Origin of the sequence: Aeromicrobium sp. CF3.5 (assembly GCF_051262695.1) — a bacterium.
In the GTDB taxonomy this organism is placed as follows: domain Bacteria; phylum Actinomycetota; class Actinomycetes; order Propionibacteriales; family Nocardioidaceae; genus Aeromicrobium.
The window spans coordinates 1-56,034 of the sequence record NZ_JBIMEZ010000010.1; the positions used below are offsets into that span (position 1 = coordinate 1).

Below are 56,034 nucleotides of genomic sequence, written 5' to 3' on the forward strand. Positions count from 1 at the left end.
TCACGCCAACGGCTGCCGCTATGGCAGCGCCAGCCACGAGGGAACGTCTCGTGATGTGAAGAGATGTGTCCATGATCCCTCGAGGAACAGGTGACGGGTTTCATCAACATCATCTGAGACCCGAAATGGGCCGTCAAGCGTTACAGGACCAACCGCAGACATCACACGACGAAACTTGTCACGTGCGTGACAAGTCCACAGAACGACTGGGTTCCGAGGCGCTTCTTCGTCGCTCCTCAGCGGGTGGGGTCGGGCGGGACCTCAGGACAGACCGGCGATGCGCAGCCCGTCATCGGTCTCGACCACCTGGGCGACCTGGTTCTGGGTCTGCTCCTGCTCGTCCATCGTGTACGAGAACGTGTAGGCGACCGAGCCGCTGGCCTGGTCGCCCTGGCTCTGCTCGACGTTGACGTCGTCGACCGACGACCAGAACGCGTCGTACTGCTCGAAGCCTCCGGCGGCGTTCTGGGCCTCGGGCGTCAACAGGTCGAATCCGTCCTGGGAGTCGCCCTCGGCGTCGGACAGGTAGTCCTCGATGAAGTCCTCCAGCTCGCCCGCGTCTGGGCCCTGCGGCTCCGGCTCGGGTTCCGGCTGAGCGTCGGGCGCTGGTTCGGGTTCAGGAGCGGCCTCGGCGGCGGTGGGCTCCGGCTCGGCCGAGGTGTCCTCGGCGTCGCCGCCGTCTCGGTTGGCGAGGGCGAACCCGGCGATGATCAGCACCAGCGCGGCGGCGCCGGCCGCGATCCACGCAGCACGGTTGGGACCCTTCTGCGGGTCCCGGCGCTGCGGCTGAACAGGCGGGGGAGAGCGGCGCGGAGGCGCGGCAGACACCGGCCGGAACGCCGCGGTGGGTGCAGGATCCGCCGCCGCCACAGCAGCGCCGATCGCGAGGGCGTCGAGCGCCTGCGTGGCTTCGGCGTCCGAGTTCGGCGCGGACCGTTCGGCGACCTGAGCCATGCTCGGACGCGCCTCGGGGTCGCGGTTCATCATGTCCGTCACCAGACGGCTGATGGCGTCGGTGCCGTCCAGTCGGGGAGGTGGTTCGTTGACGATCAGCGTCATCGTGGCCGCCAGGTCCTGGCTGGCGTCATAGGGCAGCCGGGCCGTGAGGGCGTGGAACATGCTGGCGCCCAGGGCCCACACGTCGCTGGCCGGAGTCGCGGCCTGGCCCGACACGACTTCGGGAGCGAGGTAGGCGGGGGAGCCGACGACGAGCCCGCCCTGGGTGAGGGACGCATCAGCCTGGGCCCGCGCCACGCCGAAGTCGGTCAGTTTCACGACGCGCTCAGGTGTGAGCAGGATGTTGGTGGGTGTCACCGCCCGGTGCACGATGCCCTGCGCATGGGTGGCGGCCAGGGCACTGGCGACCTGCGAGATCACCGGAGAGATCAGTTCCGGCGGGATCGCCCCACGCTCGGAGATCAGGGTGGCCAGGGAGACGCCGTCGACGTGCTCGGTGACCAGCCACCGGTCCGGCCCGTCGTGCACCACGTCGTAGATGGCCACGACGTTCTTGTGGTTGACCTGCGAGGCCATCTGCGCCTCACGCTCGGCCCGCGCCACGTCGACCACGCCGCCGCCAGCGGCCACCCCGATGCGCTTGAGCACCACCGTGCGACCCAAGGTCGTGTCTCGAGCGGTGTACACCGTGCCAGACGTACCGGTGCCGATCTCACTGCCGATCTCGTATCGTCCGCCGATCAGGCCGTCGCCAGAAGAAGTCATCCCTCCAAACTACGTGATCGCGCTTTCAGTCGCCGCACCACGGTTTCGACGACCTCGTCCAACGGGGCGTCGACGTCGATGACCTCGCCGTCCTCGTCGTCCTGCAACAGCTCGAGGGTGTCCAGCTGCGACTGCAGCAGCGACGACGGCATGAAGTGCTCGCGCGTGTCCATGCGCTCGCGCAGCACCTCGAACCCGGCCTCGAGGTGAACGAAGGTCACCTGGTGGTCAGATAGCTCGCTGCGCAGGATGTCGCGGTACGAGCGGCGCAGGGCCGAGCAACCCATCACCGACGAGACGCCGGCGGCCTCGTTCTTCGCCAGAAGCCCGGCCAGCTCTTCGAGCCAGGGACGCCGATCTTCGTCGCTGAGAGGGTGGCCCTTCGACATCTTCTCGACGTTGGCCCGGGGATGGTGGTCGTCGCCCTCGACGTACGTCATGTCCATCTCGTCGGCGATCCGGTGACCCACGACGCTCTTACCGGTTCCGGAGACGCCCATGACCACGAGCTGCCAGGTCATCAGCTGACCAGTGGATACAGCGCCGCAGCGACCGCGAAGGCAGACAGACCGAGCGTCGTCTCCATGACCGTCCATGTCTTCAACGTGGTCTGCTCGTCCATGCCGAAGAAGCGGCTGACGAGCCAGAAACCGGAGTCGTTGACGTGCGACAGCACCGTGGCCCCCGCCGCGATCGCCGTCACGAGGAGGGCGATCTGCACGTTGGACAGATCGGCGGCCTGGCTGGCGATCAGCCCTGCGGCAGTGGTGAGGGCGACGGTCGCCGACCCCTGCGCGACGCGCAGTGCGGTGGCGATCAGGAAGGCCTGCAGCAGCAGGGGGATGCCCAGTCCGCCAAGCGAGGTGGTGAGCGCATCGCCGATTCCACTGATCTGCAGCACGCCGCCGAACATGCCGCCCGCACCGGTGATCAGCACGATGGAGCAGATCGGCCCGAGCGAGGAGTCGAGGAGCTGCTGGGTCTCGCCCAGCGTGCGGCCACCGCGGGTGCCCAGCAGGGCGATCGCGGCCAGCACCGTGATCAGCAGTGCGACGGGTGTGTTGCCCAGCAGGATCAGACCGTCCACGAGAATGTTGCCCTCGGCAATGGTCCCGGACTCGATCAGGGTCGAGAGCACGGTGTTGAACCCGATCAGCACCAGCGGGATCATCAGCAGACCCAGCACGAGGCCGAAGGTCGGCGGAGCCTGCGTCTTGGTGTCGGTGTCCCCTGAGCTTCCCGTGCCGTCGTTCTCCTCGCCGAACAGCAGCGAGGGAAGTCCGACGTCGAAGCGCCGTCCCAGCACCTTCGACATGCGATACACGCCGACGTACCAGGCGATCAACGCGATGGGCAGGTTGACCAGCAGGATCACGCCGATGTCGCCACCCAGCAGGGTGCCGGCCGCCACGGGACCCGGGTGCGGAGGAACGAGTGCGTGCATCGCGGCGAACGCGCCAGCCGCGGGCAGGGCGTAGAACAGCAGCGATCCGCCGAAGCGGCGTGCGACGGTCAAGATGATCGGCAGGAACACCACGAGACCGGCGTCGAAGAAGATGGGCAGACCGAAGATCAGCGCCGCCACGCCCAGGGCGAGTGGCGCACGCTTCTCGCCGAATCGGTTGACCAGGGTGTCGGCGAGCACCTGGGCGCCCCCGGTGACCTCCAGCAACCGGCCGAGCATCACGCCGAAACCGACGAGCAGTGCGACCGAGGCCAGCGTGCTGCCGAACCCGGTGGTCAGCGCCGTGGGAATGTCGGCAATCGGGATGCCGGCAGCCACCGCTGTCACGACGCTGATCAGCACCAGCGCGATGAACGCGTGCAGCTTGACCTTGATGATGAGAAATAGCAGCACGACGACCGCGGCGGCCGCGATCAGCAGCAGTGTCGCGGTGCCGTGGACGGGATCGATGGGGTCCATGGGTCAGAGCCTACGGCGGCGCGACCGCCATGTCGCCCACGCACCTGTGCTCCACAGGGCCCAGGCGATGAGCAGCGGCTGGAAGAACAACCGGATCACCCGTGAGCTCGTCGAGTCCAGGCCGAAGGCGTCCGTGCCGGTGACGAGCTGATTGATGTTGCCGGGGAACACCGCCACGAAGAACGCGGCGACGATCCATCCCACCAGGACCCGGTGCTGCGCGAGTGCGAGCACCGCCAGTCCCAGCGCGATCTCCACGACTCCGGAAACGAGCACGACGGCGTCCTCGAACGGCAACCAGTCCGGCACCTGGGCGCCGAAGGTGTCGCGCGCGACGGTCAGGTGGGCGGTCCCGGCGAGGATCAGGAAGAGGCCGAGCAGCCAGCGGCCGAGAACGCGAACCATCGCGCTTCAGACCGGCAGCAGTCGTGAGACGAAGCGAGTCAGCTGCTCGACGTTGCAGCACTCGTGCATCTCGACGACCTCGGCGTAGGCGGTGGCGACCGAGTCGCCGAGCCCCCATCGCATGGAGCTCTCCGGATTGAGCCAGAACGTGCGCCGCGATCGCTGGGAGATCTCGTGCAGCGCCGTGAAGTTGGGGTCCTGGTTGTTGTTGCGGGCGTCGCCGAGGATCAGCACGCAGGTGCGGGGCCCGACCGCCGCCAGATGATCGGCGACGAAGTCCCCGAACGCCTCGCCGTAGTCACTGCTGGTGTGCCACTTGGTGATGTGCGCCTCGGTCGAGATGCGCGCGCCGAGATCGTCCTCGTCGGGGGCGACGAGATCGGAGACCTCGTCCATCGCGTTCACGAAGGCGAACACACGGACCTTGCTGAACTGGCCGCTCAGCGCCTGCACCAGGTGCATCGTGAAGCTGGAGAAGCCCGACACCGACCCCGAGACGTCGCACAGCAGCACCAGCTCGGGCCGCGTGGGGTGTGGTCTGGCGTGGACCGGATGCATCGGCACACCGCCGGTGCCCATGGCACGCCGCAACGTGCGGCGGATGTCGATGGAGCCGCGCTGGTTCTTGCGGCGTCGCGCTGCCAGACGGGTCGCCAGGCGTCGGGCCAGAGGCTGCACCGTGCGGCGCAGCTCCTCGAGCTGCTGACGGTTGGCACTGAGGAAGTCGATCCGGTCGGTGCCCGAGCGCACGGCGTGCCGGGTCACGACGTCTCGTCCGCGCACCTCGGCGGTGCGCCTGCGAGCCTCGGCCTGCACCATCTGCCGGAATCGCTCGATCGCCTGACGCAGCTCATCGCGCTCGAGACGTTCGGTGAAGCCAGGCTGGCCACCACCCGAGCCGCCCTGGCCGCTGCCCTGTCCTGATCCCTCGCCCGGCATCCCGCCGGAGGCACGCATCGCCATGATCTGGGCGATCAGTGTCTGGGGGCGCAGGCGCTCCAGCGTCTGGTAGGCCGACCATCCTCCTGTCGCCGTCTCAGGTGTTCCCACCTCGCCGAGGGCCTCGAGGGCCAGCTCGGCCAGCTGTTCCAGGGTGCGCAGGTCGCCGTCGGCCAGCGCCATCGCGAGCAGATCGCGCAGGTCGTCCAAGTCGATCGCACCGTCATGGTCGCTCTGCGCGTCCTGCACGGACTGCGATGCCCCGATTCCCGCAGGGAAGAACAGGTCGAAGGTCATGTCGAAGACATCGCGCTGGCCGCCTCGGCGGACCAGGGCTGAGGCCAGGCCTTCGCGCAGCAGCGTGCGGTCGTGCACGCCGAGTACCCCCATGACAGCAGCGGCGTCGACGGTCTCGCTCGTGCCGGCCGGGATGCCCTTGGAGCGCAGAGCACCGACGAACGCCACCAGGCGTTCGGGCAGGGCCTCGCTGGTCTCAGCCACCGGGCTTCAGGACGCTGTCGAGATCGAGCTTGGCGGTCGCCTTGTCCATGTCGTCGCGGTGCTTCAGGATCACGCCGAGCGAATCAGCGACGACGTCGTCGTCGAGGATGTCGGTGCCCAGGGCCATGAGGGTGCGCGCCCAGTCGATGGTCTCGGACACCGAGGGCGCCTTGCGCAACGGCATCGCCCGCAGGGCGTTGACGACCCGGACGATCGACTCGGCGAGCGTCTTGTCCAGGTCCGGCACCTGCAGACGCACGATGTCGGTCTCGAGGTCGGCGTCCGGGAAGTCCAGGTGCAGGAACAAGCAGCGGCGACGCAGTGCTTCGGACAGCTCGCGGGTGGCGTTGGAGGTGAGCACCACGAAGGGACGTTGGGTGGCCTGCACGGTGCCGAGCTCGGGGATCGTGATCTGGAAGTCACCGAGCAGCTCCAGCAGGAGGCCCTCGATCTCCACGTCCGCCTTGTCGGTCTCGTCGATCAGCAGCACCGTGGGCCCGTCGTTGCGGATCGCCTTGAGCAACGGACGGGGGAGCAAGAACTCCTCGCTGAAGATGTCGGTGCGCGCGTCGTCCCACGCCTCGTCACGTCCCGCGGTGATGCGAAGCAGCTGCTTGGCGTGGTTCCACTCGTAGAGCGCGCGGGCCTCGTCGACGCCCTCGTAGCACTGCAGACGGATCAGCTCGGCATCACAGGCCTCGGCCACGGCGCGCGACAGCTCGGTCTTGCCGACACCAGCGGGGCCCTCGACCAGCAACGGCTTGCCCAGCACGGCGGCAAGGTAGACCGTGGTCGCGACGGCGTCTGAAGCCAGGTACCCGGCCTTCGCCAGGCGAGTCTTGACATCCTCAGGTGACGCGAACGACATGCTCATGCCTACGATCATGCCGTGACCCAGTTCGAGATCGTGCGCGTGGTGGACCTGACCCCTGCTGAGGCGTGGGCGCGATTGACGCGCTGGGAGAGCCACGGCGCCTACGTGCCGCTGACCACCATCACCACGACCGACCTCGGATTCGTGGCTCGCACCGGTGTGGGGCCCCTCGGGTTCGACGATCCGATGGAGATCGTGGAGTGGGACGAGCCGAGCTACTGCAAGCTGGTCAAGACCGGCCGCCTGGTGCAGGGGTGGGCCGAGATCGAGGTCGCCGCCGAGGGAGCAGGCAGCCGGGTGGTGTGGCGCGAGGAGATCTCCGTCCTCGGCGTTCCCCGTCTCGCCGATCCAGTCGTGAAGAAGTCCAGCGAGGCCCTGTTCTCCCGGGTCCTCGACGGAGTCCTGGCCGGCTCCTGAGTTCTGCGTATGCTCGCCACCATGGGCTACGAACCGCAGACCGAGACCCTTGAGATCGCTCGCGACCTCATCCGGATCGACACCACCAACTTCGGAGACTCCTCCGGGCCGGGCGAGCGCGCGGCCGCCGAGTACGTGGCTGCCTCGTTGGCCGAGGTGGGGATCGACTCGCAGATCTTCGAGTCCGAGAAGGGGCGCGCGAGCGTGGTGGCCCGCTGGGGCAATCAGAACTCGTCCCGACCGGGGCTGCTGATCCATGGACACCTGGACGTCGTGCCGGCCAACGCTGCCGATTGGTCGGTCGACCCGTTCGCCGGCGAGGTCAAGGACGGCTACCTGTGGGGCCGCGGAGCGGTCGACATGAAGGACTTCGACGCGATCGTGCTCTCGGTGGTGCGAGCCCGTCAGCGAGCCGGCATCGTCCCGGACCGCCCGATCCTGCTGGTGTTCACCGCTGATGAGGAAGCCGGCGGCGTCAAGGGTGCCCACTGGCTCGTCGAGCACCACCCGGAGCTGTTCGAGGGGTGCAGCGAGGCGATCGGCGAGGTCGGCGGCTTCTCGACCGAGGTCGGCGGGCAGCGGCTGTACCTGATCGAGTCCGGCGAGAAGGGCATCGGCTGGATGCGCCTGACCGCCAAGGGCACGGCCGGACACGGATCGATGCGCAACGCCGACAACGCCGTGTCGCACCTGGCACGCAGCCTCGTCGCGATCGCCGATCACGAGTGGCCCGAGGAGCCCGGCCCCTCGATGCAGGCGCTGCTGGCCAAGGTCACCGAGCTCACCGGCACCGACGGATCGGCCGAGGAGATCATGAGTCACTTCGGCCCGGCCATCCGGATGATCGGTGCCGGAATCCGCAACTCCACGAACCCCACGATGCTGTCGGCCGGGTACAAGCACAACGTCATCCCCGGTGAGGCCGTCGCGTATGTCGACGGTCGCTACCTGCCCGGTCACGCGGACACGTTCCTTCCCGCCATCCAGGACATCGTGGGAGACCGGGTGACGGTCGAGCCGCACATCACCGACGCCGCCCTGGAGTACCCGTTCGAGGGCGACCTGGTCGACGCGATGACCGTCGCTCTGCACAGCCAGGACCCCGAGGCCCACGTGGCGCCCTTCCTGATGTCCGGGGGCACTGACGCCAAGGCCTGGCACAAGCTCGGGATCACGTCGTACGGCTTCGCACCGCTGCGACTTCCGGCGGACCTCGACTTCACCGCACTGTTCCACGGCGTCGATGAGCGTGTGCCGGTCTCAGCGCTGGAGTTCGGCTCCCACGTGCTCGATGAGTTCTTGAACCTGGCCTGACTCATCCCCCGGCGGTGGGGAGTTCGCGCATCCGCGCGAGATGGTGTGGGATGGGTCACATGACCGATACCTCCAACACCACCCGTGACACGGACCCCGACATGGGCCGTGGCGTCTCGACGACTCGGATCTGGGCCTTTCGCGTGCTCGGACCGGTGCTCGGCGTGCTGGCGTGGCTCGCGCTCTCATCGGCGCAGGAGATTACGCCGGAAGCTCGGGTCGTGGCCGGTATCGGCGTGCTGATGGCCGTGTGGTGGATGTCCGAGGCCCTCCCGCTGTCGGCCACGGCGCTGCTGCCGATCGTGGCCTTTCCTGCGTTCGGCGTGCTGTCGGTGGCCGATGCGACGGCGCCCTACGCCGACCCGATCGTGTTCTTGTTCATGGGCGGTTTCCTGATCGCGATCGCGATGCAGAAGTGGAACCTGCACCGCCGGATCGCGCTGCTGACGCTCAAGGCGGTCGGGACGCACCCGCGGCGCATCATCTTGGGCATGATGCTCAGCACGGGATTCCTGAGCATGTGGGTGTCCAACACGGCCACCACCTTGATGATGCTCCCGATCGCGCTCAGCGTGCTCAACCTCGTGGTCGAGCGCTCGGCCGGCGACGACGGATCGATCGACTCCGGCGACCTGATCAGCGAAGTCGTCGCGGACCCGGCGGTGCGCACCTTCGGCGTCGGACTGGTGCTGTCGGTGGCCTGGGCCGCCTCGATCGGGGGACTGGCCACCCTGCTGGGCAGCCCGCCCAATGCGATCGTGGCCGGCTACCTGTCCGACGAGCTGGATCGTGAGATCGGCTTCCTGCAGTGGATGCAGCTGGGCCTGCCGATCTCGGTGGTCTTCATCTTCATCGCGTGGTTGTTGATCACCCGGGTCCTGTTCCGCTCCGACCTCGCCGAGGTCCCCGGTGGTGCCGAGATGATCGGCGACGAGCTGAAGAAGATGGGTGACGTGGCCCGCGAGGAGAAGCTGGTGCTGGCCGTCTTCGCCTCGGCGGCCTTCCTGTGGATCGTCCCGGGCCTGTTGGCGAACAGCGCAGCCCTGTCCGATGCGTTGCCCTTCCTGGACAAGCTCGACGACACGGCCATCGCGATCGGTGCCGGAGTCGTCCTCTTCCTGATCCCGTCGAGCGAGCGGGGCACCATGCTGCTGGAGTGGGACGACGCCCAACGCGGGCTTCCCTGGGGCGTGCTGCTGCTGTTCGGCGGCGGTCTGAGCCTGGCCGCTGCGGTTGGCGCCAGCGAGCTGGATGCCTGGATCGGCACCCAGGTAGAGGCTCTGGGGGCACTGCCGACCATCGTGCTGGTCGCTGCCGTGGTGGCCCTGGTGCTGGCTCTCACCGAGGTCACCAGCAACACCGCCACGGCGGCGACCTTCATCCCAGTGCTCGGCGGCGTTGCTGCGGGCCTGGGCACCGACGCGACCACGCTGCTGATCCCGGCTGCGCTCGCTGCGACTTGCGCGTTCATGCTGCCGGTCGGCACCCCGCCCAACGCCATCGTGTTCGGCAGCGGTGCGGTGACGATCGGTGAGATGGCCCGAGGCGGAGCGGTGCTCAACGTGGTGGGCGTCGTGCTCATCACCGTGTTCTCCTTCCTGCTCGGCGGCTGGGCGCTGGGGATGACCTTCTAGTCCAGCGGGACTCCATCGGTCCAGTACTCGACGGTCTGCAGCACCCAGAACGCGGCGAACAGCACCAGCAGGACCGACTCGGCCCACAACAACCACAGCGGGATGGGGACGACTCCCGCCAGGTCGAGCAGGCCAAGAGCTGCCGCCGCCAGGACCGTGATCAGCATCGACCAGCTGATCAGGCGATAGGCCGCCGCACGCCGTGCAGCCGGGAGCATCGCCACGAGCGGGGTCTCCTCGTGATCGCTGGCCGACGTGGCGTTCAGCCGGGCCACCACCACGAACGCCGCGAACATGCCGACGGCCGCGACGTAGTGGGCCGCGGTGTGGAACGAGTCGGGGGCTGCAGCCAGCCAGCCGGCGAAGCCAGCGATCACCGACGCCGCGCTGATGACGCCCAGCTCGGCCTGGCGTCTTTGCTCTCCGCCGAGTCTTCGGGCCGTCAAGGCCGCGAATCCAACGCCGATCGCTCCCACGATGATCAGTGATCGCACCGCGTTGTCGCTGTCGGGTAGCGGGTCACCGGTCGATGACGTCGGAACGAAGGCGACGATCGGGGCCAGCAGACCGGCCAGGTTGAGCAGCACGTCCTCGATCCCGCGGCCCCGTACCGCGATCAGGCTGAGTCCCAGTGCGACGAGCACGCCGACGAAGACATCACGGACCGGTGTGAAGTAGTAGGCGCTGATCGACCCCAGCAGATGACCGTCTGCCACGGCCTGGGCCACCACGGAGACAGCCAGCAGCACCGCGAGTCCCACGATCCCGACCCGCAGATAGCGGTAGGTCTCGATCGCGGACTGCCGGGCATCCATGCGTGGCCGACCTAGAGCGTGCTGCGCATGCGGATGATCTTGCGTCGCAGCCGCACGGTGCGGGCGCCAGTGGGGTCCTTGCGCAGCCGCTCGAGCTCCCAGCCCTGGTATTCGGCGGCCTGGGTGAGCATGTGGCATACGGCGCCGCGGGACTTGGACCGGTCGATGGACAGGTTCCAGAACTCGTACTCGATCATCGTTCCCCCATCAGTCCTGCTCCGGACGTGACACGTCGTCGAGTGCCTCGAGGATCTCCGGCGGCAGCACGACGGCGTCGGCGGCGAGGTTCTCGATGAGCTGGGCGGTGGTGCGCGCGCCGATGACGGCAGCGGCGAGGCCCGGGCGCTCGAACAGCCAGGCGAGGGCGACGTGGCCCATCGGCACCCCGAGCCCGTCCGAGGCGCGGGCCAGCGCCTCGATGATGCCGGAGGCCTGCGGAGTCAGGTACGGCCCGACGAACTGCTCCCACGCCGAGCTGGCGCCGCGTGAGTCGCCGGGGGTGCCTGCGCGGTACTTGCCGGTCAGGACGCCACGGCCCAGCGGCGACCAGGCGAACAGGCCCATCCCCAGGTGGGAGGCCGCGTCGGTGACGTCGTCCTCGGGATCGCGGTTGACCAGCGAGTACTCGACCTGGTTGCTGACCAAGGGCAATGATGCGCCGCGACAGGCCAGCCAGGTGTGGCAGAACGCGATCTGCCACCCGGTGAAGTTCGAGACGCCCACATATCGGGTGCGACCGGTCTGGACGGCATGTTCCAGCGTGGCGAGAGTCTCCTCGAACGGGACGGTGAGGTCGGGGGAGTGGATCTGCCACAGATCGAGGTGATCGGTGCCGAGCTCGGCGAGCGTGCGGTCGAGCTGGGCCAGCAGCGATCGACGCGAGCTGTCCTTCACGACGCCGGTGCCTCGCTGCACGAATCCGGCCTTGCCGGCCAGCACGAGATCATCGCGCGCACCGGACTTGGCCAGCAGCGTGCCGAGCAGCGCCTCGGTGTTGCCGTTTCCGTAGATGGGGGCGGTGTCGATGGTCGTGCCACCCGCGTCGAGGAAGGCGGTGAGCTGATCCTCGGCGTCGAAGGCGTCGGTGTCGGCACCCCAGGTCATGGTGCCCAGCGTGAGGCGCGAGACCTCTAGGCCAGATCGACCCACACGGCGCAGCTGCATGTCAGAACCCTAGTGCGGCGACGCGAGAGGTCTGCGGGGCGTCCGCTAGTGTCGCGCCGTGGATCTGTTGCGCGCGGTGGTGCTCGGAGTCGTCCAGGGACTGACGGAGTTCCTCCCCATCTCCAGCAGCGCTCACCTGGCGATCGTGCCCAAGCTCCTGGGCTGGGAAGATCCAGGCGCGGCGTACACCGCCGTCGTGCAGATCGGCACGGAGCTGGCGGTGATCCTGTACTTCTGGCGGGACATCTGGACGATCGGCTCTGGCTGGGTGCGCGGCGTCTTCTCGGCGTCGGCACGCCAGGAGTCGGAGTGGCGGATGGGCTGGTTCATCATCATCGGCTCGCTGCCGATCGTGGTGCTGGGCCTGCTGCTGCAGGACCTGATCGACAGCGAGTTCCGCAATCTCGTGGTCATCGGTACCACCTTGATCGTGCTCGGTGTCGTGCTCGGCATCGCCGAGAAGGTCGGTCGCAAGGTCAAACCGCTCGATCAGATGAACGCCCGCGACGCCGTGTTGCTGGGCCTCGCCCAGGCGGGCGCCCTGGTCCCGGGTGTCTCCCGGTCGGGCGCCACGATCAGCATGGGCTTGTTCCTCGGCTACGAGCGTGCCGTCGCGACCCGCTACGCGTTCCTGCTGGCGATCCCGGCCGTGGTCGGCGCGGGCGTGTACAAGCTCAAGGACATCGGCGGTGACAATGCCTACGGCGTCGGCCCGACCATCGTCGGCACCGTCATCTCGTTCATCGTCGGACTTGCTGTCATTCACTGGCTGCTGCGCTACGTGAGCACTCGGTCGTACGCACCCTTCGTGGCCTACCGCATCGGCCTGGGTGCCGTGGTCCTGATCCTCGTCGGCGCCGGCGCGATCACCGCCGGCACGACGGTCGGCTGACCCGGGAGCGGATGTGGGCGGCGACATAGCGTCCCATCGGCGCGGTGAGCGGTGGTTTGGCGTCCTTTCCGGTGCTGTGACGCGACGCTGAGCCACCGCTGAGCACGCCGGTCGACGCCACGGTGACGGGTTGTTGGTTGTGCCGTCCTACAGCCAGCCCGACTTCTTGAAGCGCGTGTACACGTAGCCACAGATGCCGGCGATCAGGAGCAGGCACAAGGGGTAGCCGAACTGCCAGCTCAGCTCGGGCATGTTCTCGAAGTTCATGCCGTAGATCCCAGCGATGGCGGTGGGGACGGCGAAGATCGTGGCGCCCGCGGTGAGCTTGCGCATGTCCTCGTTCTGCTGGACGCTCAGCTGGGCCAGGTGGGCGTTCAGCGCGTTGTCGAGCAGGTGGTCGACCGCGTCGATCGCGTCGGCGGCCCGGGTCAGGTGATCGGCGATGTCGCGAAAGTACGGCTGCGACTCCGAGGACATCGACCCGGTCGCGAACCGATTCATCGGTTCGCGCAGAGGCATGACGGCGCGCCGGAACTCCAAGGTCTCTCGCTTGAGCCGGTAGATGCGGGTCGAGTCGTTGGTGCGCTGGGAGCTGAACACCGAGGACTCGACCTCCTCGACGTCGACCTCGAGCTCGCTAGCCACGCTCTCGTACTGGTCGACGATCGAGTCGATGACCGTGTACAGGGCTGCTGTCGGCCCGTGCGACAGGGTCTCGATGGCCGCATCGGCAGCGCGCCGAACCTCACGCAGATCCTTCCCGCCGTGGCGCACCGTGAGCAGGAACGACTGACCGAGGAACATGTTCACCTCGTTGGTCGAGATGTCGTCGTCGTTGTAGGTGACCGTCCGCAACGAGATGACCGTGTGGTCGGAGTAGCGCTCGACCTTGGGCCGCTGGTGTGCCTCGAGAGCATCCTCGATCGCCAGCGGGTGCAACGAGAGCGCCTCGCCGATCCGGGTCATCTCCTCGTGGGACGGATCGTTGATGCCGATCCACAGGAAGTCGTCACCGGACAGGCCGTCGAGCACCGCTTGGAGCTCGAGTCGGTCGCTGTCGGTGTCGTGTCGCACTCCAGCCCGGTAGACGGCGCAGTCGATGATCACTGTCACAGTGTGAAACACGCGGGCGCGGCTCAGGGGGTCGACAGGCCGCCATGGGCGAGCAGATACCCTCGCTTCATGCGTAGCTGGACGAGTCCCACCGTTCCGTCCCTGCGAAAGTTCGGACTCGGTGAGGGTCCTGCCGTCCAGATTCACGACACCGCCTCCCGGGCGGTCGTCACCCTCGCCCCTGAGGGCGCAGCTCGCCTGTACGTCTGCGGCATCACGCCGTACGACGCCACCCACATGGGACACGCCGCCACGTACTTGGCGTTCGATCTGCTGCAGCGGGCCTGGCTCGACGCAGGCCACGACGTGAGCTACACGCAGAACGTCACCGACGTCGACGACCCGCTGCTGGAGCGCGCCACGGCCACCGGCGTCGACTGGGCCGAGCTCGCCGAGAGCCAGACCGAGCTGTTCCGTTCCGACATGACCGCCTTGCGGATGATCGCCCCGCAGCACTACATCGGTGCGGTGGAGTCGATCGATCTGGTGGTCGACCTGATCGTGCGCCTCGACGCCGCTGGTGCGGTCTACCGCGTGGACGACGACCTGTATTTCGACGTGCACGCCGACGCGAGCTTCGGAGCGGTCTCCGGTCTGGACGAGTCCGGGATGCTCGAGATCTTCGGACAGCGCGGCGGAGATCCCGATCGTGCCGGCAAGAAGCACCCGCTCGACTGTCTGTTGTGGCAGGCCGAGCGTCCCGGAGAGCCTGCGTGGGACACCGTCCTCGGTCGCGGCCGGCCCGGATGGCACATCGAGTGCTCGGCCATCGCGCTGGAGCACCTCGGCACCGACTTCGATGTGCAGGGTGGTGGCTCCGACCTGGTCTTCCCACACCACGAGATGTCGAGATCCGAATCGGTCGTGGCCACCGGCGAGCCGTTCGCCCGGGCCTACGCGCACGCCGGAATGGTCGGCTTCGAGGGCGAGAAGATGTCCAAGTCCAAGGGCAACCTGGTGCTCGTCTCCGCGTTGCGCGAGTCAGGTCACGACCCGATGGCAGTTCGGCTCGCGCTCCTGGCCCACCACTACCGGGCCGACTGGGAATGGTTCGACGCCGAGATCGAGCAGGCCACTGTCCGCCTCGCTGCCTGGCGGGCCGCCGTCGAACGCACCTCGGGGCCCAGCGGCGACGACGTCGTCAGGGACCTGCGTGCAGCCTTGGCCCACGACCTCGATGCACCTGCTGCCCTGCAGGTCATGGACACCTGGGCCGCGACCGACGGCGATGACCGTCGCGCCGCGACCACCGTGAGCGAGGCCCTCGACGCCCTGCTCGGCGTCGCGCTCTAGCAACTTCAGCGTCCAAACTTCGTGACGTAATTCGTCACCGCAGCATGCTCGAGTGACGAACTACGTCACAAAATTTGGGGAGATCAGCCCTCGTCGTCGCGACGGCGCAGGTAGCGCTCGAACTCCTTGGCAATGGCATCGCCGCTGGCTTCAGGGAGCTCGCTGGTCTCGCGCTCTTCCTCCAGCGACTCGACGTACTCGGCGATGTCGGTGTCGCTGGAGGTCAGCTCATCGGCGCCTCGCTGCCACGCTTCGGACAGGTCGGTCAGCAGGCCCTGCGGCAACGCCGTGCCGACGGCGTCCTCCAGGGCACCGAGCAGTGCCAGCGTCGCCTTGGGACATGGCGGCTCGGCCAGGTAGTGCGGGACGGCTGCCCACAACGAGGCAGTGGCGATGCCTGCGTCGTCGGCCTCGGCACTGAGGATCGTGGGAATGCCCACCGGGCCGGTGTAGCGCGAGGACTCCACGGACATCCGGTCCATCAGCACCAGGTCGTTGGTCGATCCGTTGACCGGAACAGGTCGGGTGTGCGGAGCGTCGGCCAGCAGTGCTCCCAGGGTGAACAACTCGGTGACGCCCGCAAGCCGCGCCACTCCGATGATCGTGGAGCAGAAAGCCTTCCAGCGGAAGCTCGGTTCGGGAGCGCGCAGCAGCAGGACGTCACGGTCGCTGCGCGCCGGCCGGGCCACGTACAGCCGCGGCGTGGGCCAGGTGATCGAGCGGGCCTGGCCCTGGCCCTGATGGATCTGTGGGCGGAGGTGGTGATCCTGGAAGGCGTAGTAGTCCTCGGGGTCGAGCTCCATCAGCAGCTCGGCATCCCACTGCTCGATCAGGTGATCGACGACGCCGGTCGCGGCATCGCCCGCGTCGTTCCAGCCGTCGAACGCAGCCACCATCCACGGGTCCCGCAACTGCGGGACATCGACGGCCTCACTCATCGGTCGAAGACTCATCCGACGACCCTAGTGCTCCGGTCAGACGTGTCACGTCGACCTGTGAGATTCGCAAACTGTCGACCTCGGCGACGACCAGCTGTGCTTCGCCGACGATGACCGCGTCGCCGACCTCAGGCATCCGATCGAGCTGGTCGATGATGAACCCGGCGACGGTCTCGTAGGAGCCGTCCACCAGGTCGATCCCGGTGAAGCGGGTGAAGTCCTCGATGTTGAGACCGCCGTCGTATCGGCCCTCCATGGCCACCTCGGACCCATCCTGGTCGAACTCGTCCCTGATCTCACCGACCAGCTCCTCGATCAGGTCCTCCAGGGTCACGATGCCGTCCGTGCCGCCGAACTCGTCGACCACGAGCGCGATGTGCACGCCGTCGCGACGCATCTGTGCCATGGCGGGGAGCAGACGGTTCGTGCTGGGCAGGGCCGGGATGTCGCGCATGATGGTCTGCACCAGCACGTCATCGTGTGCCTCGGCCTGCAGAAGGTCGCGCACGTGGACGAAGCCGATCACGTCGTCCACCGATTCACCGGTGACGGGGTAGCGCGAGTGCGGCTTGTCGCGCACACCAGAGGCCGCCTCGTTCAACGGGGTGGAGGCGGAGATGAAATCGACCCGGTGTCGAGGTTGCATGACCTCCTTGACGGACCGTTCGCCCGCGTTGAACACGTCGGTGAGGATGCGACGCTCGTCGTCGGGCAGGCTGTCGTGGCCGCCGACGAGATCGCGCAGCTCGTCCTCGGACATCTCCTCGTTGGCCGCGTGCGGGTTGCCACCGAGCAGTCGCACCACGACGTTGGTGGACAACGACAGGAACCAGATGACCGGGCGCATGACCGTCGCGAACTTCGAGAGCGGGGGAGCGACGATCGTGGCGAGGGCAGCGGACTTCTGCAGGGCGAACCGTTTCGGCACGAGCTCGCCGAGCACGAGCGAGAGATAGGCGATCAGCAGCGTCATGGCCACGAGAGCCACCGTGTCGGCGGCGCCATCGGGCAGACCCAGACCGGTGAAGATCGGTGCCACGTCGGGAGCGAGATTCGAGGCACCGAAGGCGGCCGACAAGAATCCGGCGACCGTCACGCCGATCTGCACCGCGGCGAGGAAGGTGTTGGGGTCGCGGGCCAGGGAGGCGACCTTGGCGCCACGCGCACTCGTGCGCTCAAGACTGTCCAGCTGACTCGGGCGGATGGACACCAGCGCCATCTCCGTGGCGGCGAACACGCCACCCACCAGCACGAACACCAACACCAACGCAAGATTGCGCAGTGTGTCCAGATCCATCAGATCCTCATTCGTTGTCGGGACTGTACGAGAGGTTGGGGGACAACCAGCGCTCCGCCTCGGCGACGGACCACCCCTTGCGATCGGCGTAGTCGTGCACCTGGTCGCGGGCGATCCGCCCGAGCACGAAGTACTGCGAGTCGGGGTGAGAGAAGTAGAAGCCGCTGACCGCAGCACCGGGCCACATGGCCATGGACTCGGTCAGCTCGATCCCCGTGTTGTTCTCCACGTCGAGCAGCTCCCAGATGGTCTGCTTCTCGGTGTGCTCTGGGCACGCCGGGTAGCCGGGCGCCGGACGGATGCCGGTGTACTTCTCCTTGATGAGGTCCGCGTTCGACCACGTCTCATCGGGGGAGTGGGCCCAGAACTCGGTCCGGATGCGCTGGTGCAGTCGCTCGGCGAAGGCCTCCGCCAGTCGGTCGGCCAGTGATTCGATCAAGATGGCGCTGTAGTCGTCCAGATCCTTCTTGTACTCCATGATCCGATCGGTGACACCCAGCCCAGTCGTGACCGCGAAGGCACCCACGTAGTCGGGCAGGCCGGTCGAGGTCGGCGCCACGAAGTCGGCCAGCGCCCTGCGGTGGGTGCCCTCGCGTCCTTCGGTCTGCTGGCGCAGCGTGCGCAGGGTCGTCAGGACCTCGGAGCGTGACTCGTCGGTGTAGACCTCGATGTCATCGCGGTCGATCTGGTTGGCCGGGAACAACCCGAACACGCCATTGGCCCGGACCCACTGGTGCTCGATCATCTCATCGAGCATCGCCTGACCGTCCTCGAACAGCTTGCGGGCCGTCTCGCCCGTCGCGGGGTTGTTGAGGATGTCGGGATACCGGCCCTTCATCTCCCACGCGTTGAAGAACGGCTGCCAGTCGATGTACTCGCGCAACTCTTCCAAGGGGTAGTCGTTCAGGACCGTGACACCCAGCGTCGTCGGGACCGGCGGGGTGTAGCCCTCCCACGACAGGGGGGTGGCCTTGGCGCGAGCATCCTCGATGGTCAGCAGCTTGCGGGTGTCCTGCCGCGAGGCGTGACGTTCGCGCAGCGATTCGTACTCGGACGCGATGTCGGTCATCAGGTCCTCGCGACGTTTATCGTCCAGCAGTGCCGCGACGGTCGGCACCGACCGCGAGGCATCCTTCACCCACACGACGGGGCCGTGATACTGCTGGTCGACCTTGACAGCGGTGTGGGCGCGCGACGTCGTCGCGCCGCCGATCAACAACGGAATGTCGAATCCCTGACGTTCCATCTCGACCGCGAGCGTGACCATCTCGTCCAGCGAGGGAGTGATCAGACCCGAGAGGCCGATGACGTCGGCGTTCTCCTCCCGCGCGGCGTCGAGAATCTTCTGCGGTGCCACCATGACGCCGAGGTCGACGACGTCGTAGTTGTTGCACTGCAGCACCACGCCCACGATGTTCTTGCCGATGTCGTGGACGTCGCCCTTGACGGTGGCCATGATGACCTTGCCCTTGCTGCGTTCGGCATCGCCGGGCTTCTTCTCCGCCTCGATGAACGGCAGGAGATAGGCGACGGCCTTTTTCATGACGCGCGCGGACTTGACCACCTGCGGCAGGAACATCTTGCCCTCGCCGAACAGGTCGCCGACGACGTTCATGCCGTCCATCAAGGGTCCCTCGATGACCTCGATGGGGCGACCGCCCCGCTCGGCGATCTCGGCGCGGAGCTCCTCGGTGTCGGACTCGGCGAACTCGTCGATGCCCTTGACCAGGGCGTGCGTGATCCGCTCGGTGACCGGGAGGGCACGCCACTCCTCGGTCGCGATCTCCTTGGGCTTCCCGTCACCGGCGAAGTCGTTGGCGATCTCGAGCAATCGCTCGGTGCTGTCGGGGCGACGATTGAGGATGACGTCCTCGATGCGTTCGCGCAGCTCGGGATCGACGTCGTCGTACGGCACCAGCGCGCCGGCGTTGACGATTCCCATGTCCATGCCAGCAGCGATCGCGTGGTACAGGAAGACCGCGTGGATGGCCTCGCGCACTGGGTTGTTGCCGCGGAACGAGAACGACACGTTGGAGACGCCGCCGGAGATCAGGGCTCCCGGCAGATTCTGCTTGATCCACCGGGTCGCCTCGATGAAGTCGACGCCGTAGTTGGCGTGCTCCTCGATTCCGGTCGCGACGGCGAAGACGTTGGGATCGAAGATGATGTCCTCGGCCGGGAAGCCGACCTGGTCCACCAGGATGCGGTAGGCGCGTTCGCAGATCTCCTTGCGGCGCTCGAGGTTATCGGCCTGTCCGTCCTCGTCGAAGGCCATGACGACGGCGGCGGCGCCGTGCTTGCGGCACAGCTCGGCCTGCGCGATGAACTTCTCCTCGCCCTCCTTCATGGAGATCGAGTTGACGATGCTCTTGCCCTGCACGTTCTTCAGGCCGGTCTCGATCACTTCCCACTTCGAGGAGTCGATCATCGTCGGCACCCGGCAGATGTCCGGCTCGGTGGCGACCAACCGGGTGAACCGGTTCATCGCGTCGATGCCGTCGATCATGCCTTCGTCCATGTTGATGTCGATGACCTGCGCGCCGTTCTCGACCTGCTGACGAGCCACGTTCAGTGCGGTGGGGTAGTCCGAGTCCTTGATCAGGTTGCGGAAGCGCGCCGATCCGGTGATGTTGGTGCGCTCGCCGACGTTGACGTACAGCGAGTCCTCGACGACGGAGAACGGTTCGAGTCCGGACAGGCGCAGGGCGGGGGTCGCCTCGACGGGGGTGCGTGGCCCCTTGCCCTCGACCCCGCGAGCGATCTCGGCGATGTGAGCGGGCGTCGTACCGCAGCAGCCACCCACCATGTTGACGAAACCGGCGTCCGCGAACTCCGCGACGATCGCGGCCGTCTCCTCAGGCGCCTCGTCGTACTCACCGAACGCGTTCGGCAGGCCGGCATTCGGATAGCAGCTGACGTAGGTGTCCGCGACGCGGCTCATCTCGGCGAGGTAGGGGCGCATCTCCTTGGCCCCCAACGCGCAGTTCAGGCCGACCATGAGCGGCTTGACGTGACGGATCGAGTACCAGAACGCTTCCGTGGTCTGACCGGACAACGTGCGACCGGAGGCGTCGGTGATGGTGCCGGAGATGATGACCGGCCAACGACGACCCTGCTGCTCGAACAGCGTCTCGAGGGCGAAGATCGCCGCCTTGGCGTTCAGGGTGTCGAAGATCGTCTCGATCATCAGCAGGTCGGAGCCGCCGTCGACCAGGCCGGTGGCCTGCTGGAGGTAGGCCGTGACGAGCTCGTCGAAGGTGACGTTGCGGACGCTGGGGTCGTTGACGTCCGGCGAGATCGAGGCGGTGCGGCTGGTCGGGCCGATCGCGCCGACCACGTAGCGCGGCTTGGTGGGGTCCTGCTCGGTGAACTCGTCGGCGGCGGTGCGGGCCAGTCGCGCGGACTCGTAGTTCAGCTCGTAGGCGAGCTCCTCCATGCCGTAGTCGCTCAGCGACATGGTGGTGGCGTTGAAGGTGTTGGTCTCGATCAGGTCGGCGCCGGCCTCGAGATACTCGCGGTGGATGTCCGCGATGATCTCCGGCTGGGTGATCGAGAGCAGGTCGTTGTTGCCCTGCACGTCGCTGGGCCAGTCGGCGAACCGCTCGCCGCGGTAGCCGGCCTCGTCGGGTCGATCGCGCTGGATGGCGGTTCCCATGGCACCGTCGAGCACGAGGATGCGGTGGGCCATGGCCTCGGCGAGGGCCTGGGTGGCATCGGGACGGTGGTTGATCGAATCCACGGAGGGCATAGAGCATTCCTTCTGACGGCTGTCGGGCGGAACGCTGGGGATCACCGGCCGGCGGCGGGCTCGCCTGGGCCTACGGGGGATCCCGAACGGAACCCCCATTGTGCCACCTCGCGCCCGTGACGCGGGTATTACGGTGGTCGGTGTGACTGACTTCGCGGCCGTCCTGTGGGATCTCGACGGCACGATCGTCGACACTGAACCGATCTGGATCGCTGCCGAGCACGAGCTGGCAGCCGACCACGGCACCACGTGGACCGAGGAAGACGCCCTGCAACTGGTGGGCAACGCGCTGCTGGACAGTGGGGAGTACATCCGCACTCGGCTGGGGCTCGACCTGACCGCGGTGCAGGTCGTGGACTATCTCGTCGCGCGCGTCGTGGCAGCACTCGACCACGACATTCCGTGGCGCCCGGGAGCCCGCGAGCTGATCGACGGGCTCGCCGATCAGACCGTGCCGCAGGCGCTGGTCACGATGTCGTACCGCGCGATCGCCGCTCCGGTCGTGGCGCACCTGCCGTTCCAGGCCGTGGTCACCGGTGATGAGGTGACCCACGGCAAGCCGCACCCGGAGCCCTACCTGCGTGCGGCCGAGCTGCTCGGGGTGGACGCCGCCGACTGTCTGGCCGTCGAGGACTCGGCCACCGGCGCGGCCTCGGCCAATGCGGCCGGCTGCACGGTCGTGGTCGTGCCACACATGGTGCCTGTCCCGCCGGCATCGAGGCGGGTCAGCCTACCGAGCCTGCAGGGGTTGACGCCCCACGCGCTGTTCGCGGCCGGCTCGGTACCTTGGGGCGTGTGAATCGAGCGTGGCGCGTGGGGCGTGTGGCAGGTGCCGACCTGCTGATCAAGCCGTCCCTGCTGATCATGGGTGTCGTGCTCGTGGTGGTCTTCGCGACCCGGTTCGACGATCGGACGTCGACCAATCCCTACGTCCTGGCCGTCGCCTTCGTCGTCGGCCTGTACGCCTCGGTGCTGGTGCACGAGCTCGCGCACGTGGTGGCCGCCCGCGGATACGGCATGACCGTGCAGTCGGTGACCCTGCACCTGCTCGGTGGCGAGACCCTCATCGAGGGGGAGAGCAGGACTCCGCTGCAGGAGCTGTGGGTGGCCGGCGTCGGGCCGCTCGCCTCCGCGGCGATCGGTGGCGCGTGCCTCGCCGTCGATGACCTCTTCTCCGGGACCGTGGGCGCGCTCCTGACGGCGATGGGGCTGGTCAACCTCCTGGTCGCCGCCTTCAACCTGATCCCGGGCCTCCCACTCGACGGCGGACGGGTCCTGCGGGCCCTCATCTGGGGCGTCACAGGACGCGAGCTCGTCGGCATCCGCGTCGCCGCCTGGATCGGGCGGATCGCGGCCGTCGCCGTGCTGGCGGTCGTGGCGGGCCTCCTGGTGGCACGCGAGGACGGATACCTGCTCGACCTGGTCGTCGCGATCCTCGTCGCAGGATTCCTGTGGACGGGATCCACGCAGGCGCTGCAGCGGTTGGCATCACGCGAACGGCTCGACGGGCTGGTGGCTCGCGAGCTCGCCGACACCGTGACACCAGTCCCTGCGGGCGCCCTCGAGCTGTCTGCCGACCTGCGCGGCGAGGCGCTGCTGCGCGCCATCTCGGCCCGACCGGCCGACCACTACGTACTCACCGAGACCGACGGAACGGTGGCCGGCGTCCTGTCGCTCACCGCCGTCGACACAGCATTCAGGAGAACCACATGAGTGATCTGACCACCGGCGACTGGGTCCGGCTGACGGACGCCAAGGGGCGCAAGCACAACTTCCCGCTCGAACCGGGTCGCGAGTTCTCGACCAAGAAGGGTCAGATCCGCCACGACGACATCATCGGTCGCCCCGAGGGCATCGTGATCGAGTCCTCGATGGGCGGTCAGTACCAGGTGTTTCGGCCCCTGCTGTTCGAGTCGGTGGTGTCGATGCCACGCGGTGCGGCGATCATCTACCCCAAGGACACCGGCCAGATCCTGGTGTGGGCCGACATCGCTCCCGGGCTACGTGTCGTCGAGGCCGGCGCCGGTTCGGGTGCTCTGAGCAGCTATCTGCTGCGCGCCCTGGGACCAGACGGATACCTGGGCTCGTACGAGATGCGCGAGGAGTTCGCCGACACGGCCCGCCGCAACGTCGAGTTGATGCTGGGCGACGCGCCCGACACGTGGTCGTTGACCGTCGGCGACGTCCGCGAGGTCATCACCGAGACGGAGATCGACCGACTGCTGCTGGACATGGTCGATCCGTGGTCCTGCATCCCGCTGGCCGTCGATCGTCTGGTGCCCGGCGGAATCATCTGCGCCTACGTCGCCACCACCACACAGCTCTCGCGCTTCGTCGAGACGCTGCGCGAGGACGGCGGCTTCACCGAGCCGGTGGCGTGGGAGACGTTGAGCCGCGACTGGCACCTCGAAGGCCTGTCGGTGCGTCCCGACCATCGGATGAACGGTCACACCGCGTTCCTCGTGACGGCTCGACGCATGGCGCCGGGGGAGCGCACCCTGGAGCGGACCCGGCGCCCGGCGCCCGGCGCGTACGGACCTGACTACAGCGGCCCACGCCCCTTTGGCTCGTCTGACCGGTAGGCTCGGTTTCACCTTCAGGAGGTGGCCATGAGCGACAGAAACGACCGAGGTCCCCAGCAGGACACCTACGTGCGAGACCTGGAGTCTCGCCTCGCTGCCACATCGGCCCAGAACGAACGACTGACCGGGACGTTGCGTGAGGCTCGTGACCAGATCGTCGGCCTGAAGGAAGAGGTTGATCGACTGGCTCAGCCGCCCACGGGCTTCGGGACGTTCCTGCACCTGAACGACGACGACTCCGCTGACGTGTTCACCGGCGGTCGCAAGCTGCGGGTGACCGTCAGCCCGGCCGTCGAGCGCGACGATCTGGTGCGTGGCCAGGAGGTCATCCTCAACGAGGCCATGAACGTGGTCGCGGCCCTGGAGTTCGAGAAGACCGGCGAGGTCGTCAGCCTCAAGGAGATCCTCGCCGACGGCGAACGCGCTCTCGTCATGGGCAATGCGGACGAGGAGCGGGTCGTGCGCCTGGCCGAGCCGCTGATCGGTCTGACGATCCGGCCCGGCGACTCGCTCCTGCTCGACGGTCGATCGGGCTATGTCTACGAACGAGTGCCCAAGTCCGAGGTCGAGGAGCTGGTCCTCGAGGAGGTCCCCGACATCGACTACGAGTCCATCGGTGGCCTGCGCGGTCAGATCGAGTCGATCCGCGACGCCGTCGAGCTGCCCTACCTGCATCCCGACGTCTTCATCGAGCACGAGCTCAAGCCGCCCAAGGGGGTCCTGCTGTACGGCCCGCCCGGCTGCGGCAAGACCATGATCGCCAAGGCGGTCGCAGCCTCGCTGGCCAAGAAGGTCTCGGAGAAGACCGGCGAGGAGGGGCGCTCGTACTTCCTGAACATCAAGGGCCCCGAGCTGCTCAACAAGTACGTCGGCGAGACCGAACGTCACATCCGCCTCGTGTTCCAGCGCGCTCGTGAGAAGGCCAACGAGGGCACGCCGGTCATCGTGTTCTTCGACGAGATGGACTCGCTGTTCCGCACGCGTGGTTCTGGGGTGTCCTCGGACGTGGAGAACACCATCGTCCCGCAGCTGCTCAGCGAGATCGACGGCGTCGAGGGCCTGGAGAACGTCCTGGTGATCGGTGCGTCCAACCGCGAGGACATGATCGACCCCGCGATCCTGCGGCCGGGCCGTCTGGACGTGAAGATCAAGATCGAGCGGCCCGACGCCGAATCGGCCACCGACATCTTCAGCAAGTACCTGACCGCCAACCTGCCGATGCACCCCGACGATCTCGCCGAATGGGGTGGCGACTCGCAGGCCACCGTCGACGGCATGATCCAGCGGACGGTCGAGCGGATGTACACCGAGTCCGAGGACAACCAGTTCCTCGAGGTCACCTATGCCAACGGCGACAAGGAGATCTTGTACTTCAAGGACTTCAACTCCGGTGCGATGATCCAGAACATCGTCGACCGCGCCAAGAAGATGGCCATCAAGGACCTGCTCGAGACCGGCCAGCGCGGCATCAGCGTGCAGCACATGCTGCAGGCCTGCCTCGATGAGTTCAAGGAGAACGAGGACCTGCCCAACACGACCAACCCCGACGACTGGGCTCGGATCTCGGGCAAGAAGGGTGAACGCATCGTGTTCATCCGCACCCTCATCTCCGGCAAGGGCGGAAACGAGCCTGGCCGCTCGATCGACACGGCTTCCAACACAGGTCAGTACTTGTGAGCGGGCCAGCCCTCTGAGCGAGCTCCGAGCGGCGCGTCTGGACCATCCGGACGCGCTGCTGCTGATCGATGAGGTGCAGGCGGAGTACCGCCGGCGTTATGGCGGACCGGGCGATGTCGCTCCGATCGATCCCAACGAGTTCGACGCCCCATCCGGGCTGTTCGTGCTGGTCTACGTGGACGGCGACCTGGCTGCCATGGGTGGATGGCGGCGACACTCCGAGCTGCCCGGGCGGGCTGATGCCGAGATCAAGCGCATGTTCGTGCGGCCTCGGTTCCAGCGCCGGGGCCTGGCGCGTGAGCTGCTGGCTCACCTGGAGCGGACCGCACTCGACGCGGGTGTGCAGCGGTTGGTGCTGGAGACCGGTCCGGCACAACCAGAGGCGATCGAGCTGTACCGCTCCTCGGGCTACGTCGAGGTCGAGGCGTTCGGCTACTACGCGGGCCAGGGGAGTACCCACCTGGGCAAGGTCCTGTAGCTGCGAGCGGCTACCGTCGCACCATCCTCCGCGTGCTCCAGTGTCGACGAGTCAGGTCATCGGGTCCGGTGGGGGAGTGCTCCTCGATCGCCGCCGCGTAGTGGCCGACCAGCTCAGAGCACAGCGAGCGCCACGAACGGCCTTGCACGGACTCCCGAGCCGCCCGGCCGAAGGCGGCTCGCTTGGACTCGTCGCCGACGAGGTCGCGCACCCGGTCGGCCATCTGGTCCAGGTCGCCGGCCGCGTACAGCCAACCGGTGCGGCTCTGCTCGACCAGGTCGATGGGGCCGCCGACGCCTGCGGCCACGACGGGGACACCGGACGCCAAGGACTCCTGCACGACCTGGCAGAAGGTCTCGGTCTCGCTCGTGCTGACCAGGACGTCGAGCCCGGCGATGGTGCTGGCCAGCTCGTCGCCGTGCAGCATGCCGGTGAAGTGAGCCCCGGGTAGCAGCTTTTCGAGGCGCCCCCGTTCGGGCCCGTCGCCCGCCACGACCAGGCGGATGCCGGGCACGCCCGCGAGTCGCGCCAGGTCGGCGACCTGCTTCTCCGGTGCCAGTCGGCCGACGTAGCCGACCAGTCGCTCGCCGTTGGGGGCGATCGTCGCGCGCCAGGCGTCGTCCCGGCGCGTGGGCGTGAAGCGCTCGAGGTCGACCCCGCGACGCCACAGCCGCACGCGCTCGACGCCGCGCTGGTCCAGCTCGGCCATCGTCGCGGTCGACGGTGCCAGCGTCAGGGTGGAGCGGTTGTGGATGTCGCGCACGCGCTTCCACAGCAGGTTCTCGGCGCCGCGGATGCCGTAGCGCGCGGCGTACGCGGGCACGTCGGTCTGGAACACCGCGACCGTCGGCACGTCGAGCGCCTGTGCGGCCAGCGTCGCTCTCCAGCCCAGCGAGAACGGAGAGGCGAGGTGGACGACGTCGGGTGAGAAGTCACGCAGAGCCTCCGCCACGGGGGAGACTCGGCCGGTGGCCACACGGACGTCCCGGTACCCCGGGAACGACCACGCGGGCATCGTGATGACCCGGGCTCCTGCGACCTCGTCGGGCACGCCCGGTGCGTCGGGTGCCAGGACGATCGCCTGGTCGCCGCGAGCCGCGAGGTGGTCGAGCACGCGGAGCACCGAGTGCACCACGCCGTTGGTCTGGGGGAGGAAGGACTCAGAACAGATCGCAACCTTCATGACCCTCAGACTGGTCGCGCAATTGCACCGCCGGGCAACGCCTGCACGACGTGTCGGCGACCATCAGACGACCACTTCGTGACGTGCTGCCGGAGTCCGTAGGCTCACCCCATGACCGTTCACCGCGTGCAGGGCAGCGAGGTCGAGTACGGGATCACCGTGCAGGGCCAGCCCAACGCCAACCCGATGGTGACCTCGACCCACGTGGTCAACTCCTACGCTGCGGCCCACGGCCTCACCCGTCGTGCTCGGTGGGACTTCGAGGAGGAGAGCCCGCTGCGGGATGCGCGTGGCTTCGACCTGAGTCGTGAGGTCGCCGATCCCTCGCAGCTGACCGACGAGGACCTCGGCCTGGCCAACATCATCCTCACCAACGGTGCGCGGCTCTACGTCGATCACGCGCATCCGGAGTTCTCCAGCCCCGAGGTCACCACTCCGATGGACGTGGTGCGCTGGGAGAAGGCCGGCGAGGAGGTCATGCGCTCGGGCGCCGAGCTGGCCGGTCAGATGCCGGGAGCCCAGCCGATCGTGCTGTACAAGAACAACATCGACAACAAGGGCGCCTCGTACGGATCGCACGAGAACTACCTGATGGACCGGGCCGTGCCGTTCGAGCAGGTCGTGGAGCACCTGATCCCGTTCTTCGTGTCACGCCAGGTCTTCACCGGCGCTGGTCGGGTCGGGCAGCGCCAGGACGGCAGCGTGCACGCCTTCCAGATCAGCCAGCGCGCCGACTACTTCGAGGTCAACGTGGGCCTCGAGACGACGCTCAAGCGCCCCATCATCAACACCCGCGACGAACCGCACGCCGATCCCAAGAAGTATCGGCGCCTGCACGTCATCATCGGCGACGCCAACTGCTCCGAGACCGCGATCCTGCTCAAGCACGGCACCACGTCGTTGGTGCTGGCGATGATCGAGGCGGGCTTCCTGCCCCGCGGACGCTCGCTGGCCAGACCCATCGAGGCCCTGCACGCGATCAGCTACGACCCCACCCTCACGCAGGTCGTCGAGCTCGACGACGGGACCCAGGTCACGGCGTTGGATCTGCAGTGGCAGTACCTGACAGCCGCCCGCGAGTTCGTCGACCGCGAGGGCTCCGATCCGGAGACCGATCAGGTCCTCGAGCTGTGGGAGTCGACCCTCACCCGGCTCGGCCGGGACCCCATGCTGTGCGTCGACGAGCTGGACTGGGTGGCCAAGCTCGCTCTGCTCGAGCGCTACCGCGAGCGCGACAACCTCGACTGGGACCACGCCAAGCTGCACCTGGTCGACCTGCAGTATCACGACATCCGCACGCACAAGGGCCTGTTCCACCAGCTCGTGCGCACCGGCCGGATGAAGCGGTTGCTGACCGACGACGTGGTGCGGGCCGCCGTCACCGAACCTCCGCACGACACGCGCGCGTACTTCCGGGGCATGTGCCTGACCCGATTCGCTCCCGACGTGGCGGCCGCCTCCTGGGACTCGGTGATCTTCGACCTGCCCGGACATGACTCGCTGCAGCGGATTCCCACGATGGAGCCGCTGCGCGGAACTGCAGAGATGGTCAGCCACCTGTTCGAGTCCAGCGCGTCCGCCACAGAGTTGTTTCGAGCAATCACCGCGTAGGCCATCACCGCGTACGATTGGTGCATGTCCGAGCAGCAGCGCAAGAGTCCACGCAAGTCCGGCGAGTCCGAGGAGCAGGTCGAGGCCACCGAGGTCGACCCGCAGTCCAAGGCCAAGCTGGATGACGACGTCGACTCGATCCTCGACGAGATCGACGGCGTCCTGGAGGAGAACGCCGAGGAGTTCGTGCGTAGCTTCGTGCAGAAGGGCGGCCAGTGAACGGCTCGCTGCCCGAGGGCACCCGGCTGTCGGGACAGTCCTCGTTCGCCGACTACCTGGCCAGTCAGAGCCCCGACCTGATGCCGGGCGCGGCCCAGAAGCTGGCCGGCGGATCGCCGGACATCGCGCCGCACGGCACGACCATCGTGGCCGCCACCTTCGACGGCGGTGTGGTGATGGCGGGCGACCGCCGCGCCACCATGGGCAACCTGATCGCCCAGCGCGACATGCAGAAGGTGTTCCCGGCCGATGAGTTCTCGGTCGCCGGCATTGCGGGCACTGCCGGCCTCGCCATCGAGCTGGTGCGGCTGTTCCAGGTCGAGCTCGAGCACTACGAGAAGATCGAGGGCACCGTCTTGTCGATGGACGGCAAGGCCAACCGGCTCGCTGCGCTCATCCGTGGCAATCTCGGTCTGGCCATGCAGGGACTGGCCGTCGTGCCGCTGTTCGCCGGATTCGATCGCGACATCGTGCGCGGCCGCATCTTCTCCTACGACGTCACGGGCGGACGCTACGAAGAAACCAACTTCTGCGCCGTCGGTTCCGGTTCGACCTTCGCTCGTGGTGCGCTCAAGAAGCTGTACTCGCCCGGACTGACCGAGGGCGACTGCGTGACCGCAGCCGTGCAGGCGCTGTACGACGCCGCTGACGACGACTCGGCCACCGGCGGCCCCGACCTGACCCGCCGCATCTTCCCGATCATCTACTCCGTCACCGCCGACGGCTACCGCCGCCTCGACGACGCAGAGGTCGGCTCGATCGCCGACGACGTCATCGGATCGCGCATGCAGCGCCCCGACGGCCCGCCCGCGCCCCTGAACTGAAGGACCCACTCATGACCCAGCAGTTCTACGTCTCGCCCGAGCAGCTCATGAAGGACCGGGCGGACTTCGCCCGCAAGGGCATCTCGCGCGGTCGCAGCGTGATCGTGCTGCAGTACGCCGACGGCATCGCCTTCGTGGCCGAGAACCCCTCCCAGGCACTGCACAAGGTCAGCGAGATCTACGACCGCATCGGCTTCGCCGCCGTGGGCCGCTACAACGAGTTCGAGAACCTGCGCATCGCTGGCGTGCGCCTGGCTGACATGCGCGGCTACGCCTACGACCGCCGCGACGTCACGGCCCGTGCCCTGGCCAATGCCTACGCCCAGACGCTCGGCGCGATCTTCAGCGCCGCGGGGGAGAAGCCGTACGAGGTCGAGATCTTCGTCGGCGAGGTCGCAGACACCGCGGAGAACGACCAGATCTATCGCCTCACCTACGACGGGCAGGTCGCCGACATCCAGGGCTTCGGCGTCATGGGCGGTCAGAGCGAGACGGTCGAGTCCTACCTCACCGAGCACTACGAGCCCGGCCTCGGCCTCGACGCGGTCATCGCCGTCGCCGCAGCAGCCCTCGGACACGACAGCGAGCAGCCACGCACGCTGGCCGCGGCCTCCCTCGAGGTCGGCGTCCTGACGCGCACCCGCTCGCAGCCGCGCAAGTTCACGCGCATCTCTGACGCCAGCGTCGAGGCTTCGCTCGCGACCGCCACCTGAGGCGCCGCCGCAACCGCCCCCACCTTTTGAGAAGCCCGCACTAGGCTGACGCTCATGGACCGGCGGATCTTCGGCATCGAGAACGAGTACGGCGTCACCTGTTCGTTCAAGGGACAGCGCCGACTGTCGCCGGATGAGGTGGCGCGCTACCTGTTCCGCCGGGTCGTGTCGTGGGGGCGCAGCAGCAACGTGTTCCTGCGCAACGGCTCGCGCCTGTACCTCGACGTCGGCAGCCATCCCGAGTACGCCACGGCCGAGTGCGATGACGTGGTCGACCTCGTCACGCACGATCGCGCGGGGGAACGCATCCTCGAGGCGCTGATGGTCGACGCCCAGCAGCGGCTGGCCGACGACGGCGTCGAGGGCGACATCTACCTGTTCAAGAACAACACCGACTCGGCCGGCAACTCCTACGGGTGCCACGAGAACTATCTGGTCGGCCGCAGCGGGGACTTCAGCCGGCTGGCCGATGTGCTGATCCCCTTCCTGGTGTCGCGGCAGATCATCTGCGGCGCCGGCAAGATCCAGCAGACACCCCGCGGCACGATCTTCTCGGTCAGCCAGCGTGCTGAACACATCTGGGAGGGCGTCTCCAGCGCCACGACACGCTCCCGCCCCATCATCAACACCCGCGACGAACCGCACGCCGACGCCGAACGCTTCCGCCGCCTGCACGTCATCGTCGGCGACTCCAACATGAGCGAGACCACCACGCTGCTCAAGGTCGCCTCCACCGACATCGTGCTGCGGATGATCGAGGCCGGTGTCTCCATGCGCGACATGACCCTGGACAACCCGATTCGCGCCATCCGCGAGATCTCCAACGACATGACCGGCCGCCGCAAGGTGCAGCTGGCCAACGGTCGCGAGCTGTCGGCCCTGGAGATCCAGGCCGAGTACTTCGGCAAGGCCGCCGAGTTCGTCGACCGGCACGGTCTGCACACACCCACCATCACGCGGGCCCTCGACCTGTGGGAGCGCACGCTCAAGGCGATCGAGTCCGAGGACCTGTCGCTCGTCGAGCGGGAGATCGACTGGGTCATCAAGTACAAGCTGCTCGACCGATACCGCACCAAGAACGGCATGAGCTGGGCCGACCCGCGCATCGCGCAGCTCGATCTGGCCTACCACGACATTCACCGCGATCGCGGTCTCTACTACATGCTCGAGCGCAAGGGAGCCGTGGCGCGAGTCACCCGCGACCTCGACGTCTTCACGGCCAAGTCGGTGCCACCGCAGACCACCCGGGCCCGGCTGCGCGGCGACTTCATCGCCCGGGCGCAGGAACGCCGGCGCGACTTCACGGTCGACTGGGTGCACCTCAAGCTCAACGACCAGGCCCAGCGCACCGTCTTGTGCAAGGACCCCTTCCGCTCCCACGACGAGCGGGTCCAGCGGTTGATCGACGGCATGTGAGCAGTTGTCAGCCCCGGTTAGGCTGACGAAGTTCGGATCGTCCATCGCTAAGGCTGTTTCGTGTTGCGCATTCTGATCGCTTGTGTGTCCGCTGCGCTGGTCCTCTCCGGTTGCGGCTCCGACGACGACTCGGTCGACGCCGCGTTCGAGTCCATCGAGATCACCGGTGGTGCGACTCCCAAGGTGACGGTGCCGGAGGGCTTCAGCTCGGCGAGCACCGAGACCAAGATCGTCAAGGCCGGGGGCGGCGAGACCGTCGAGGACGGCGACACCGTCAAGGTCAACTACCTGGCCGTCAACGGGCGCACGGGTGAGCAGTTCGACAGCTCCTACGCCTCGGGACAGGCCGCCACCTTCACGCTGGACGAGTCGAGCCTGCTGCCGGGCTTCATCAAGGCACTCGGGGAGCAGAAGATCGGATCGCGCATCCTGGTGGCGATCGCCCCGGAGGACGGCTTCGGTCAGGCTCGCGCTGAGCTCGACCTGAAGGCCGACGACACGATGGTGTTCCTGTTCGATCTGGTCGCCGATGTCCCCGACGAGGCTCAGGGCACCGAGAAGGAGCTGCCCTCCGACGTTCCCCAGATCACCCTCGACGACGACGACCACCCGTCCGGGTTCAAGCCCAGCGACGACGTCGCGCCAGATCCCACCGCGCCGAGCGTCAATGTCGCCATCGAGGGCGACGGTCCGGTGATCGAGCCCGGTCAGAACGTCGTGACGCAGTACGTCGGTCAGATCTACCCGGATGGAGAGGTGTTCGACTCCTCGTGGGACCGGGGCATGCCGGCCCCGTTCCAGATGGTCGACGGGGGAGCGATCTCGTGCTTTACCGACCAGATTCCCGGCCAGAAGGTCGGCAGTCGCATCCTGCTGATCTGCCCTCCGGACTCCGCCTACGGCGCCGAAGGTCGACCGCCCACCATCGAGGGCGACCAGACCCTCATGTTCGCAGTCGACTTGCTCGACGCTTCCTGACATATTGCCTGCATGTCTGCTCGCAAGTCCGAGAGGTTGCTCAACCTCATCTTCCTGCTCCTGGTCAGTCGACAGTTCCTGACCAAGGCGCAGATCCGCGACGCCATCGCCGGGTACCGCGAGGCCAGGACGCACGAATCCTTTGACCGCATGTTCGAGCGGGACAAGGAGGATCTGCGCGAGCTGGGCATCACGGTCGAGTTCGGCTCGCACGATCCGTTCTTCAGCGACGAGCAGGGTTATCGCATCCGGCGTGACACCGCCGAGCTGGCCGACATCGAGCTGACCCGCGAGGAGGCAGCCGTCGTCGGTCTGGCCACCCAGGTCTGGGAGCACGCGGGACTGGCGAGCTGGTCCACGACGGCCCTGGTCAAGCTCAAGTCCGTCGGCGTCGACGTCGACACGACGGCTCTGCGCATGGCCGAGCCGCGGCTGTCCACGGACGAGCATGCCTTCGACGCCATGTGGGAGGCTGCGACCGGGCGGGTGCCCGTCTCGTTCGTGTACGCCCGCCCGGGCGGGGAGTCGATGCAGCGTCACCTCCAGCCGTGGGGCATCGTGTCGTGGCGGGACCGCTGGTACGTGGGTGGCTTCGACACCGATCGTGACGCACCGCGAGTGTTCAGGCTCTCCCGCATCGTGGGCGACGTCCGCACCACCGGGTCCCCGGGGGACTACGTCGTCCCGCCCGGCACCGACATGCGGAAGGTCGCCGCTTCGCTGTTCGAGCCCGACCCCGACCGCGTCGCCGTGCTGCGGGTCCGGGTCGGCCGCGGGCAGTCCCTGCGGCGCTCGGCGACCGTCGTGGAGCACACCGAGGAGTTCGACACCGTCGAGGTCACCTACCACTCGACCCACGAGCTGGCCGCCCACGTCGCCTCCTACGGCCCGGACGTGGTGGCCCTCGAGCCGCCGGACCTGCGTGCTGCCGTCGTGGCTCACCTGCGCGTGGCCGCGAGCGGAACGCTCGGGGTCATCGCATGAGCACGTCCCAGAACCAGGTGCTGCGGATGCTGGCGATGGTCCCGTACCTGCAGGGCAACGACGGAGTCCCCGTCGCCGAGGTGGCGCGCGAGTTCGGCGTCACGGCCAAACAGATCCGCGATGACCTCAAGGTGCTCATGTACACCGGCATCGGCGAGTTCCCCGGAGAGCTGATCGACTTCGACGTCACGGCCCTCCAGGAGCACGGCGTCGTGCACATCCGCGACGCGGAGTTCCTCACCCGACCTCTGCGCATCTCGGCCCAGGAGGGCGCCGCCCTCATCGTCGCGCTGCGCACGCTGCGCGCCTCCGCCGCGGGAGACGAGCTCACGGTCGTCGACGCCGCGCTGGCCAAGCTCGAGTCGGCGATGGGTGAGCAGGTCCACGCACCGGTCGATGTCGTGCTGGACGAGGTCGACCCGGGCATCCGGGCCACCGTGGGTCGCGCGCTCGCCGAGGGACGTCGACTCGACATGACCTATGCCACCGAGACCCGTGACGCGCAGAGCCGTCGTCAGGTCGATCCGCGTCGCATGTTCACCGAGCGCGGTCGCCTGTATCTCGAGGCGTGGTGCCTGTCGGCCGAGGACCTGCGGTTCTTCCGCCTCGACCGGGTCGTGACCGCCGACGTCACCGACACTCCAGTCGACGTCCACGACGCCACGTCGCGAGATGTCTCCGACGGCATGTTCACGGTCGGGGAACAGACTCCCTTCGCACTGGTGCAGCTGCATCCTGCCGCACACTGGATGACCGAGTACTACCCGGTCGAGCTCGTCGAGGAGGGCACCGACGGGGTGTGGACGGCCAAGCTGTTCGGAGCGGACTGGAACTGGCTCCGGCGACTCGTGCTGCGCAACGCGGGAGCCCTGCGGGTCCTCGAACCTGAACATCTGGTGACCGATGTGGCTGGAGCGGCCCGCTCGGCGCTGAGCGCGTACGATGAAGACGAATCGTCTGTCTAGAGGAAGCGAGTCGACCATGTTCCGTGGAGGGATTGGTCCAACGGAGATACTGCTGATCCTGGGCGTCGTCGTCCTGTTGTTCGGTGGCAAGAAGCTCCCCGAGCTGGCACGCGGCTCGGGCAAGGCCCTGCGCATCTTCAAGACCGAGGTCACCAGCCTCACCGACAATGGCAAGGACGACGACGAAGACGACGACGACACCCAGGCGGCGAAGAAGAAGCCGCAGCCGGCCGCGCTCGAGGTCGTCGAGGTCCCTGACACGGTCGAGAAGAAGCCCGAACAGGGCTGACCTTGACTGCGGTCGATGACGGGCAGACGGGGGCGCCCGTCGGGGGGACCATGCCCCTGATGGCGCACCTGCGTGAGTTGCGCTCACGACTCACCAAGGCGGTGCTCGGCATCGTGCTGGGCACGATCATCGCCCTGGTGTTCTACGAGCCGATCCTGAACTGGTTGTCCGAGCCCTACTCGGAGATCCGACCCGAGCTGGAGGCGCAGGGGATCAACACCGATCTCGTGCTGACCGGTGTGGGTGGTGCCTTCACGTTCCAGCTCAAGATCTGCCTCATCGCCGGTGTCGTCATGTCGAGCCCCATCTGGCTGTGGCAGATCTGGGGCTTCGTGCTGCCGGCACTGCATCGCAACGAGAAGAAGTCCGCGATCCTCCTCACCGGGATCGGCGCGCCGCTGTTCGTGGCGGGCGCGTACGGCGCCTATCTCGTCCTGCCCAAGGCGATCCTGCTGCTGATCGGATTCGTGCCGGATGGCTGGGGATCGCTGCTCACCGGTGCGGAGTACCTCAACTTCGTGGTGCGGATGGTGCTGGTGTTCGGCCTCGCCGCCGAGATCCCCCTCGTGGTCACGGTGCTCAACCGCATCGGCGCTGTCAGTGCCGCCCAGCTGGCCCAGTTCCGGCCCTGGACGATCATCACGATCTTCGTCTTCGCTGCAGTCGCGACCCCGACGACGGACCCGCTGACCATGCTGTTCCTGGCGGCCCCGATGACGATCCTGTACTTCGTGGCTGAGATTCTCGCCCGGTTCAGCGACCGCAGGCGCCACCGCGAGCGCTCGAAGCTCGCCGACGACGAGCTGTCATCGCTCGACGACTGAGCCTGGTCCTGCCCTAGGGTTCAGCCATGCAGGGTTCAGCCATGCGCGTGGCGATCGTCATCAACCCCACCTCGGGGCGACGACGAGGTCGGCAGCTCGGCGACCACGCACATGATCGGCTGACGGCGCTGGGCCACGACGTCACGATCGTGTGCGCCGTCGATGCGCGCCTCACCCGCACCGGACTTGCCGCCGTGATCGAGCAGGGTGTCGACACGGTCCTGGCGGTCGGCGGAGATGGATTGATCCACGCGATCCTCGACCTGGTGGCCGTCCCGGGACTGACGCTGGGACTTGTGCCAGCCGGCTCCGGCAACGATGCGGCGCGGTCCCTCGACATTCCCACCCGCGACGTCGACGCCGCGCTCGACGTGGTGCTCGCGGGGTCCACGCGCACCATCGACCTGGCCGAGGTCATCGGAGACGACGGCACCGGTCAGCTGGTGGCCACGGTGGTTGCGTCGGGATTCGACTCCCAGGTCAACGAGCGCGCCAACGCGATGACGTGGCCCCGGGGAAATCTGCGCTACCTGCGCGCCATCGCCGCAGAGCTCCTGTCGTTCAGGCCGCTCGACTTCACGCTGACACTCGACGCAGAGGAGGTGCTGCACCGCCGCGCGATGCTCGTGGCCGTCGGGAACGGGCCCTCCTTCGGAGGAGGTCTGCGCATCTGCGAGGGCGCCGAGCTCGACGACGGGTTGCTCGATGTCGTGGTGATCAACCCGTTGAGCACGGTGACCTTCGTCCGGGTCTTCCCCCGGTTGCGGCGCGGCACCCACACCGAGCTGCCCCAGTTCGAGCGGCACCGCGTGCGGTCAGCGCGGGTCGAGAGTGCAGGCGTCGTCTCCTATGGGGACGGCGAGCGGATCGGTGCACTGCCGCGCACCGTGCGCGTGCTGCCCGCCGCGCTGACCGTGCACGTTCCGTCGGGGGCGCGGCCGTAGGCTGGCGCCATGAGCAGCCCGGCGGATGCCTACGCACGATCACGCCAGGACCAGGCGCACCCGCACCTCGCGGCCTTCCGCGACCGGTACGGGTTCGGGCTGGACGACTTCCAGGTGCGGGCCTGCCGCGAGGTCGAGAACGGGCACGGGGTCCTGGTCGCGGCGCCCACGGGCTCGGGCAAGACCTTGGTGGGCGAGTTCGCCGTCCACATGGCGCTGGCGACGGGTCGCAAGTGCTTCTACACGACGCCGATCAAGGCACTGTCGAACCAGAAGTTCGCAGACTTCGTCGCCGAGCACGGCGCCGAGAACGTCGGGCTGCTGACGGGCGACAACACGATCAACGGCGAGGCGCCGATCGTCGTGATGACCACCGAGGTCCTGCGCAACATGCTCTACGCGCGGTCGCGGACCCTCGACACGCTCGGTTACGTCGTGATGGACGAGGTCCACTACCTCGCCGACCGGATCCGCGGCGCCGTGTGGGAGGAGGTCATCATCCACCTGCCCGAATCGGTGTCGGTGATCTCCCTGTCGGCGACGGTGTCCAACGCCGAGGAGTTCGGCGAGTGGCTGACCGCAGTCCGCGGCGACACGGTCACGATCGTGGAGGAACGCCGCCCGATCCCGCTGCACCAGCACGTCCTGGTGGGCCGCAAGCTGTTCCCGTTGTTCGAGGACGCACCCACCAGCGGCGAGCCGCCGGTCAACCGCCAGCTGGAGAAGATCGCTCGCGAGGACTGGCAGTTCACCCGCATGCAGAAGGGGCATCGTGGGAAGGGCGGGAAGCGGCCCCGCACCCAGCACCGCAGTCCCACCCGGGTCGACATCGTCGAGCGCCTCGACGCAGCAGCGCTGCTGCCGGCGATCGTGTTCATCTTCAGCCGTGCCGGGTGTGCAGCTGCGGTGCAGCAGTGCCTCGACGCCCGCATGAACCTGAGCACCACCGAGGAGCGCGACGAGATTGCTCGGTGGGTCGACGCGGCGTGCGCCCACCTGCCGGACGAGGACCTGCACGTGCTGGGATTCCACGACTTCCGCGAAGCCCTGATCCGCGGCGTGGCCTCGCACCACGCGGGCATGCTGCCCACGTTCAAGGAAGTCGTCGAGGACCTGTTCAGTCGGGGCCTGGTCAAGGTCATCTTCGCGACGGAGACCCTGGCGCTCGGCATCAACATGCCGGCCCGTTCGGTGGTCATCGAGCGCCTCACCAAGTGGAATGGCGAGACCCACGCCAACGTCACGCCGGGGGAGTACACCCAGCTCACCGGACGCGCGGGACGCCGCGGCATCGACGTCGAGGGTCACGGCGTGGTCCTGTGGCAGGCCGGCATGGACCCCAAGCAGGTGGCCGGACTCGCCTCCACGCGCACCTACCCCCTCAACTCCTCGTTCCAGCCGTCGTACAACATGGCGATCAACCTGGTGGGCCAGGTCGGCCGCGAGGTCGCGCGCGACCTGCTCGAGCAGTCGTTCGCCCAGTTCCAGGCCGATCGCGGAGTCGTCGACCTGGCACGTCAGATCCGCAAGGCCGATGACGCCTTGACGGGGTACCGCGACTCCGCCCAGTGCGACCGAGGCGACTTCATGGAGTACGCCGCCCTGCGCCGTCAGATCAGCGACCTGGAGGCCTCGGGCGTCAAGCAGCGCAAGTCCGAGGACCGCAACGCCGCGCTCGCCTCGGTGCTCGAGCTCAAGCGCGGCGACGTCATCATGGTGCCCGGCGGCAAGTGGGCCGGGCTGGCAGTCGTGATCGACCCCGGCGCAAATGGCGACCACGACAGCCCCCGCCCCCAGGTCCTCACCGCCAGCAAGCACGCTCGTCGACTTGCCGTCATCGACTTCCCGACCCCGGTGCAGCCACTCACCACGATCCGGATCCCCAAGTCGTTCAGCGCTCGCGATCCGCAGGCCCGCCGCGATCTCGCCTCGACCCTGCGCAACCGCGTGCCTCACGGTGAGCACCCAGCCGCGCGCGCGCCCGCCAGGTCCCACCAGCACGCCGACCCCCGCATCGACGAGCTGCGCCGTCAGATGAAGGAGCACCCATGTCACGGGTGCCCGGACCGGGAGGCACACGCCCGATGGGCCGAGCGCTACCAGAAGCTGGACCGCGACACCGGCAACCAGCGCGGTCGCATCGAGCAGCGCACCAACACCGTGGCCCGCCAGTTCGACCGCGTCTGCCAGGTGCTGGACACGCTCGGCTACCTCGACGGCGACACGGTGACGCGGGAAGGTGAACGACTCAAGCGCCTGTACAGCGAGCTCGACCTGCTGGTCAGCGAATGCCTCAAGGAGGACATGTGGACCAACTTGGGGCCGGCCGAGCTGGCCGCGGTGGCCAGCGGTCTGACCTACGCAGCGCGCCGTGACGACGAGTCCGCCTCGCCACGCATGCCGACCGCGCGAGTGCGCGAGGTCGCCGAGTCGATGAATGTGCTGTGCCTCGAGCTCGAACAGCTCGAGCGCGACCACCGACTCAAGTTCCTGCACCGCCCCGACTTCGGATTCGCCCAGGCCGTCTGGGACTGGTGCAACGGTGCGCCGCTGGACGAGGTGTTGGGCCAGACCGAGATGGCGGCCGGCGACTTCGTGCGCGCCATGAAGCAGCTGATCGACGTGGTCGCGCAGATCGCCGACGCCTCCGGCCCCAGCCCCCTGCGGGACACGGCGCGGCAGGCGCTCGACGAGCTACGTCACGGGGTCGTGTCCTACAGCAGCGTGCACGGGTAGGGATTTCCGGCTTCGCCGGGCTGAGGACGAAATCGAGGTGGCCCAACAGCCCCTAGAGACTCAGGAATCCCGTCGGACCCGTTCGTCACTGTGGGCGGTGAGTTAGTGGGCTTTCATGGGCCTCGAAAGCCCACTAACTCACCGCCACCCAGCACTGCTTCGTCCAAAGCCCCGGCGAAGCCGGAGACCCGACCCTCACCGAGTCGAAAGCGACTCGAGCACTCGATCGACGGCTCCTCCGAGCCCCCAGGTCTCCCCGAAGGCCCGGAAGGCCGCGACCTGCTCGTCGGTCAGTGGCTCGCGTTCGTACGAAGCGGCCGGCACCACGTCGCTGCGCACCGTCACGACCTCGCGCGCCGCGGCGATGTAGTCGGTCGCCTCCAGCAGGGAGGCACGCACCCGCGGCTTGATCGACGAGGTGTCGTCGTGGGCGGCGGCGATGATGCCGTCGAGGTCCTCGAACTCGGCCAGCAGGGTCGCGGCGGTCTTCTCGCCGATCCCCTTGACCCCCGGCAGCCCGTCGGACGTGTCACCACGCATCACCGAGAAGTCGACATATTGACCTGGCTCGACCGCATACCTGGCGCGCAGCCAGGCCGCATCGACCACATCGTGCTTGGAGACGCCGCGCGCGATGTAGAGCATCCGCACGTCACGCGCATCATCGACGACCTGGAACAGGTCTCGATCTCCCGAGACGACCTCGACAGGCCCGTCGGCCTGTGCCGCGAGCGCCCCGATGATGTCGTCTGCCTCCGCGCCGGCGGTACCCACCACCGGGATGCCGAGCAGGCGCATTGCCTCGGCGATGAGGGGAACCTGCGGACCCAGCAGGCCGCCGGTGGTGTCGGCCTCGGCTCCCGATTCGTCCAGTCGCTGGGTCTTGTAGGTGTCGATCAGGTCGACTCGCCACTGCGGGCGCCAGTCGTCGTCCCAGCAGGCCACGATGGCCGTGGGTTCGTACTGCGCTGCGAGGGTGGCGACGAAGTCGACCATCCCTCGCAGCGCATTGACCACGGTGCCGTCGGGGGCCCGCATGGTGTCGGGCACCCCGAAGAAGGCACGGAAGTACAGGCTCGCGCTGTCCAGCAGCATCAGTCGCGTCACAGCGCGAGCCTACGCACTACGTCGCCGGCCACTACATCGCTGGATGGTCGGCGTTGTCCGCGCTCATCGTGGTCGCCGAGCGGGCGACGCGGCTCCCGTCGGGGAACAGACCCTCCTTGCGCGCGACCAGAACCTGTGTTGCGTGGGCAGCAGCGTCAGCCATCTGCGACAACCCGGTGGTGTTGATGTTGGTGATGTCATCGCACACGGAGTGGTAGCAGGGGTCGTACGCCTCGCCGGCGATTCCGCCGAAGATCGTCGCCTCTTCCTCGGTCTTGACGCCCTCGGCGCCGCTGAACAGACCGCCGGCCGGGATGCCGGTCGCGATGAACGGGCCGTAGTCGGACCGACCGTCGAACGCGGTCGGCACCGTCTGCAGGTTCTTCGACGCGAAGTAGGAGGTGAAGATGTCCTCGATCTGCGCGGACCCGGGAGGACCAGCTGGATCGCTGGCCGAACCGTCACCGTCGTAGACGAACCGGGCGAAGTTCGGTGAACCAAGCATGTCGAAGTTCAGGTTCGCGTAGATCTTCGCGCGCTGCGCGGAGCTCAGCTCACTGACGTAGTGCTCCGCACCCAGTAGTCCGGCTTCCTCAGCACCCCAGAAGGCGAAGCGCACGGGCCGCTGGACCTTCTTGGTCAGACGCAGCTCAGACATCTGTTGGGCGATCTCGAGGACCGCCGCGGAGCCGGAGCCGTTGTCGTTGATGCCGGCGCCCTCGGCCACGCTGTCCAAGTGCCCACCGACGACGATGGTCTGGTCGGGGTTGGCGACCCGTGAACTGGCCGGAAGATCGGCGATGACGTTCTCCGTGGTGCGGTTGAGGTCGTTCTCGGTCGAGGCCGTGACACGGACCTCCGCACCATCGGTGCCCGCGAGGACTGCGCCGTCGTCGTAGGTCAGCCCGACGACCGGGATGTCGAACGGCGTGCCCAGGGTGCCGGCGAGCAGCTCGGTGCGTCCGGCCTGGCCCTCGTTGAAGACGACCACCGCGGCGTAACCGGCGTCCACGGCGTTCTGCGCCTTGGTCGCGAAGTCACAGGTCCCTCGTTGGATCAGTGCCACCGAGGTGTCGCCTGCCGGCTCTGGGAAGTCCGAGGCCTCGCAACCCGACGTGCTGCCGGGCTGCGCCGGCGGCGGGATGCTGACGTCGATGGGAACGACAGGACCGGTCACGTCGCCGGAACCGGAGTACGACAGGGCTGACGTCTCGAAGGTCTTCTGGGTCGGCGCGGTCTGGGTCAGCGTGGCTGGCTCCAGGTCGCGCGAGAACGCGAAGGTGAACTGCTGGCGCTTGACCGTGTACCCGGCCTGGCGCAGCGTGCGGGCCACGTAGTCGGCCGAGGCCTCGTACCCCGGCAGGCCCGACGCGCGGTTGCCGCCGTTGTTGTTGGCAATCACCTGGAACTCGCGCAGGTGCTGCAGCATGCCGTTGACGGTCACGGCCTGCTCCAGCTTGCTGGTCTTGACGCCGTTGGGTGGTGCGTTGGTGCGGCTGTCGTCTCGTGCCACCGCGGGCGCCGCGGCGAGCAGAGACGTGGCCAGAGCAGCGGTGGCTGCGGACGCAAATATTTTGCGCATGAGGACCCCCCGATCCATTCGATGTGTGTCCACACGGTAGACCTACCCCGGGGTGATGGTTGCGCTGTGCATCGACCTGGTGGAAGTGGCGCTGCACGTCGCTCAGCGGCCGCCGGTACGCTCGGAGCGTGAGCAGATGGAAGCGGGCACAGCAGGCAGCGGCAGACCAGGGCATCGATGCCCTCCTGATCACACCGGGGGCAGATCTGCGCTATCTGACCGGGTACGTGGCGCTCCCTCTGGAGCGCCTGACGTGCCTGGTGCTGCCGTCGTCAGGCGATCCCACGCTGGTGGTCCCCGCCCTGGAACGTGCAGCCGCGGTGGCCTCGGGCATCGACGTCCAGATCGCGACCTGGAACGAGACCGAGGACCCCTTCGCCCTGGTGGCCTCGCTGGTCGGCGATGCCCACACCATCGGCGTCGACGATCACATGTGGGCCTCGCGGGTGTTCGCACTCGGTGCAGCGCTGCCCGAGGCCGATCAGGTGCTGGGCGGTTCGATCGTGCAGGACCTGCGGATCCGCAAGGACGCCGAGGAGACGGTGGCCCTGCGTGAGGCCGGACTCGCCATCGATCGCGTGCACCAACGCATGGGCGAGTGGCTGCGCCCCGGCCGCACCGAGCGCGAGGTCGGCGCCGACATCGCTGCGGCCATCCTCACCGAGCACGTGACCTGTGACTTCGTGATCGTCGGATCGGGCCCCAACGGGGCATCGCCGCACCACGAGGTCTCGGACCGGGTGATCGAGGTGGGCGACCCCGTCGTGGTCGACATCGGTGGCACCACGGCGGCCGGGTACTGCTCGGACTCCACACGCAACTACCTGGCCGGCGGCCAGGTTCCCGCCGAGTACGCCCAGTTCTACGACGTGCTGCTCGAGGCTCAGACCGCACAGCGTGAGCACGCGCGCCCCGGCGTCACCGCCGAGTCGGTTGATCTCGTCGGACGGCAGATCATCGCCGACGCCGGCTACGGCGATCTGTTCATCCACCGCACCGGGCATGGCATCGGCCAGGAGACGCACGAGGAGCCCTACATCGTGGAGGGCAGCGAGCTGGTGCTGACCGAGGGCATGGCGTTCTCGATCGAGCCCGGCATCTACGTCGAGGGACGGTTCGGAGCCCGTATCGAGGACATCGCGATCTGCACCGCCGATGGTCTCGAGGTGTTCAACAACACCCCCCGCGAGCTCGTCATCCTGTGAGAGCCGCGCTGGCGCTGCCGGCGGCCGTGGTTCTCGGCCTGATCGCCGCGGCCAACTTCGATCCGTTCTCGGTGCCGTTCACCATGGTGCTGTCCGCCGCTGGCGTGATGTGGCTGGCCAGGCGCCTGCACAACAGCTCGTGGTGGCTCGTGCTGGGGTGCGGCGTGCTGTACGGGCTCGCGTTCATGGGAGTGCTGATCCGGTGGATGACCGCGGTCAGCCCCGGTGCGTACATCGGTCTGGTCATCGGCGAGGCCGTCCTGTTCGGCATCGTGATGGTCGCGATGCGTTCGGTCATGGCCTTGCGAGCCTGGCCGCTGTGGGCGACAGCGGTGTTCGTCACGGGGGAGTGGGCGCGCTCGAACTACCCGTTCACCGGCTTCTCGTGGGGCCGTATCGGGTACACCGCGATCGACACGCCCCTGGAGTCCTTCGCGCGGCTGCTCGGCACGACGGGCATGTCGGTGGTGATGACACTGCTCGCCGTGGCGGTCCTGCTGGTGGTCGAGACCGGGCGCCGGCTTCGACACCGTGTGCAGGGCGTGGTCCTCGCGGTGGCCCTGGTCGCTATCGGCGTGGCCCTGCCCGTGGGGCTCGCTGGTGGACCCGGCGACGAGACCCGTCAGGTGGCGCTGATCCAGGGCAACACCCCCGGGGCGTTCCTGCAGTGGCCACCCGGGGAGATCCTTCAGCTCCACCTGGACGAGACCGAACGGCTCGTCGAGGCCGTCGAGACTGGACAGTCGCCGCGCCCCGACATGGTGCTGTGGCCAGAGAACTCCACGGACCGCGACCCGATCAACCGCCCGGGCGATCGTGAGCGCATCACCGATCTGTCCGCACGTCTCGGCGCACCGATTCTGGTGGGTGGCATCTTCGACGGCCCCACGCCCACCACCTCGTACAACGCTGGCGTCGTCTGGGACGAGTCCGGGCCGGGACAGCGGTACGTCAAGAGGCGTCTGGTCACCTACGGCGAGTACGTGCCCTTCCGCGACACCCTGGGCAGCCTGGTCCCCCAGGTCGACCGCGAGATTCCGCGCGACATGATCTCCGGCGACGAACCCGGCGTCATGGAGATCGGAGGCACCCGCATCGGCGACACGATCTGCTACGACATCGCGTACGACGAGGTCGTCCGCGACCTGGTCTCCGGGGGAGCCCAGATGATCGTCGTGCAGACCAGCAACGCAGCCTTCACCGGCACCGCACAGCCCGAGCAGCAGTGGGACATCTCCAGACTGCGCGCCATCGAGTCGGGCCGGTGGGTCGTCGTGCCGTCGACCAACGGCATCACCGGGATGATCGACGCCCACGGTGACGTCGTCCAGCGCGCCCCCGGACAGGTGGCGACCACGGTCGAGCAGGAGGTGCCACTCGCCTCGGGCCGTACGCCCGGAGTGGTCGCCGGCGCATCGATCCAGTACGCAGTGGTGGCACTTGGCGTGCTTGGATGGGGACTTGGCATTCGTCAGTCGCGGCGGGGAAAGACCTCGTGATGCGCACCCTGGTGATGATCCCCACCTACGACGAGGCACTTAATCTCGAGCTGGTCATCCGGGAGCTGCACGCCGAACAACCCCAGGTCGACGTCCTGGTCGTCGACGATGCATCGCCGGACGGGACCGGCGAGATCGCCGATCGTCTGGCCGCGGCAGATCCGCGGGTGCACGTGCTGCATCGCTCGGGCAAGAACGGCCTGGGCGCGGCGTACCGCGCGGGATTCGCGTGGGGGCTCGAGCGCGCCTACGACCGGCTGGTCGAGATGGACGCCGACGGTTCGCACCGCCCCCGCGACCTGGCAGCGATGCTCGAGGCCAGCCTCGACGGTGCAGACCTGGTGCTGGGATCTCGGTGGGTCCCCGGCGGGGGAGTCATCAACTGGCCCTGGCACCGCCGATTCATCTCACGTGGCGGCACCTGGTACGCCCGGTTGATGCTCGGGATCGACATCAAGGACGTCACCGGCGGCTATCGAGTGTTCCGACGACACACCCTGGAACGGCTGCGCCTCGACGATGTCGTCTCCGAGGGCTACTGCTTCCAGATCGACATGACCCGCCGCACGATGGCGGCGGGCATGACGGTCGTGGAGGTCCCGATCACGTTCGTCGAACGCGAGCGAGGCAGCTCCAAGATGAGCGGTGCCATCGTGCGCGAAGCACTCTGGCGCGTCACCGTGTGGGGACTGCGTCGGATCTTTCGCCGCTAGCCCCGATCCGATCAGGCAGTCTTGCGGCGCTTGCGCGCTGAGGCCCGGTGCAGGTGCGGCGGTCCGATCTCGCCACCGCGCAGCAGCTCGAGGCGCTCGGTGAGGATGTCCTCGAGCTCGTCGACCGATCGACGCTCCAGGAGCATGTCCCAGTGCGTGCGCACAGGCTTCTCGTTCTTGGACTCTGGCTCGGCTCCGTTGACGAGGCGGCCCATGTGCCCGGTCTTGGGGTCTTCCCACTCCAGCGGGATCTCGGCCTCGTCGGCCATGACCACCGTGAACGTGTGGCCATCGGCGCAGACGTACTCGATCTCCTGACGGGGGGCCATCTCGACTCCGCGCTCGTCCTCAAAGCTCTGCGCTCCCAGTCGAGCACCTCGCAGTGCACGTTCAGCCATGATGAGACCCCTTTCGTGGTTGCTCTCAGTCTCCACAACGTACGAGACCCGCTTGAGATTCCCCTGAGCGATGTCGATCTGCGTAGCGTCGATCCATCAGCCTACTGTGAAAGAGCGCGGTCGCCGACCAGCGGTGGCACTCTCGTCAGCGCGAGCAGGCCGATGCCGATCACCAGCATGATGCCGAGGATGCCCCAGCGGTCGTCGCCACCGACGAAGGCGAACACGCCGAACAGCGTGGGGGCCAGGAACGAGGCGGCCCGGCCCGTCATGGCGTACAGGCCGAAGTGCTGGCCCTCCTTGCCCGGCGGGGTCAGTCGCACGAGATAGGTGCGCGACGCCGACTGGGCGGGGCCGACGAACAGCACCAGCACGAGACCGAAGATCCAGAAACCCGTCATCCCCTGCACGAACAGCAAGATGATCCCGGCGATGAGCATCGAGATCAGCGACACCGTGATGACGCGACGCGGACCGAGGCGGTCGTCGAGTCGGCCAGCGATGATGGCGCCTGCGGCGGCCGCGACGTTCGCCGCGATCCCGAACAGGATCACCGAGTCGTCGGTGAATCCGTAGACGCTGACCGCGATGACGGCGCCGAAGGTGAACACGCCGGAGAGGCCATCGCGAAACAGCGCGCTGGCAATCAGGAACTGCACCGTGGGCCGGTCGTCACGCCACATGGTGCGCAGCTCGGCGAACAGCACGCGATAGGACTCCACGAAGCCGACGTCGGGCACCGCACTGGCCTCGGCCGGCAGCTCGGGAACGGCCAGCAGGACCGGGATCGAGAACGCGAGGAACCAGGCAGCAGCGACCAGCGCGACCCACCGGATGTTGAGACCGTTCTCGGTCGACACCCCGAGCAGACCACCGTCGCCGGAGATCAGCCCCACGTAGACGATCAGCAGCAGCACGATGCCACCCAGGTAGCCGAAGGCCCAGCCCAGACCGGAGACACGGCCGACCGTCTCAGGCGTCGAGACCTGGCGCAGCATCGCGAAGTACGGCACCTGGGCGAGCTCGAACAGGACCGTGCCGACAGCGATCAGCGCCAGGCCCAACCACAGGAAGTCAGGAGAGTCCTCCACCAGGAACATCAAGGCCGTCACGACCACGACCGACAACGTCAGCAGGGCAAGCGATCGCTTGCGGTGTCCTGATGCGTCAGAGCGCTGACCCAGGACGGGCGCCAGGACGGCGATGAGCAGACTCGCTGCTCCGATGGAGAATCCCAGCCAGGAGCTGGCGGAGAGGGGGCCGCCGATGTCGTCGCCGACCGCGTCGGTCAGGTACACCGAGAAGACGAAGGTCACGATGACCGCGTTGAACGAGGCCGAGCCCCAGTCCCACAGGCTCCAGGCGATCACGGGACCGCGGCGCGTGGCATCGGCCACGGCGGGGGTGCTGCTCATGGTGTGTCCTTCCGGTTTTCGGGGGGCCAGACGGCTCGAGCGCGCAGGACGTCGGCGAGGACATCGGTGCGGTCGGTGATGATGCCGTCCACCCCGAGATCGAGCAGGCGGTGCATCTCCTCGGCCTCGTCCACCGTCCACACGTGGACCGGCAGTCCCAGGCGACGTGCCCTGGCCACGAATCGGGCCGTGGTGATCGGCAGCCCGCGGGTCGCGACCGGCACCTGGAGGCAACGAGCGTGCGGGAGGCCGAGCCTGGTGAGCAGGCCCACGGGCAGCAGCATGACGAGTGCGACCTCGAGAGTCGAGGCCCCGGTCACGACGCCGGGAAGCAGGCGTCGGATGCGTCGCAACCGTCGATACGAGAACGACGCCAGGCACACCCGATCGACAGCGTTCTCGGTGACGATGACCTCGCAGGCCGCCTCGATCGCGTCATCGGACTTGATGTCGATGTTGAGCCGTGCCTCAGGCAGCGCCTGCAGGACGTCGACGAGGCGGGGGAGAGCGGCGCGATCATCGAGACGCTCGTCGGCCAACTGACGATCGGTCAGGTCGGCGACGGCGGCCGGAGTTCCCGTCAGTCGCTCCAGGGTCTCGTCGTGGACGAGCAGCACGGTTCCGTCGGCCGAGCACCGCACATCGGTCTCGAGGTAGGTGAATCCGCGGGCCACGGCATCGGTCATGGCCTCCAGGGAGTTCTCGATGCCGAGGTTGGTGCCGGTTCGCGCACCGCCGCGGTGCGCGAAACCGATCGGTGCCGGCTCGTCGAGGTACCCAGTGCGTGACACATCCGACACGCTAGGGCCTCAGGACTCAAATGTCCCGGAAGGTCTCGATCTGCGCACCCAGCGCGTTGAGTCGCTCGGCGAGGTCCTCGTAGCCACGATTGATGACGTAGACGCTGCGCAGGACCGAGGTGCCCTTGGCCGCCAGCATCGCCAGCAAGATGACCACGGCCGGTCGCAGTGCCGGCGGGCACACGATCTCGGTGCCGCTCCAGCGCGTCGGACCCTCGATGAGCACCCGGTGCGGGTCGAGCAGCTTGACCTGGGCACCGAGCTTGTTGAGCTCGGTCAGGTAGATCGCGCGGTTCTCATAGACCCAGTCGTGCAGCATCGTCTGACCGGTCGCGGTCGCCGCGATGACCGCGAAGAACGGCAGGTTGTCGATGTTGAGGCCCGGAAAGGGCATGGGGTGGATCTTGTCGATCGGGGCGTGCAGCTCCGAGGCGTACGTGGTGATGTCGACCAGCCGGGTACGGCCGTTCTCGGCCGGATACTCCTCGCTGCGGTCGTAGGTGAAGCCCATCTCCTCGAGCAGGGCGAGCTCGATCTCCATGAACTCGATCGGCACGCGTCGCACCGTGATGCTCGACTGGGTGACGATGGCCGCCGCGATCAGGCTCATGGCCTCGATCGGGTCCTCGCTGGGCGCGTACTCGACGTCGCGGTTGATCTCCTGGCATCCGGTGACCCGCAACGTGGTGGTGCCGATTCCCTCGATGCCGACGCCGAGCTCGAGCAGGAAGAAGCACAGATCCTGCACCATGTAGTTGGGACTGGCGTTGCGGATGACCGTGACGCCGTTGTGGCGGGCCGCGGCGAGCAACGCGTTCTCGGTCACGGTGTCACCGCGCTCCGTCAGGACGATGGGACGCTCGATCTGGACGTCCTCGGCCGCGGTGGCGTGGTAGCTGCCCTCGGTCGCCACGACCTTGAGGCCGAAGGGTCGAAGGGCCGTCATGTGCGGCTCGACCGTGCGGGTGCCGAGATCACAGCCACCGGCATAGGGCAGCTCGAAGTCGTCGTAGCGATGCATGAGGGGACCGAGGAACATGATGATGCTGCGGGTGCGTCGGGCGGCATCGGCGTCCATCGAGGCGAGATCGAGCTTGGCGGGAACGACGAGCTCCAGGTCGTTCTCGTCGTTGAGCCAGGTGGCCCTGACACCGATCGACTCCAGCACCTCGAGCAGCCGGTTGACCTCCTCGATGCGAGCGACCTTGCGCAGCACCGTGGTCCCGGCGTTCAGCAGGCAGGCACACAGCAGCGCGACGCCGGCGTTCTTGCTGGACTTGACGTCGATCGAGCCGGACAGCTGGGTCCCGCCCTTGACCCGCAGGTGGCTGGGGCCAGTGGAGTTGCCGACGCTGACCAGCTCGGAGTTCAGGACGTTGCCGATGCGAGCCAACATCTCCAGGGTCAGATTCTGCTGACCCTTCTCGATGCGGTTCACCGCGCTCTGGCTGCTGCTCAGCTCGGCGGCCAGCTCGGCCTGAGTGAGGCCTCTATGCTGGCGGGCCTCGTGGATGAGGTCGCCGATGCGAGTGAGATAGTCCTGCTCGATTGCGCTGACGTCAGACATTCCTCCACCTTATCTCATATATGAGATACCTATGAACGTGCCGGGCGGACCACGACAGCGATCAGGACACCGATCACCGTCAGCCCGCTGCCGACCAGACCGAGGATACCGACCCGGTCCGGATCGACGATCACCTCGATCAGCTCGGCACTTCCGACCCCTCGATATCGTGGCGGGGTGAGGTCCTCGACGTTGCTTGCCGCCCGTCAGTCCGTCGTGCTCGCCGGAGGCTTCGTGGCAGTTCTCTGGCTGGTCGAAGGCCTGGACGCCGTGCTGCCCGGTCGATTCGAGGGCAACGGGATCCGTCCGCGTTCCGATGCGGGCATGTCAGGGATCTTGTTCGGTCCCTTGATCCACTCGGACTGGGCCCATCTGATCGGCAACTCGGTACCGCTGCTGGTGCTCGGGTTCCTGCTCGCGATGTCGGGAGTTCGCACGTTCCTCGCCGTGACCGCAGTGGTGTGGTTGGCGTCGGGCCTGGGGGTGTGGCTGGTCGGTTCGGCCTTCACGGTGCACGTGGGGGCGTCGGGCATCGTGTTCGGCTGGATCGCGTACCTGATCCTGCGCGGCGTGTTCGCCCGGAGCCTGGGGCAGATCGCGCTGGGCGTCGCCGTCTTCATCGCCTATGGCAGCGCTCTGTGGGGCGTCCTGCCGGGGCAGGTCGGCATCTCGTGGGAGGGGCACCTGTTCGGTGCACTCGGCGGCACTGTCGCTGCCTGGTGCCTGCGCAACGGGGTCGAGAAGGACAACTAGACCCGGGTCGATTCGTCCTGGGCCAGCCGTCGAGCGTCCGCAGCACCGCCATGGGTCGAGACCTGACCCCAGTACAGGTCGTAGGCGCCCTCGGCGATGGTGAGGTCATGGATCGGCAGGATCGTGGTGGGTGCGATCCGTTGCACGAAGTCGACGGTCTCACTCAGCTTGGCCCAGGGGGCGCCGAGCGGCACGGCCAGGATGTCGACGTCGTTCGGTGCGTACTCGTAGGTGTCACCGGGATGGAACACCGTCGTGGTGCCGTCATCGATCGTGACTCCGACATTCGCGATGCGTGGAATCTCCGGCAGGATCACTGCGTGATGAGCGCCGACACCGCGAATCCGCAGATCGCCGATCATGGTCTCGAGCCCGTCGGCGTTCGGGATCCAGGTGCCGAATGTCACCAGCTCGGCCGTCTCGGGGTCGCTGAGCAGGACGGCGCCGGGATTGCCCGCGAGCAGCGCTGGCACCCGGTCGACGTCGAGATGGTCCGGGTGCTGGTGGGTCACGACGATCGCGTCGAGGTCGGTCAGCGCGAACACGGCGTCACCGCAGAAGCTGCCCGGGTCGATCAGGATGCGCGTCGAGGCGCTCTCGACGAGGAGTGCGGCATGTCCGAAACGAGTGATCAGCATGTGGTCCATCATGAACCCATGGCACTGTTCGTCCCATGGCACTGTTCGCCGACGGCTACGCCGCGCTCTCCGGCCTGCTCGCGCCACTGACCGTGCGCTACGGCGAGGATCTGCGCCTCGCCGGAAGCGACCTCCCTCGACCCGAGCGCCTGCGGGTGCCGACGCGCCACGGTCGGGTGAAGGTCCACGTGTACCGACCTCCGGGCATCGAGAACCCGGCCGTCCACATCCACCTGCACGGCGGCGCGTTCATGATGCGATACCCGCAGATGGACGACTTCTTCTGCCGATTCGTGGTGGACCGCGCTCGCGTCGCGGTCGTGAATGTCGACTACCTCGCAGCACCCCGGGTGCGGTACCCGGTGGCGCAGGAACAGGCCCACGACGTGCTGGTCTGGCTCACCCAGCATGCGGGGGAGTGGGGGCTCGACGCGGACCGCATCTCGATCGGCGGATTCAGCGGTGGGGGCAACCTCGCGGCGTCGGCCTGCCTGCAGGCTCGCGATCGATCGAGCGCGGCGCCTCGGCTCCAGGTGCTGGGCGTGCCGTCGCTGGACGTCGCCGGCGACATCCACGGCAAGCCGTCGACCATCGCACGACCCATGATCGGCCCAGGCCTGCTGCGGCTCGTGCGGGCGACCTACTTTCGCGATGTCGCCCGCCGCAGCGAGCCGTATGCCTCGCCCGTGCTGGTCGACAGCGTCGTAGGTCTGCCGCCGAGCGTCGTGATCACGGCTGAGTACGACTCGCTGCGAGCCGAGGGCGATGCGTACGCCGCACGCCTGTCCGAGGCCGGCGTTCCGGTCGAGCACCACGTGGTGCCGCGACGGGACCACTACTTCCTCGACGGCGGCGACCCCGCCCAGGCCGGGCACTGGATGGGTCTGCTGGCCGACCGCATCGAGGCGGCGCTCGCGACCTAGTGTGAGGACGTGAACAGCAGCGCACCCCAGATCCATGTCACGACGATCGGCGAAGCGGGGCCACCCGTCGTGTTCCTGCACGGACTGTTCGGCCAGGGCAAGAACTTCACCCAGGCGGCGAAGGCTCTCGCGCCGGACTTCCAGTCCGTGCTCGTCGACCTGCCCGATCACGGTCGTTCGGGCTGGACCGAGCGCGTCGACTACGCCGACTACGCCGACCTGATCGCTCACGCTGTCGGGGATCGGGCGCCGTTCGACCTCGTGGGCCACTCGCTGGGCGGCAAGGTCGCCATGATGCTGGCACTGCGCCATCCCGATCTCGTGCGCCGACTGGTCGTCGTCGACATCTCGCCGTCGGCCAGTGAGGGGGCGGGGGAGTTCGAGCACCTCCTGGGCAGCCTGGCCGAGCTCGACCTGACGACTCTGGATCGTCGTGGCGAGGCCGACGAACGGCTCACGGCCTCGATCGATGATCCGCGCGTGCGCGGCTTCCTGCTGCAGAACCTGCGCAACGGCCCCGACGGATTCGGCTGGCAGGCCAATCTGGATGTGCTCCGGCGTGATCTGGGAACGATCGGCGGATTTCCCGAGGTCGCGGGTCACTTCGACGGACTCGTGCTGTGGATCGCTGGAGAGCGGTCGAACTACGTGCGCGAGGCCGATGAACCGACTATGCGGGCCCTGTTTCCCCGCACGACGCTGGTCACGGTCAAGGGCGCCGGGCACTGGGTCCACTCCGAACGGCCAGATGCCTTCGCCTCGGCGCTGCGAGTGTTCCTGTCCGCTGACTGAGCTATGTCGACCATGACGTCTACCGCGAGCGGTTGCTGGCACTGCTGCGCAGCGGTCGCATCGACCAGGGCGCTCTGCCAGATCCCGAGGAGTTCGTCGAGCACGGCATCCATGCCCGACGCCCCACGTCGCCCTTGCCAGACCTGATCGGCCCCGTCTACACGTCCGGTGGAGTGCAGGCCGTGCTCGACATCAGTCGCCAGCAGCTGGCTGATCGCCGTCAGCGCGGCACCATCGTGGCCGCGCGGACCGCGGACGGTCGATGGGTCCACCCCATCTACCAGTTCGACGAGTCCGGGTGACGTGCCGACGTGCGCGCGGTGCTCGACGTGCTGCGCGCGGAGGAGGCGCCCGACCCGTGGACGCTCGCGCTGTGGTTCGTCACCGAGCGCGAGGCGCTCGGGGGAGTGAGCGCGCTCAAGCTGCTCGACGCCGGCCACCTGGACACTGTCCTGTCCCATGCGGCCGGCACGGTCGCCCGCTGGGCCGCGTGAGCAGGCGCGACGCGAGCCGTCAGAGACCTCCGGGGGACCTGACCGGATTTCCCAGTCGCCTGCTCACCACCACACGACGCAGGTCGCGCTGGCGCCGGGCAGGGAGGACGCTGGGATCTGTCCGCTCCCGACGGCACCTGCTACCTGGCCCAGAACGACCGTGCAGCCCTGATGGAGGTCGTCGGCCCCGACCTGTACGACCAGGGATTCGTGACGGAGGGATTCCTGCGTCAGCGGATCGCCTCGACGGTCACTCTTCCCGAACGTCCCCGGGTTGCGGATCTGCTGGACGACGAGGTCACGACCTATGGGCGCACCCAGGCATGGGCCCGTGCCCTCCGCCATCACGGATTCGACGGGATCGTCTTTGGTCTGCGATTCCGGCCCAATGCTGAGGGGCTTGCCGTGTTCGGCACGTCAGGCCCAGCAGTGGTCGCACCCGTGCACGGGCCATCACGGGAGGCGCTCGAGGTGGCCGAGGATCTCGATCTGCCGATCCTGTACGCCCACCAGCTCGGGCGCCTGGTCGACTTCACCGTCGTCGACCCCTGATTTGCATCTGACGGCACATGAGGAAGAGTGGACGTTTTCGTTGCACCCGATGTGTCAGGAGATATTCATGCTCACCTTGACCGAAACCGCTGCAGACGTCGTCAAGCAGCTCACCGAGACCGAAGCACCCAGCGACGAGGCAGGCCTGCGGATCAGCACGCAGACCGAGGGCGAGGACGGTCCTGGCCTGCTGCTCGCGGCCGCCGCTGCACCCGAGGACGGCGACCAGGTCCTCGACGAGGCAGGCGCGCGCGTCTTCCTCGACGAGTCTGCCTCCGTCATGCTGGACGACAAGATTCTTGACGCCCAGGTCACCCCTGATGGCGCGGTGCAGTTCGCCGTGGGCCAGCAAGAGGCCTGAGCCACTCACCGCGACCCCGGACCCTCCACCATCGTGGAGGGTCCGGGGTCGCGGTGTCTCTGCCTCAGACGGCGGGGCGCTGACCGCTGAAGTAGCGGTTGGACTCTGGGCGGAACAAGAAGTACAGGATCGCCACCGAGAGCACCAGGCTGACCACGGTGAGCAGCAGCAGGATGATCGGCTGCGAGCCGAGCAGCCCGAACAGGCTGAACACGATGCCCAGGGCAGCAAAGATCGTGTAGACGATGCGCGCCCAGTTGGCTCCCTTGGCGATGAAGTAGGCGAACACGGCCGCGATGGCGACACTGAAGACGATGCCCACGACGGCGCCGATGATGACGCTCGTGCGGGCAGCATCGCGGTCGAGTCCCGTCCCGCTGTCCATCGCGGTGTCGACGAGGTCATCGAGGAACGCGAAGGTCACGATGGTCGAGATGACGCCGACGGCGACGCTGATCCAGATGAGCTTGACCGCCGTCGTCACGGAGGCGGGAGCGGGTCCCTTGGTCTGCGCTGAGGGTTCGGGCTCGGGGCTGGCGGGGAACGGCTCCATGAAGGTCCTGTCGTCGAGACGGTGCGAGGGCTCAGGTGTGCCCTCGCGGCAGATGGGCACAGCCTGCCGCATCGAGAGGTCTCCCGTCCAGCGCGGGCAACTGCCACGTCGGCATGTGGTCCAGCAGGTCGAGACCTGCAGCGTTGACGACCGAGCGGCTGATTCCGATAGCGTGCTTCGCATGCCCATCAAACTCGAGAACATCGGCATCGCCGTCCGCGACCTCGATGCGACGATCGCCTTCTTCACCGACCTCGGGCTGACCGTCCTCGGCCGTGACACGGTCAGTGGAGACTGGACCGACACCGCCGTCGGCCTCGACGGCAACCACGCCAACATCGCCATGCTCGAGACGCCTGACGGCACCGGTCGCCTCGAGCTCTTCGAGTACATCCACCCCGACGCGATCGAGACGGAGCCCACCCAGCCCAACGAGATCGGCATGCATCGCGTCGCCTTCTCGGTCGACGACCTGGACCTGGCTCTCGAGATCGCCGCGAGGCACGGCTGCCACCCACTGCGCGGAGTGGCGACCTACGGCGACATCTACAAGCTCACCTATCTCCGTGGACCCAGCGGCATCATCGTGATGCTTGCCGAGGAGCTCAGCAAGAGCTGACTGCTGGCCGAATCGCGACACCTGGAGATGGGTTGGCGGACCCCAACTTCTCTGGGCATTCTATGTCCGATAATGCACATTATGTCAACTAACGGCCCTGTGCGCGTGACCGAGGAGCATCGCGGCCGGTGCCCAGCCGGCCCTGGATGACGCGGGCCGGCTGGGGGCACGCGAACAGGAAGCCCTGCACCGAGTCGACGGTGAGACTGCGCAGGACCTGCAGTTGTTCCTCGGTCTCGACGCCTTCAGCCACCACGTGCAGCCCGCAGCGGTGCGCGGCGGTGATCATGAGAATCAACAGGTCACGCGCTCCGGGCGTGGTGCACGTGACGAACTCTTTGTCTATCTTGAGCGTGTCGACCGGAAGCATCTGAAGCTGGGCTATCGACGTGTAGCCGGTGCCGAAGTCGTCGATACTGATCGAGACTCCTATCCCCCTCAGTGCGACGAGGCGGGTCGTCGCTGTCGGCACGTCGATGAGCACGGACTCGGTGATCTCCAGCACGAGGCGGTGCGCGGGCAATCCGGAGCTGGCGAGCGCACTGGTGACGTCGGTGACGATGCCGGAGTCCGCGAGGTGCCTGCCGGAGATGTTGACTGCCACGGTCACATCCGCGTAACGCGTCGGCTCCTCGTCGATCCACCGGGAC

General features: G+C 67.7%; 55 protein-coding genes and 1 pseudogene (1 of these 56 only partly in view). 33 read left to right on the forward strand and 23 right to left on the reverse strand.

The features are described from left to right. Positions 1-261 precede the first annotated feature (261 nt). From ACHAA3_RS15135 to ACHAA3_RS15160, 6 genes are read right to left on the reverse strand one after another with little or no spacing between them, the layout of a single operon-like run. The gene (locus ACHAA3_RS15135) at positions 262-1,722 is read right to left on the reverse strand and encodes a serine/threonine-protein kinase (protein ID WP_435709875.1); all 1,461 of its coding nucleotides are present in this window, start codon (positions 1,720-1,722) and stop codon (positions 262-264) included. Then, a complete protein-coding gene (locus ACHAA3_RS15140; protein ID WP_435709876.1) occupies positions 1,719-2,243 on the reverse strand; it encodes a gluconokinase in 525 nt (174 codons plus the stop codon). Before ACHAA3_RS15140 ends, ACHAA3_RS15135 begins: the two co-directional genes overlap by 4 nt. Beyond that, positions 2,243-3,646: a GntP family permease gene (locus tag ACHAA3_RS15145; RefSeq protein ID WP_435709877.1), complete on the reverse strand. Its 1,404-nt coding sequence runs from the start codon at positions 3,644-3,646 to the stop codon at positions 2,243-2,245. The genes ACHAA3_RS15140 and ACHAA3_RS15145 overlap by 1 nt, the downstream gene beginning before the upstream one ends. Positions 3,647-3,649: 3 nt before the next feature. After that, positions 3,650-4,051 (reverse strand): DoxX family protein, encoded by a 402-nt coding sequence (locus tag ACHAA3_RS15150; RefSeq protein WP_435709878.1) that lies wholly within the window; start codon positions 4,049-4,051, stop codon positions 3,650-3,652. Positions 4,052-4,057: 6 nt separating this feature from the next. Next, entirely contained in the window at positions 4,058-5,491 is a 1,434-nt protein-coding gene (locus tag ACHAA3_RS15155) for a VWA domain-containing protein (protein WP_435709879.1), read from the reverse strand. Further along, on the reverse strand, positions 5,484-6,365 hold the full coding sequence (locus ACHAA3_RS15160) for an AAA family ATPase (RefSeq protein ID WP_435709880.1): 882 nt from the start codon (positions 6,363-6,365) through the stop codon (positions 5,484-5,486). The genes ACHAA3_RS15155 and ACHAA3_RS15160 overlap by 8 nt, the downstream gene beginning before the upstream one ends. Before the next feature lie 15 nt (positions 6,366-6,380). Here ACHAA3_RS15160 and ACHAA3_RS15165 point away from each other — a divergent pair, with 15 nt between their 5' ends. Genes ACHAA3_RS15165 through ACHAA3_RS15175 form a run of 3 tightly spaced genes read left to right on the forward strand, consistent with a single transcriptional unit; the run spans position 6,381 to position 9,730 of the window. Continuing rightward, positions 6,381-6,782 (forward strand): SRPBCC family protein, encoded by a 402-nt coding sequence (locus ACHAA3_RS15165; RefSeq protein WP_435709881.1) that lies wholly within the window; start codon positions 6,381-6,383, stop codon positions 6,780-6,782. A gap of 21 nt (positions 6,783-6,803) precedes the next feature. After that, complete coding sequence (locus ACHAA3_RS15170) at positions 6,804-8,096, forward strand: M20/M25/M40 family metallo-hydrolase (RefSeq protein WP_435709882.1); 1,293 nt, start codon at positions 6,804-6,806, stop codon at positions 8,094-8,096. Positions 8,097-8,155: 59 nt separating this feature from the next. Further along, complete coding sequence (locus tag ACHAA3_RS15175; RefSeq protein ID WP_435709883.1) at positions 8,156-9,730, forward strand: SLC13 family permease; 1,575 nt, start codon at positions 8,156-8,158, stop codon at positions 9,728-9,730. On the opposite strand, the gene ACHAA3_RS15180 is transcribed toward ACHAA3_RS15175, so the two are convergent. From ACHAA3_RS15180 to ACHAA3_RS15190, 3 genes are read right to left on the reverse strand one after another with little or no spacing between them, the layout of a single operon-like run. Continuing rightward, positions 9,727-10,545 carry a hypothetical protein gene (locus ACHAA3_RS15180; protein WP_435709884.1) on the reverse strand — a complete coding sequence of 273 codons (819 nt, stop codon included), beginning with the start codon at positions 10,543-10,545 and terminating at the stop codon, positions 9,727-9,729. The genes ACHAA3_RS15175 and ACHAA3_RS15180 overlap by 4 nt on opposite strands. An 11-nt stretch (positions 10,546-10,556) precedes the next feature. Next, positions 10,557-10,742 (reverse strand): DUF5703 family protein, encoded by a 186-nt coding sequence (locus tag ACHAA3_RS15185; RefSeq protein ID WP_435709885.1) that lies wholly within the window; start codon positions 10,740-10,742, stop codon positions 10,557-10,559. A gap of 10 nt (positions 10,743-10,752) precedes the next feature. After that, positions 10,753-11,709 (reverse strand): aldo/keto reductase, encoded by a 957-nt coding sequence (locus ACHAA3_RS15190; RefSeq protein WP_435709886.1) that lies wholly within the window; start codon positions 11,707-11,709, stop codon positions 10,753-10,755. A 58-nt stretch (positions 11,710-11,767) separates the two neighbouring features. Between ACHAA3_RS15190 and ACHAA3_RS15195 the strand changes: the two genes are divergently transcribed. Then, positions 11,768-12,601 carry an undecaprenyl-diphosphate phosphatase gene (locus ACHAA3_RS15195; RefSeq protein ID WP_435709887.1) on the forward strand — a complete coding sequence of 278 codons (834 nt, stop codon included), beginning with the start codon at positions 11,768-11,770 and terminating at the stop codon, positions 12,599-12,601. Positions 12,602-12,748: 147 nt separating this feature from the next. Here ACHAA3_RS15195 and corA read toward each other — a convergent pair whose 3' ends face one another. Then, entirely contained in the window at positions 12,749-13,708 is a 960-nt protein-coding gene (gene corA, locus ACHAA3_RS15200) for a magnesium/cobalt transporter CorA (protein WP_435709888.1), read from the reverse strand. Positions 13,709-13,783: 75 nt separating this feature from the next. Between corA and mshC the strand changes: the two genes are divergently transcribed. Beyond that, entirely contained in the window at positions 13,784-15,007 is a 1,224-nt protein-coding gene (gene mshC / locus ACHAA3_RS15205; RefSeq protein WP_435709889.1) for a cysteine--1-D-myo-inosityl 2-amino-2-deoxy-alpha-D-glucopyranoside ligase, read from the forward strand. A gap of 83 nt (positions 15,008-15,090) precedes the next feature. Here mshC and ACHAA3_RS15210 read toward each other — a convergent pair whose 3' ends face one another. Genes ACHAA3_RS15210 through metH form a run of 3 tightly spaced genes read right to left on the reverse strand, consistent with a single transcriptional unit; the run spans position 15,091 to position 20,990 of the window. After that, the gene (locus tag ACHAA3_RS15210) at positions 15,091-15,960 is read right to left on the reverse strand and encodes a PAC2 family protein (protein ID WP_435709890.1); all 870 of its coding nucleotides are present in this window, start codon (positions 15,958-15,960) and stop codon (positions 15,091-15,093) included. Further along, positions 15,938-17,242 carry a hemolysin family protein gene (locus ACHAA3_RS15215; RefSeq protein WP_435709891.1) on the reverse strand — a complete coding sequence of 435 codons (1,305 nt, stop codon included), beginning with the start codon at positions 17,240-17,242 and terminating at the stop codon, positions 15,938-15,940. Before ACHAA3_RS15215 ends, ACHAA3_RS15210 begins: the two co-directional genes overlap by 23 nt. Before the next feature lie 7 nt (positions 17,243-17,249). Next, on the reverse strand, positions 17,250-20,990 hold the full coding sequence (gene metH, locus ACHAA3_RS15220; protein ID WP_435709892.1) for a methionine synthase: 3,741 nt from the start codon (positions 20,988-20,990) through the stop codon (positions 17,250-17,252). 142 nt (positions 20,991-21,132) lie between these two features. Between metH and ACHAA3_RS15225 the strand changes: the two genes are divergently transcribed. The 5 genes from ACHAA3_RS15225 (at position 21,133) to ACHAA3_RS15245 (ending at position 25,727) form a co-directional block, all read left to right on the forward strand. Next, positions 21,133-21,789, forward strand: coding sequence for an HAD family hydrolase (locus tag ACHAA3_RS15225; protein ID WP_435709893.1), 657 nt, complete (start codon positions 21,133-21,135; stop codon positions 21,787-21,789). Further along, a complete protein-coding gene (locus ACHAA3_RS15230) occupies positions 21,786-22,703 on the forward strand; it encodes a site-2 protease family protein (protein WP_435709894.1) in 918 nt (305 codons plus the stop codon). The genes ACHAA3_RS15225 and ACHAA3_RS15230 overlap by 4 nt, the downstream gene beginning before the upstream one ends. Continuing rightward, positions 22,700-23,572 carry a tRNA (adenine-N1)-methyltransferase gene (locus ACHAA3_RS15235; protein ID WP_435709895.1) on the forward strand — a complete coding sequence of 291 codons (873 nt, stop codon included), beginning with the start codon at positions 22,700-22,702 and terminating at the stop codon, positions 23,570-23,572. The genes ACHAA3_RS15230 and ACHAA3_RS15235 overlap by 4 nt, the downstream gene beginning before the upstream one ends. 27 nt (positions 23,573-23,599) lie before the next feature. Continuing rightward, a complete protein-coding gene (gene arc / locus ACHAA3_RS15240) occupies positions 23,600-25,249 on the forward strand; it encodes a proteasome ATPase (protein ID WP_435709896.1) in 1,650 nt (549 codons plus the stop codon). A gap of 73 nt (positions 25,250-25,322) precedes the next feature. Continuing rightward, positions 25,323-25,727, forward strand: a complete 405-nt coding sequence (locus ACHAA3_RS15245; RefSeq protein ID WP_435709897.1) for a GNAT family N-acetyltransferase — start codon at positions 25,323-25,325, stop codon at positions 25,725-25,727. Positions 25,728-25,737: 10 nt separating this feature from the next. On the opposite strand, the gene ACHAA3_RS15250 is transcribed toward ACHAA3_RS15245, so the two are convergent. Continuing rightward, positions 25,738-26,910, reverse strand: a complete 1,173-nt coding sequence (locus tag ACHAA3_RS15250) for a glycosyltransferase family 4 protein (protein WP_435709898.1) — start codon at positions 26,908-26,910, stop codon at positions 25,738-25,740. A 111-nt stretch (positions 26,911-27,021) separates the two neighbouring features. On the opposite strand from ACHAA3_RS15250, the gene dop reads away from it, so the two are divergent. From dop to ACHAA3_RS15310, 12 genes are read left to right on the forward strand one after another with little or no spacing between them, the layout of a single operon-like run. After that, a complete protein-coding gene (gene dop / locus ACHAA3_RS15255) occupies positions 27,022-28,521 on the forward strand; it encodes a depupylase/deamidase Dop (RefSeq protein WP_435709899.1) in 1,500 nt (499 codons plus the stop codon). Positions 28,522-28,545: 24 nt separating this feature from the next. Further along, positions 28,546-28,740, forward strand: a complete 195-nt coding sequence (locus ACHAA3_RS15260) for a ubiquitin-like protein Pup (protein ID WP_435709900.1) — start codon at positions 28,546-28,548, stop codon at positions 28,738-28,740. Beyond that, a complete protein-coding gene (gene prcB, locus ACHAA3_RS15265) occupies positions 28,737-29,564 on the forward strand; it encodes a proteasome subunit beta (protein ID WP_435709901.1) in 828 nt (275 codons plus the stop codon). Before ACHAA3_RS15260 ends, prcB begins: the two co-directional genes overlap by 4 nt. An 11-nt stretch (positions 29,565-29,575) precedes the next feature. Next, entirely contained in the window at positions 29,576-30,277 is a 702-nt protein-coding gene (gene prcA, locus ACHAA3_RS15270; RefSeq protein ID WP_435709902.1) for a proteasome subunit alpha, read from the forward strand. Between the two features lie 54 nt (positions 30,278-30,331). Next, the gene (pafA, locus tag ACHAA3_RS15275; protein WP_435709903.1) at positions 30,332-31,693 is read left to right on the forward strand and encodes a Pup--protein ligase; all 1,362 of its coding nucleotides are present in this window, start codon (positions 30,332-30,334) and stop codon (positions 31,691-31,693) included. A gap of 60 nt (positions 31,694-31,753) precedes the next feature. Beyond that, the gene (locus ACHAA3_RS15280) at positions 31,754-32,671 is read left to right on the forward strand and encodes an FKBP-type peptidyl-prolyl cis-trans isomerase (RefSeq protein ID WP_435709904.1); all 918 of its coding nucleotides are present in this window, start codon (positions 31,754-31,756) and stop codon (positions 32,669-32,671) included. A 12-nt stretch (positions 32,672-32,683) separates the two neighbouring features. After that, positions 32,684-33,655: a helix-turn-helix transcriptional regulator gene (locus ACHAA3_RS15285; RefSeq protein WP_435709905.1), complete on the forward strand. Its 972-nt coding sequence runs from the start codon at positions 32,684-32,686 to the stop codon at positions 33,653-33,655. Then, positions 33,652-34,620: a helix-turn-helix transcriptional regulator gene (locus ACHAA3_RS15290; protein WP_435709906.1), complete on the forward strand. Its 969-nt coding sequence runs from the start codon at positions 33,652-33,654 to the stop codon at positions 34,618-34,620. The genes ACHAA3_RS15285 and ACHAA3_RS15290 overlap by 4 nt, the downstream gene beginning before the upstream one ends. A 16-nt stretch (positions 34,621-34,636) precedes the next feature. Beyond that, positions 34,637-34,909, forward strand: a complete 273-nt coding sequence (gene tatA, locus ACHAA3_RS15295) for a twin-arginine translocase TatA/TatE family subunit (protein ID WP_435709907.1) — start codon at positions 34,637-34,639, stop codon at positions 34,907-34,909. A 59-nt stretch (positions 34,910-34,968) separates the two neighbouring features. Beyond that, on the forward strand, positions 34,969-35,733 hold the full coding sequence (gene tatC / locus ACHAA3_RS15300) for a twin-arginine translocase subunit TatC (protein ID WP_435709908.1): 765 nt from the start codon (positions 34,969-34,971) through the stop codon (positions 35,731-35,733). A gap of 26 nt (positions 35,734-35,759) precedes the next feature. Beyond that, positions 35,760-36,677, forward strand: a complete 918-nt coding sequence (locus ACHAA3_RS15305; RefSeq protein WP_435709910.1) for a YegS/Rv2252/BmrU family lipid kinase — start codon at positions 35,760-35,762, stop codon at positions 36,675-36,677. A 9-nt stretch (positions 36,678-36,686) separates the two neighbouring features. Continuing rightward, positions 36,687-39,413, forward strand: coding sequence for a DEAD/DEAH box helicase (locus tag ACHAA3_RS15310; protein WP_435709912.1), 2,727 nt, complete (start codon positions 36,687-36,689; stop codon positions 39,411-39,413). A gap of 195 nt (positions 39,414-39,608) precedes the next feature. On the opposite strand, the gene ACHAA3_RS15315 is transcribed toward ACHAA3_RS15310, so the two are convergent. Then, positions 39,609-40,520 carry a 5'-3' exonuclease gene (locus tag ACHAA3_RS15315; protein ID WP_435709914.1) on the reverse strand — a complete coding sequence of 304 codons (912 nt, stop codon included), beginning with the start codon at positions 40,518-40,520 and terminating at the stop codon, positions 39,609-39,611. A 31-nt stretch (positions 40,521-40,551) separates the two neighbouring features. Next, a complete protein-coding gene (locus ACHAA3_RS15320) occupies positions 40,552-42,102 on the reverse strand; it encodes a M28 family peptidase (protein ID WP_435709916.1) in 1,551 nt (516 codons plus the stop codon). Positions 42,103-42,230: 128 nt separating this feature from the next. Here ACHAA3_RS15320 and ACHAA3_RS15325 point away from each other — a divergent pair, with 128 nt between their 5' ends. From ACHAA3_RS15325 to ACHAA3_RS15335, 3 genes are read left to right on the forward strand one after another with little or no spacing between them, the layout of a single operon-like run. Continuing rightward, positions 42,231-43,307 carry a M24 family metallopeptidase gene (locus tag ACHAA3_RS15325; RefSeq protein WP_435709917.1) on the forward strand — a complete coding sequence of 359 codons (1,077 nt, stop codon included), beginning with the start codon at positions 42,231-42,233 and terminating at the stop codon, positions 43,305-43,307. Next, positions 43,304-44,806 carry an apolipoprotein N-acyltransferase gene (gene lnt, locus ACHAA3_RS15330; RefSeq protein WP_435709919.1) on the forward strand — a complete coding sequence of 501 codons (1,503 nt, stop codon included), beginning with the start codon at positions 43,304-43,306 and terminating at the stop codon, positions 44,804-44,806. Before ACHAA3_RS15325 ends, lnt begins: the two co-directional genes overlap by 4 nt. After that, complete coding sequence (locus ACHAA3_RS15335) at positions 44,806-45,519, forward strand: polyprenol monophosphomannose synthase (protein WP_435709954.1); 714 nt, start codon at positions 44,806-44,808, stop codon at positions 45,517-45,519. Before lnt ends, ACHAA3_RS15335 begins: the two co-directional genes overlap by 1 nt. 11 nt (positions 45,520-45,530) lie before the next feature. Here ACHAA3_RS15335 and ACHAA3_RS15340 read toward each other — a convergent pair whose 3' ends face one another. The 4 genes from ACHAA3_RS15340 to ACHAA3_RS15355 all read right to left on the reverse strand — a co-directional run bounded on the left by ACHAA3_RS15340 (position 45,531) and on the right by ACHAA3_RS15355 (position 49,699). Next, positions 45,531-45,917, reverse strand: coding sequence for an RNA polymerase-binding protein RbpA (locus ACHAA3_RS15340; protein ID WP_435709920.1), 387 nt, complete (start codon positions 45,915-45,917; stop codon positions 45,531-45,533). Between the two features lie 101 nt (positions 45,918-46,018). Next, on the reverse strand, positions 46,019-47,332 hold the full coding sequence (locus ACHAA3_RS15345; RefSeq protein WP_435709921.1) for an MFS transporter: 1,314 nt from the start codon (positions 47,330-47,332) through the stop codon (positions 46,019-46,021). Continuing rightward, entirely contained in the window at positions 47,329-48,123 is a 795-nt protein-coding gene (locus tag ACHAA3_RS15350) for a glycerophosphodiester phosphodiesterase family protein (RefSeq protein WP_435709922.1), read from the reverse strand. Before ACHAA3_RS15350 ends, ACHAA3_RS15345 begins: the two co-directional genes overlap by 4 nt. A gap of 25 nt (positions 48,124-48,148) precedes the next feature. Beyond that, a complete protein-coding gene (locus ACHAA3_RS15355) occupies positions 48,149-49,699 on the reverse strand; it encodes a UDP-N-acetylglucosamine 1-carboxyvinyltransferase (protein WP_435709923.1) in 1,551 nt (516 codons plus the stop codon). 177 nt (positions 49,700-49,876) lie between these two features. Between ACHAA3_RS15355 and ACHAA3_RS15360 the strand changes: the two genes are divergently transcribed. Further along, positions 49,877-50,452, forward strand: a complete 576-nt coding sequence (locus ACHAA3_RS15360) for a rhomboid family intramembrane serine protease (protein ID WP_435709925.1) — start codon at positions 49,877-49,879, stop codon at positions 50,450-50,452. On the opposite strand, the gene ACHAA3_RS15365 is transcribed toward ACHAA3_RS15360, so the two are convergent. After that, positions 50,449-51,090 carry an MBL fold metallo-hydrolase gene (locus ACHAA3_RS15365; RefSeq protein WP_435709927.1) on the reverse strand — a complete coding sequence of 214 codons (642 nt, stop codon included), beginning with the start codon at positions 51,088-51,090 and terminating at the stop codon, positions 50,449-50,451. The genes ACHAA3_RS15360 and ACHAA3_RS15365 overlap by 4 nt on opposite strands. Positions 51,091-51,125: 35 nt before the next feature. Here ACHAA3_RS15365 and ACHAA3_RS15370 point away from each other — a divergent pair, with 35 nt between their 5' ends. From ACHAA3_RS15370 to ACHAA3_RS15395, 6 genes and pseudogenes are all read left to right on the forward strand, one after another. Next, positions 51,126-52,013: an alpha/beta hydrolase fold domain-containing protein gene (locus ACHAA3_RS15370; protein WP_435709929.1), complete on the forward strand. Its 888-nt coding sequence runs from the start codon at positions 51,126-51,128 to the stop codon at positions 52,011-52,013. Between the two features lie 9 nt (positions 52,014-52,022). After that, positions 52,023-52,805 carry an alpha/beta fold hydrolase gene (locus ACHAA3_RS15375; RefSeq protein ID WP_435709930.1) on the forward strand — a complete coding sequence of 261 codons (783 nt, stop codon included), beginning with the start codon at positions 52,023-52,025 and terminating at the stop codon, positions 52,803-52,805. 32 nt (positions 52,806-52,837) lie between these two features. Further along, entirely contained in the window at positions 52,838-53,107 is a 270-nt protein-coding gene (locus ACHAA3_RS15380; RefSeq protein WP_435709932.1) for a hypothetical protein, read from the forward strand. A gap of 27 nt (positions 53,108-53,134) precedes the next feature. Continuing rightward, complete coding sequence (locus tag ACHAA3_RS15385) at positions 53,135-53,299, forward strand: hypothetical protein (RefSeq protein WP_435709934.1); 165 nt, start codon at positions 53,135-53,137, stop codon at positions 53,297-53,299. A 99-nt stretch (positions 53,300-53,398) separates the two neighbouring features. Continuing rightward, positions 53,399-53,851: pseudogene (locus ACHAA3_RS15390) on the forward strand (RES family NAD+ phosphorylase); the annotation flags it as partial. Between the two features lie 67 nt (positions 53,852-53,918). Further along, complete coding sequence (locus tag ACHAA3_RS15395) at positions 53,919-54,212, forward strand: Fe-S cluster assembly protein HesB (RefSeq protein WP_435709936.1); 294 nt, start codon at positions 53,919-53,921, stop codon at positions 54,210-54,212. A gap of 64 nt (positions 54,213-54,276) precedes the next feature. Here ACHAA3_RS15395 and ACHAA3_RS15400 read toward each other — a convergent pair whose 3' ends face one another. Further along, positions 54,277-54,837, reverse strand: coding sequence for a hypothetical protein (locus tag ACHAA3_RS15400; RefSeq protein ID WP_435709937.1), 561 nt, complete (start codon positions 54,835-54,837; stop codon positions 54,277-54,279). Positions 54,838-54,946: 109 nt separating this feature from the next. Here ACHAA3_RS15400 and ACHAA3_RS15405 point away from each other — a divergent pair, with 109 nt between their 5' ends. Further along, the gene (locus tag ACHAA3_RS15405; RefSeq protein ID WP_435709938.1) at positions 54,947-55,384 is read left to right on the forward strand and encodes a VOC family protein; all 438 of its coding nucleotides are present in this window, start codon (positions 54,947-54,949) and stop codon (positions 55,382-55,384) included. A gap of 88 nt (positions 55,385-55,472) precedes the next feature. On the opposite strand, the gene ACHAA3_RS15410 is transcribed toward ACHAA3_RS15405, so the two are convergent. Then, on the reverse strand, positions 55,473-56,034 hold the 3' portion of the coding sequence (locus tag ACHAA3_RS15410; RefSeq protein ID WP_435709939.1) for a putative bifunctional diguanylate cyclase/phosphodiesterase. It continues 1,724 nt past the right edge of the window; only the last 562 of its 2,286 coding nucleotides appear in the window; its start codon lies off the right edge, out of view — the gene reads right to left on this strand; its stop codon occupies positions 55,473-55,475.

What these genes read in the sequence shown, in the direction of transcription:
- ACHAA3_RS15135 (WP_435709875.1), bottom strand. Translation starts at nt 1,722, where the DNA reads ATGACTTCTTCTGGCGACGGCCTGATCGGCGGACGATACGAGATCGGC.
- ACHAA3_RS15355 (WP_435709923.1), bottom strand. Translation starts at nt 49,699, where the DNA reads ATGTCTGACGTCAGCGCAATCGAGCAGGACTATCTCACTCGCATCGGC.
- ACHAA3_RS15310 (WP_435709912.1), top strand. Translation starts at nt 36,687, where the DNA reads ATGAGCAGCCCGGCGGATGCCTACGCACGATCACGCCAGGACCAGGCG.
- ACHAA3_RS15185 (WP_435709885.1), bottom strand. Translation starts at nt 10,742, where the DNA reads ATGATCGAGTACGAGTTCTGGAACCTGTCCATCGACCGGTCCAAGTCC.
- ACHAA3_RS15190 (WP_435709886.1), bottom strand. Translation starts at nt 11,709, where the DNA reads ATGCAGCTGCGCCGTGTGGGTCGATCTGGCCTAGAGGTCTCGCGCCTC.
- ACHAA3_RS15140 (WP_435709876.1), bottom strand. Translation starts at nt 2,243, where the DNA reads ATGACCTGGCAGCTCGTGGTCATGGGCGTCTCCGGAACCGGTAAGAGC.
- ACHAA3_RS15320 (WP_435709916.1), bottom strand. Translation starts at nt 42,102, where the DNA reads ATGCGCAAAATATTTGCGTCCGCAGCCACCGCTGCTCTGGCCACGTCT.
- ACHAA3_RS15340 (WP_435709920.1), bottom strand. Translation starts at nt 45,917, where the DNA reads ATGGCTGAACGTGCACTGCGAGGTGCTCGACTGGGAGCGCAGAGCTTT.
- ACHAA3_RS15145 (WP_435709877.1), bottom strand. Translation starts at nt 3,646, where the DNA reads ATGGACCCCATCGATCCCGTCCACGGCACCGCGACACTGCTGCTGATC.
- ACHAA3_RS15175 (WP_435709883.1), top strand. Translation starts at nt 8,156, where the DNA reads ATGACCGATACCTCCAACACCACCCGTGACACGGACCCCGACATGGGC.
- tatC (WP_435709908.1), top strand. Translation starts at nt 34,969, where the DNA reads ATGGCGCACCTGCGTGAGTTGCGCTCACGACTCACCAAGGCGGTGCTC.
- ACHAA3_RS15370 (WP_435709929.1), top strand. Translation starts at nt 51,126, where the DNA reads ATGGCACTGTTCGCCGACGGCTACGCCGCGCTCTCCGGCCTGCTCGCG.
- ACHAA3_RS15180 (WP_435709884.1), bottom strand. Translation starts at nt 10,545, where the DNA reads ATGGATGCCCGGCAGTCCGCGATCGAGACCTACCGCTATCTGCGGGTC.
- ACHAA3_RS15405 (WP_435709938.1), top strand. Translation starts at nt 54,947, where the DNA reads ATGCCCATCAAACTCGAGAACATCGGCATCGCCGTCCGCGACCTCGAT.
- ACHAA3_RS15235 (WP_435709895.1), top strand. Translation starts at nt 22,700, where the DNA reads ATGAGTGATCTGACCACCGGCGACTGGGTCCGGCTGACGGACGCCAAG.
- ACHAA3_RS15210 (WP_435709890.1), bottom strand. Translation starts at nt 15,960, where the DNA reads ATGAGTCTTCGACCGATGAGTGAGGCCGTCGATGTCCCGCAGTTGCGG.
- ACHAA3_RS15260 (WP_435709900.1), top strand. Translation starts at nt 28,546, where the DNA reads ATGTCCGAGCAGCAGCGCAAGAGTCCACGCAAGTCCGGCGAGTCCGAG.
- dop (WP_435709899.1), top strand. Translation starts at nt 27,022, where the DNA reads ATGACCGTTCACCGCGTGCAGGGCAGCGAGGTCGAGTACGGGATCACC.
- ACHAA3_RS15160 (WP_435709880.1), bottom strand. Translation starts at nt 6,365, where the DNA reads ATGAGCATGTCGTTCGCGTCACCTGAGGATGTCAAGACTCGCCTGGCG.
- ACHAA3_RS15365 (WP_435709927.1), bottom strand. Translation starts at nt 51,090, where the DNA reads ATGCTGATCACTCGTTTCGGACATGCCGCACTCCTCGTCGAGAGCGCC.
- prcA (WP_435709902.1), top strand. Translation starts at nt 29,576, where the DNA reads ATGACCCAGCAGTTCTACGTCTCGCCCGAGCAGCTCATGAAGGACCGG.
- mshC (WP_435709889.1), top strand. Translation starts at nt 13,784, where the DNA reads ATGCGTAGCTGGACGAGTCCCACCGTTCCGTCCCTGCGAAAGTTCGGA.
- pafA (WP_435709903.1), top strand. Translation starts at nt 30,332, where the DNA reads ATGGACCGGCGGATCTTCGGCATCGAGAACGAGTACGGCGTCACCTGT.
- ACHAA3_RS15305 (WP_435709910.1), top strand. Translation starts at nt 35,760, where the DNA reads ATGCAGGGTTCAGCCATGCGCGTGGCGATCGTCATCAACCCCACCTCG.
- ACHAA3_RS15395 (WP_435709936.1), top strand. Translation starts at nt 53,919, where the DNA reads ATGCTCACCTTGACCGAAACCGCTGCAGACGTCGTCAAGCAGCTCACC.
- ACHAA3_RS15150 (WP_435709878.1), bottom strand. Translation starts at nt 4,051, where the DNA reads ATGGTTCGCGTTCTCGGCCGCTGGCTGCTCGGCCTCTTCCTGATCCTC.
- ACHAA3_RS15400 (WP_435709937.1), bottom strand. Translation starts at nt 54,837, where the DNA reads ATGCGGCAGGCTGTGCCCATCTGCCGCGAGGGCACACCTGAGCCCTCG.
- ACHAA3_RS15215 (WP_435709891.1), bottom strand. Translation starts at nt 17,242, where the DNA reads ATGGATCTGGACACACTGCGCAATCTTGCGTTGGTGTTGGTGTTCGTG.
- ACHAA3_RS15250 (WP_435709898.1), bottom strand. Translation starts at nt 26,910, where the DNA reads ATGAAGGTTGCGATCTGTTCTGAGTCCTTCCTCCCCCAGACCAACGGC.
- tatA (WP_435709907.1), top strand. Translation starts at nt 34,637, where the DNA reads ATGTTCCGTGGAGGGATTGGTCCAACGGAGATACTGCTGATCCTGGGC.
- arc (WP_435709896.1), top strand. Translation starts at nt 23,600, where the DNA reads ATGAGCGACAGAAACGACCGAGGTCCCCAGCAGGACACCTACGTGCGA.
- ACHAA3_RS15285 (WP_435709905.1), top strand. Translation starts at nt 32,684, where the DNA reads ATGTCTGCTCGCAAGTCCGAGAGGTTGCTCAACCTCATCTTCCTGCTC.
- ACHAA3_RS15290 (WP_435709906.1), top strand. Translation starts at nt 33,652, where the DNA reads ATGAGCACGTCCCAGAACCAGGTGCTGCGGATGCTGGCGATGGTCCCG.
- ACHAA3_RS15335 (WP_435709954.1), top strand. Translation starts at nt 44,806, where the DNA reads ATGCGCACCCTGGTGATGATCCCCACCTACGACGAGGCACTTAATCTC.
- metH (WP_435709892.1), bottom strand. Translation starts at nt 20,990, where the DNA reads ATGCCCTCCGTGGATTCGATCAACCACCGTCCCGATGCCACCCAGGCC.
- ACHAA3_RS15170 (WP_435709882.1), top strand. Translation starts at nt 6,804, where the DNA reads ATGGGCTACGAACCGCAGACCGAGACCCTTGAGATCGCTCGCGACCTC.
- ACHAA3_RS15345 (WP_435709921.1), bottom strand. Translation starts at nt 47,332, where the DNA reads ATGAGCAGCACCCCCGCCGTGGCCGATGCCACGCGCCGCGGTCCCGTG.